The organism is Aliiglaciecola litoralis (assembly GCF_039523355.1).
GTDB classification, from domain to species: Bacteria; Pseudomonadota; Gammaproteobacteria; order Enterobacterales; family Alteromonadaceae; genus Aliiglaciecola; species Aliiglaciecola litoralis.
Genome location: NZ_BAAAFD010000004.1, coordinates 230,686 through 288,356 on the forward strand (window position 1 = coordinate 230,686; position 57,671 = coordinate 288,356).

The 57,671-nt window shown below is 43.8% G+C and carries 50 protein-coding genes and 1 tRNA gene (2 of these 51 only partly in view); 40 read left to right on the forward strand and 11 right to left on the reverse strand.

Translation table 11 applies throughout. From position 1 onward, the window contains the following. Positions 1 to 469, reverse strand: the beginning of a protein-coding gene (locus ABD036_RS09450; RefSeq protein ID WP_343859111.1) for a glycosyltransferase family 4 protein. 647 nt of this gene lie to the left of the window's left edge; the window shows 469 of its 1,116 coding nt (coding positions 1-469); it begins with the start codon at positions 467 to 469; the stop codon falls past the left edge of the window. A 765-nt stretch (positions 470 to 1,234) separates the two neighbouring features. Between ABD036_RS09450 and ABD036_RS09455 the strand changes: the two genes are divergently transcribed. The 3 genes from ABD036_RS09455 to ABD036_RS09465 all read left to right on the forward strand — a co-directional run bounded on the left by ABD036_RS09455 (position 1,235) and on the right by ABD036_RS09465 (position 5,700). After that, on the forward strand, positions 1,235 to 2,410 hold the full coding sequence (locus ABD036_RS09455; RefSeq protein WP_343859113.1) for a hypothetical protein: 1,176 nt from the start codon (positions 1,235 to 1,237) through the stop codon (positions 2,408 to 2,410). Further along, a complete protein-coding gene (locus tag ABD036_RS09460; protein WP_343859115.1) occupies positions 2,407 to 3,519 on the forward strand; it encodes a glycosyltransferase family 4 protein in 1,113 nt (370 codons plus the stop codon). Before ABD036_RS09455 ends, ABD036_RS09460 begins: the two co-directional genes overlap by 4 nt. A gap of 774 nt (positions 3,520 to 4,293) precedes the next feature. Further along, positions 4,294 to 5,700 carry an undecaprenyl-phosphate glucose phosphotransferase gene (locus ABD036_RS09465; protein WP_343859117.1) on the forward strand — a complete coding sequence of 469 codons (1,407 nt, stop codon included), beginning with the start codon at positions 4,294 to 4,296 and terminating at the stop codon, positions 5,698 to 5,700. Between the two features lie 362 nt (positions 5,701 to 6,062). Here the strand turns inward: ABD036_RS09465 and ABD036_RS09470 are convergent, their stop codons facing one another. Beyond that, on the reverse strand, positions 6,063 to 6,677 hold the full coding sequence (locus ABD036_RS09470; protein ID WP_343859120.1) for a hypothetical protein: 615 nt from the start codon (positions 6,675 to 6,677) through the stop codon (positions 6,063 to 6,065). A gap of 393 nt (positions 6,678 to 7,070) precedes the next feature. Here ABD036_RS09470 and ABD036_RS09475 point away from each other — a divergent pair, with 393 nt between their 5' ends. From ABD036_RS09475 to tldD, 25 genes are all read left to right on the forward strand, one after another. Beyond that, positions 7,071 to 7,889, forward strand: a complete 819-nt coding sequence (locus ABD036_RS09475) for a hypothetical protein (RefSeq protein ID WP_343859122.1) — start codon at positions 7,071 to 7,073, stop codon at positions 7,887 to 7,889. A 357-nt stretch (positions 7,890 to 8,246) separates the two neighbouring features. Further along, the gene (locus tag ABD036_RS09480) at positions 8,247 to 9,182 is read left to right on the forward strand and encodes an MSHA biogenesis protein MshI (RefSeq protein WP_343859124.1); all 936 of its coding nucleotides are present in this window, start codon (positions 8,247 to 8,249) and stop codon (positions 9,180 to 9,182) included. Beyond that, positions 9,172 to 9,777 (forward strand): PilN domain-containing protein, encoded by a 606-nt coding sequence (locus ABD036_RS09485; protein ID WP_343859125.1) that lies wholly within the window; start codon positions 9,172 to 9,174, stop codon positions 9,775 to 9,777. Before ABD036_RS09480 ends, ABD036_RS09485 begins: the two co-directional genes overlap by 11 nt. Next, positions 9,774 to 10,454: an MSHA biogenesis protein MshJ gene (locus ABD036_RS09490; RefSeq protein ID WP_343859127.1), complete on the forward strand. Its 681-nt coding sequence runs from the start codon at positions 9,774 to 9,776 to the stop codon at positions 10,452 to 10,454. Before ABD036_RS09485 ends, ABD036_RS09490 begins: the two co-directional genes overlap by 4 nt. Then, positions 10,447 to 10,794 carry a hypothetical protein gene (locus tag ABD036_RS09495; protein WP_343859130.1) on the forward strand — a complete coding sequence of 116 codons (348 nt, stop codon included), beginning with the start codon at positions 10,447 to 10,449 and terminating at the stop codon, positions 10,792 to 10,794. The genes ABD036_RS09490 and ABD036_RS09495 overlap by 8 nt, the downstream gene beginning before the upstream one ends. Further along, a complete protein-coding gene (gene mshL / locus ABD036_RS09500; protein ID WP_343859132.1) occupies positions 10,784 to 12,448 on the forward strand; it encodes a pilus (MSHA type) biogenesis protein MshL in 1,665 nt (554 codons plus the stop codon). Before ABD036_RS09495 ends, mshL begins: the two co-directional genes overlap by 11 nt. Positions 12,449 to 12,452: 4 nt before the next feature. Further along, on the forward strand, positions 12,453 to 13,358 hold the full coding sequence (locus ABD036_RS09505) for an ExeA family protein (RefSeq protein WP_343859135.1): 906 nt from the start codon (positions 12,453 to 12,455) through the stop codon (positions 13,356 to 13,358). Beyond that, the gene (locus ABD036_RS09510; protein ID WP_343859138.1) at positions 13,355 to 14,584 is read left to right on the forward strand and encodes a tetratricopeptide repeat protein; all 1,230 of its coding nucleotides are present in this window, start codon (positions 13,355 to 13,357) and stop codon (positions 14,582 to 14,584) included. Before ABD036_RS09505 ends, ABD036_RS09510 begins: the two co-directional genes overlap by 4 nt. Beyond that, positions 14,584 to 16,368 (forward strand): GspE/PulE family protein, encoded by a 1,785-nt coding sequence (locus tag ABD036_RS09515; RefSeq protein WP_343859141.1) that lies wholly within the window; start codon positions 14,584 to 14,586, stop codon positions 16,366 to 16,368. Before ABD036_RS09510 ends, ABD036_RS09515 begins: the two co-directional genes overlap by 1 nt. Continuing rightward, a complete protein-coding gene (locus tag ABD036_RS09520) occupies positions 16,355 to 17,587 on the forward strand; it encodes a type II secretion system F family protein (protein WP_343859143.1) in 1,233 nt (410 codons plus the stop codon). Before ABD036_RS09515 ends, ABD036_RS09520 begins: the two co-directional genes overlap by 14 nt. 17 nt (positions 17,588 to 17,604) lie before the next feature. Beyond that, complete coding sequence (locus ABD036_RS09525) at positions 17,605 to 18,135, forward strand: hypothetical protein (RefSeq protein WP_343859145.1); 531 nt, start codon at positions 17,605 to 17,607, stop codon at positions 18,133 to 18,135. 56 nt (positions 18,136 to 18,191) lie between these two features. Further along, positions 18,192 to 18,806, forward strand: a complete 615-nt coding sequence (locus ABD036_RS09530) for a prepilin-type N-terminal cleavage/methylation domain-containing protein (protein WP_343859300.1) — start codon at positions 18,192 to 18,194, stop codon at positions 18,804 to 18,806. A gap of 123 nt (positions 18,807 to 18,929) precedes the next feature. Beyond that, positions 18,930 to 19,448, forward strand: a complete 519-nt coding sequence (locus ABD036_RS09535) for a prepilin-type N-terminal cleavage/methylation domain-containing protein (RefSeq protein WP_343859147.1) — start codon at positions 18,930 to 18,932, stop codon at positions 19,446 to 19,448. A gap of 42 nt (positions 19,449 to 19,490) precedes the next feature. Continuing rightward, positions 19,491 to 20,024 carry a prepilin-type N-terminal cleavage/methylation domain-containing protein gene (locus ABD036_RS09540; RefSeq protein WP_343859149.1) on the forward strand — a complete coding sequence of 178 codons (534 nt, stop codon included), beginning with the start codon at positions 19,491 to 19,493 and terminating at the stop codon, positions 20,022 to 20,024. Beyond that, on the forward strand, positions 20,011 to 20,625 hold the full coding sequence (locus ABD036_RS09545) for a type IV pilus modification PilV family protein (protein WP_343859152.1): 615 nt from the start codon (positions 20,011 to 20,013) through the stop codon (positions 20,623 to 20,625). The genes ABD036_RS09540 and ABD036_RS09545 overlap by 14 nt, the downstream gene beginning before the upstream one ends. Continuing rightward, a complete protein-coding gene (locus tag ABD036_RS09550; RefSeq protein ID WP_343859153.1) occupies positions 20,625 to 21,446 on the forward strand; it encodes a prepilin-type N-terminal cleavage/methylation domain-containing protein in 822 nt (273 codons plus the stop codon). The genes ABD036_RS09545 and ABD036_RS09550 overlap by 1 nt, the downstream gene beginning before the upstream one ends. Beyond that, a complete protein-coding gene (locus ABD036_RS09555; protein WP_343859154.1) occupies positions 21,436 to 21,873 on the forward strand; it encodes a pilus assembly PilX family protein in 438 nt (145 codons plus the stop codon). The genes ABD036_RS09550 and ABD036_RS09555 overlap by 11 nt, the downstream gene beginning before the upstream one ends. Positions 21,874 to 22,263: 390 nt before the next feature. Beyond that, the gene (locus ABD036_RS09560; protein ID WP_343859155.1) at positions 22,264 to 23,307 is read left to right on the forward strand and encodes a rod shape-determining protein; all 1,044 of its coding nucleotides are present in this window, start codon (positions 22,264 to 22,266) and stop codon (positions 23,305 to 23,307) included. A 69-nt stretch (positions 23,308 to 23,376) separates the two neighbouring features. Next, entirely contained in the window at positions 23,377 to 24,252 is an 876-nt protein-coding gene (gene mreC / locus ABD036_RS09565) for a rod shape-determining protein MreC (protein ID WP_343859158.1), read from the forward strand. Next, positions 24,249 to 24,725, forward strand: coding sequence for a rod shape-determining protein MreD (gene mreD / locus ABD036_RS09570; protein ID WP_343859161.1), 477 nt, complete (start codon positions 24,249 to 24,251; stop codon positions 24,723 to 24,725). Before mreC ends, mreD begins: the two co-directional genes overlap by 4 nt. A 14-nt stretch (positions 24,726 to 24,739) precedes the next feature. Beyond that, on the forward strand, positions 24,740 to 25,324 hold the full coding sequence (locus ABD036_RS09575; protein WP_343859163.1) for a Maf family protein: 585 nt from the start codon (positions 24,740 to 24,742) through the stop codon (positions 25,322 to 25,324). After that, on the forward strand, positions 25,314 to 26,780 hold the full coding sequence (rng, locus tag ABD036_RS09580) for a ribonuclease G (protein WP_343859165.1): 1,467 nt from the start codon (positions 25,314 to 25,316) through the stop codon (positions 26,778 to 26,780). The genes ABD036_RS09575 and rng overlap by 11 nt, the downstream gene beginning before the upstream one ends. Further along, on the forward strand, positions 26,777 to 30,628 hold the full coding sequence (locus ABD036_RS09585; protein WP_343859167.1) for a YhdP family protein: 3,852 nt from the start codon (positions 26,777 to 26,779) through the stop codon (positions 30,626 to 30,628). Before rng ends, ABD036_RS09585 begins: the two co-directional genes overlap by 4 nt. Next, on the forward strand, positions 30,621 to 31,433 hold the full coding sequence (locus tag ABD036_RS09590; RefSeq protein ID WP_343859169.1) for a carbon-nitrogen hydrolase family protein: 813 nt from the start codon (positions 30,621 to 30,623) through the stop codon (positions 31,431 to 31,433). The genes ABD036_RS09585 and ABD036_RS09590 overlap by 8 nt, the downstream gene beginning before the upstream one ends. Then, positions 31,426 to 32,868 (forward strand): metalloprotease TldD, encoded by a 1,443-nt coding sequence (gene tldD, locus ABD036_RS09595; RefSeq protein ID WP_343859172.1) that lies wholly within the window; start codon positions 31,426 to 31,428, stop codon positions 32,866 to 32,868. The genes ABD036_RS09590 and tldD overlap by 8 nt, the downstream gene beginning before the upstream one ends. A 107-nt stretch (positions 32,869 to 32,975) precedes the next feature. Here the strand turns inward: tldD and yjgA are convergent, their stop codons facing one another. Then, positions 32,976 to 33,497: a ribosome biogenesis factor YjgA gene (yjgA, locus tag ABD036_RS09600; RefSeq protein ID WP_343859175.1), complete on the reverse strand. Its 522-nt coding sequence runs from the start codon at positions 33,495 to 33,497 to the stop codon at positions 32,976 to 32,978. Positions 33,498 to 33,585: 88 nt separating this feature from the next. On the opposite strand from yjgA, the gene pmbA reads away from it, so the two are divergent. Further along, positions 33,586 to 34,917, forward strand: a complete 1,332-nt coding sequence (pmbA, locus tag ABD036_RS09605; RefSeq protein WP_343859177.1) for a metalloprotease PmbA — start codon at positions 33,586 to 33,588, stop codon at positions 34,915 to 34,917. Positions 34,918 to 35,016: 99 nt separating this feature from the next. On the opposite strand, the gene arcA is transcribed toward pmbA, so the two are convergent. The 7 genes from arcA to trmB all read right to left on the reverse strand — a co-directional run bounded on the left by arcA (position 35,017) and on the right by trmB (position 41,921). Beyond that, the gene (gene arcA, locus ABD036_RS09610; protein ID WP_343859180.1) at positions 35,017 to 35,721 is read right to left on the reverse strand and encodes a two-component system response regulator ArcA; all 705 of its coding nucleotides are present in this window, start codon (positions 35,719 to 35,721) and stop codon (positions 35,017 to 35,019) included. A gap of 63 nt (positions 35,722 to 35,784) precedes the next feature. After that, entirely contained in the window at positions 35,785 to 36,324 is a 540-nt protein-coding gene (locus tag ABD036_RS09615) for a YfiR family protein (RefSeq protein WP_343859181.1), read from the reverse strand. Continuing rightward, on the reverse strand, positions 36,321 to 37,964 hold the full coding sequence (locus ABD036_RS09620; protein WP_343859182.1) for an ATP-binding protein: 1,644 nt from the start codon (positions 37,962 to 37,964) through the stop codon (positions 36,321 to 36,323). Before ABD036_RS09620 ends, ABD036_RS09615 begins: the two co-directional genes overlap by 4 nt. A 142-nt stretch (positions 37,965 to 38,106) precedes the next feature. Continuing rightward, positions 38,107 to 38,451, reverse strand: coding sequence for a hypothetical protein (locus ABD036_RS09625; protein WP_343859185.1), 345 nt, complete (start codon positions 38,449 to 38,451; stop codon positions 38,107 to 38,109). Between the two features lie 14 nt (positions 38,452 to 38,465). Further along, complete coding sequence (gene glgA / locus ABD036_RS09630) at positions 38,466 to 39,887, reverse strand: glycogen synthase GlgA (protein WP_343859187.1); 1,422 nt, start codon at positions 39,885 to 39,887, stop codon at positions 38,466 to 38,468. Between the two features lie 304 nt (positions 39,888 to 40,191). Further along, a complete protein-coding gene (locus tag ABD036_RS09635; RefSeq protein WP_343859188.1) occupies positions 40,192 to 41,202 on the reverse strand; it encodes a methyltransferase in 1,011 nt (336 codons plus the stop codon). Next, positions 41,202 to 41,921, reverse strand: coding sequence for a tRNA (guanosine(46)-N7)-methyltransferase TrmB (gene trmB / locus ABD036_RS09640; RefSeq protein ID WP_343859189.1), 720 nt, complete (start codon positions 41,919 to 41,921; stop codon positions 41,202 to 41,204). Before trmB ends, ABD036_RS09635 begins: the two co-directional genes overlap by 1 nt. A gap of 389 nt (positions 41,922 to 42,310) precedes the next feature. Between trmB and ABD036_RS09645 the strand changes: the two genes are divergently transcribed. Next, on the forward strand, positions 42,311 to 43,138 hold the full coding sequence (locus ABD036_RS09645; RefSeq protein ID WP_343859191.1) for a DUF2306 domain-containing protein: 828 nt from the start codon (positions 42,311 to 42,313) through the stop codon (positions 43,136 to 43,138). Between the two features lie 17 nt (positions 43,139 to 43,155). Here the strand turns inward: ABD036_RS09645 and ABD036_RS09650 are convergent, their stop codons facing one another. Next, the gene (locus tag ABD036_RS09650; RefSeq protein WP_343859192.1) at positions 43,156 to 43,866 is read right to left on the reverse strand and encodes an alpha/beta fold hydrolase; all 711 of its coding nucleotides are present in this window, start codon (positions 43,864 to 43,866) and stop codon (positions 43,156 to 43,158) included. A gap of 78 nt (positions 43,867 to 43,944) precedes the next feature. On the opposite strand from ABD036_RS09650, the gene mutY reads away from it, so the two are divergent. The 10 genes from mutY to ABD036_RS09700 form a co-directional block, all read left to right on the forward strand. Continuing rightward, positions 43,945 to 45,003 (forward strand): A/G-specific adenine glycosylase, encoded by a 1,059-nt coding sequence (mutY, locus tag ABD036_RS09655; RefSeq protein WP_343859194.1) that lies wholly within the window; start codon positions 43,945 to 43,947, stop codon positions 45,001 to 45,003. Positions 45,004 to 45,027: 24 nt separating this feature from the next. After that, the gene (locus tag ABD036_RS09660; protein ID WP_343859196.1) at positions 45,028 to 45,300 is read left to right on the forward strand and encodes an oxidative damage protection protein; all 273 of its coding nucleotides are present in this window, start codon (positions 45,028 to 45,030) and stop codon (positions 45,298 to 45,300) included. A 179-nt stretch (positions 45,301 to 45,479) separates the two neighbouring features. Further along, positions 45,480 to 45,555 (forward strand) — tRNA-Phe (locus tag ABD036_RS09665). A 1,134-nt stretch (positions 45,556 to 46,689) separates the two neighbouring features. After that, positions 46,690 to 46,839: a hypothetical protein gene (locus ABD036_RS09670; RefSeq protein WP_343859198.1), complete on the forward strand. Its 150-nt coding sequence runs from the start codon at positions 46,690 to 46,692 to the stop codon at positions 46,837 to 46,839. Between the two features lie 69 nt (positions 46,840 to 46,908). Then, complete coding sequence (locus ABD036_RS09675) at positions 46,909 to 47,268, forward strand: hypothetical protein (protein ID WP_343859199.1); 360 nt, start codon at positions 46,909 to 46,911, stop codon at positions 47,266 to 47,268. Between the two features lie 133 nt (positions 47,269 to 47,401). Then, a complete protein-coding gene (locus ABD036_RS09680) occupies positions 47,402 to 53,920 on the forward strand; it encodes an FG-GAP-like repeat-containing protein (RefSeq protein WP_343859200.1) in 6,519 nt (2,172 codons plus the stop codon). Between the two features lies 1 nt (position 53,921). Further along, a complete protein-coding gene (locus tag ABD036_RS09685; protein ID WP_343859202.1) occupies positions 53,922 to 54,389 on the forward strand; it encodes a hypothetical protein in 468 nt (155 codons plus the stop codon). 33 nt (positions 54,390 to 54,422) lie between these two features. Further along, positions 54,423 to 54,920: a hypothetical protein gene (locus tag ABD036_RS09690; RefSeq protein ID WP_343859205.1), complete on the forward strand. Its 498-nt coding sequence runs from the start codon at positions 54,423 to 54,425 to the stop codon at positions 54,918 to 54,920. Positions 54,921 to 55,109: 189 nt separating this feature from the next. After that, positions 55,110 to 56,039 carry a HamA C-terminal domain-containing protein gene (locus ABD036_RS09695; protein WP_343859208.1) on the forward strand — a complete coding sequence of 310 codons (930 nt, stop codon included), beginning with the start codon at positions 55,110 to 55,112 and terminating at the stop codon, positions 56,037 to 56,039. Beyond that, positions 56,032 to 57,671, forward strand: the 5' portion of a protein-coding gene (locus tag ABD036_RS09700) for a DEAD/DEAH box helicase (protein WP_343859211.1). 463 nt of this gene lie beyond the right edge of the window; only the first 1,640 of its 2,103 coding nucleotides appear in the window; the start codon lies at positions 56,032 to 56,034; its stop codon lies beyond the right edge, outside the window. Before ABD036_RS09695 ends, ABD036_RS09700 begins: the two co-directional genes overlap by 8 nt.

The following is a 57,671-nucleotide window of genomic DNA, read 5'->3' on the forward strand; positions in this document are numbered from 1 at the left end:
CTGTAACGGAGCCAGGAACAAAAATTTTATCTGCACGACGAGCAAAAAAAGCAGCTATTTTTTCCCATACCTTCGGCCAATTAGTATTTTCTATCAAACGATTGTCTGTGACCCTGATATCGTGGGCAAAATTTAGTTCGGCTGGACCTGCAATAAAATGCAGAAAGACAGGGACACGCCTTAGCTTTGCTGCAAACACTGCAAACAACCCGTGAGGTATCAAACTGTATGCCATAACCAGCTTAGTGTCTTTGCGAAAGACTTCTCGCAATAACAGTACAAAACGCGACAGCAGACGACCCAATATTCGGATCCTGCCTTGTGGGTAAACCCACGTTATGCCATCGTAATAATGACCTTGTCGGTCACTAACAACGACTAACTCTATGTCCTCACGACTTCTTAAAAGTGGGGTCAACTTAGCATGAAACAAATTATTGTTTAGCGTTGTCGTGATCACAATTCGCATTCAATACCTACCCTTAGTTTACGTAAAATGTCCTTCTTCAACGTTAAAAGCAAATTATTAAATTTAGGCTACGAATACTCTACAAAACCTGAAAATCACGTTGATTTGTAATTATTAACGCTCTGTTGTTGTCGTTATTCTTGCTGCTACTGCTCACGGCAATATAGTGTTGGTTTTGGCGTCTAGGCAAATCTGAGTTGAACAATGAACTTGATAACTTCTTGTGGCATTGACTACGACAATTAATAAGGCGGGCATAATCGCACTTTTAATTAGTAAAGCAGAATTGTTCAATCCTGAACTTGCTTATAGATACGGTAGACTAGGATTGAGCTTTATGACAATTTTTTATTGCGCTTAATTCGATAATAGTTAGCAATGACAGCGAGATTATGCCTCGCCCTCTACTTTTATTTACCTATTTATAATCAGTATTACATGGCAACTCTCTTCAATACAGTAAGGCGAGTCTGCTCGTGTAATTCACTCTCAATCGGATAGTTGCAAGTGTTTTAACTGCAATTTTCGTTTGGTTCCTTGCCAAATTCCTTTGGCCTAGACTATGTTGATATAGCGCTACAAGTTTGGCATGTAATACTAAGAGATATAGAGTAGCTGGTTACAAATAAACTGTACTAATGAAATTTACCTGTTTAATATGGTTAATAATTAGACAGTTATAACCAAGCCGACATAGCGCTTTATAACAGGGAACTTGAATGTTTTCGATTCAAGGAAATATTTGGAAATGAGGTTTTTGTTGAAATGCATGATATAGCAAAAGTGATAAACCAAGTAGATAGTTACATAGCCTCGCTGCAAGAAAATGCTCCTTGCGTATATCGGTTCTCAAGAATTGGAGAACCAGGATTAATAAGTTCATGTTTGGCGGTCATGATCCGAGATCTCACCGGATCAATTGACACACTCTCAGAACAAGAACGAGCAAGTTGGATTGAGTATATTCAAAGTTTCCAAGACCAAGAGACAGGACTATTCAAAGAACCCTCAGATCTTGGCAGTAATCCTTATTTACGATGGTCGAACTGCGATTATTCCATTTGTGCTCTGCAGATTTTAGGAGGTAGACCTAAATTTCCTTTAACGTTTTTGCACGAACTCAGTGATCGCGCAAAGCTAGATACGTACTTAGCGGAAATCGACTGGAGTAGTGCTGGCCTTGAAAGTAACTTCATTATGTTTTTACTGGATATTCTGGAGTTTGATAAATCCCAGTTTAGCTCTTATCAAGAAACGGTTGATGCCGTGTTTGAATATATGGATGCTAAGCAAGACCCTGAAACCGGATTGTGGGGTATGAAAGAAGGGTCTTACTATTGTAGTGGCTTGGCGGGCGCCTATCATTTAGTGTTTTTTTATAATTATTACAATCGTCCGCTAAATCATGTTGACAATATGATCGACTCTATTTTGTTATGCCGATACAGAGATCGATACGTTTACCCGGAAATCTGGGGACATCCCTGCGGTGATTTCGATACTGTTGATCTTATTGTTAGACTAGCGAGTATGTCTAATTATCGTCAAGATGAGCTGCGTGACTGGATGAAAGATTTGTATAATGGAACACTCAAACATCATTGCCAAGATGGTGGGTTTAATTGGATGAATTTTAGATTTCTATCACCACTTGATATTGTGCCTATTATTTCCTTAGGCCTTAAGCAAAATTCCCTCAAGAATAAAATTAAGTTGCCATTACGTACAATCAAAGATCAATTAAAATTTTTAATCGACAAACCGGCGGTTTATGAGTCGATAAAAGATCGGGGCGGGACGACTTTTATGCATCAAGAAAGTAATATTTTTGCCACCTTCATGCGCTTAAATAGCTGTTTGTTTCTACATAAAGCACTATATCCTGAGAGCCAATTGCGCTTCAAACGAACTTTAGGTTTAGGCTGGTACGGATTATCTTGAAACGAGTATTAATGTTTGCGGATTTCCCCGCAGAGTCAATGATCAAAGGACCATCCGTACATACACTTAGTCTTATTGAGGGATTCAAGGATTGCGACGATATTGAGTTAAGAATTGTCGATTTCAAATCTGAACGCGGCGAATCTCGTAACCTTACTATTGCTCAGAATATATCGGTTAGTATTGTGCCAATACGTTGGCCATTGACCTTCTATAATATCGCGACTCGATATGGCCAATATGTAAAGGAAATACGTGAATTCCAACCTGATATTGTACATTTCACAGATCCACACCAAGTTAATGCCATGCGTTTTTGCGGTCACATTCCTCATGTACTGACCATTCACGGTCACTTTTTTAACGAGCATGGTTTGGTTTCGGAAAGCTTAAAAAGAAAGCTCACGCGAAAGGCCTATTTTAATGAATCTTTTAGAGGACTAAAGCTGGCAGCGAATATTATTCTTTTAAGTGAATATTCTAAAAATGAAGTCGCTCCTTACATTACCGGTCGAACCTTTAATCTAGGTCAACCAATACCCAGTGACGTGTTTGAAATTGCGCGAACCCAAAGCTCTCCTGTGGTTTTGTGCGTTGGAAACGTGGCGAAAATTAAGGGGCAAGATCGCTTGGTTGAAGTTCATAGTGAGTTCCCAGAAGGTACTGAGACACGCATTGCCGGTGCTATTCGAGATCCAGGTTATGTCGCCCAATTAAAAGAGGTTATCAAAAACAAAAAAATAGTAGGACTGACATTTCTTGGTGGGTTGGAGCGTGATGCAATATTTAAACAGTTGTCTCAAGCTCGTATTCTAGTGTGCCCATCTAGGTTAGAAAATATGCCTTATGCAATACTAGAAGCATGTGCGGTAGGAATTCCATGTGTATCCTATAATGTTGGCGGCATTAATGAAGTGATAAAAAGCGGTGAAAATGGGTTTGTTGTAGATAACCAAGATGAGTTCGTAGCGGCGGTGAATACCTTGCTTATCGATGAGACCGTTTATGCCGAGATGAGTATCAAAGCAAAAAATTCGGTACAAGCATTGAAACCTGATTTAGTTTGCCGAGAGCTAAAGTCAATTTATCAGCAGATTTTAACGCTTTAAAAATCAACCTCGAGCACAAGAGTATAAAAACGTATGAGTCTTTATCTTAGTTATATTTGTGCTGTGAGTTGCCCTCCAAGTTTATACCGAGACTGACTATCGCTTTAAAAACCTACATTAGGTGTAGTTTACACCGTCAACTAACTCCGTTCACTTTGTATCATGTGTTAATTATCTACTGAAAATAATTACTTTCCGATTTACACCAGTTTCAGATACAGGTTAATAAATTACAGCAAAGCTACTCAGGTAACTATGAGCACATCATTGGTCTGCCATTAGTGATTTAGGCAAGCTTGTCTGGACGCGCAATCCAAAGTTGAATAATTAGTATGGATCGAAACCGCACACTTGTCTGAATCATACAATAAAATGACACCTCAGGAGCGATTAAAAAATAATCAAAAGAAGGTCACATTTTAACCAATCTTGTACTATTATATATTTCTAGCACAGGTGTTTGTGTTGACAATATTTTAGTCTAACTAGCTTTAAGGGATGAATGCATGGTTAAAACTATCGCGCCAATTTTATCTGCCCTGCCTGAGGAGATATCAGTCAAGGAAATTTGCGCATCAATTTCCCAATCTCCCTGTCCGATGAGTAACGCGGTATCCAATCACTTGGTCGACAAGCCTCGATCATCAACAGCAACATTTAGTGATGTTTGGCTGATATGTTCTCACTTGAAAACGCGGTTTACAGCTTATCATAATGACCGAGTGTCAGCGACCACTACGAGAGATTGACAATGTATGTTAAGGGAGAATTTACATGAGTGGTTTGATGCGCCAGCATATGAGCAAAATCTCTGCAATTTTTCAATTTACTGACACATTTTTAATTTTTTCAGGCTATTGGCTTGCCCATTGGCATGTGGGCAACGACTGGAAACCGAAAGACTCGTTAATCATATTACTTACTTGTACGTTATTTTTAATTATGGCGCATAAACAAGAGCTATATCGTTCGTGGCGAATTTCCTCATTGGTCGAAGAAATTCGTAACCTTTGCTCAGCCTGGCTGTTTACATTGTTGATACTGGTTTTTTTGGGGTTTGTTTTTAAGCAACTCGATTATTACCATCATAAGGTCACTATAGCTTGGCTTATAGTTACGCCGATTATGATAAGTCTTTGGCATATTATTGCTCGTAAACTTTCCCATATATTGCGTTCTCAACATTACAATTCGAGAAACGTCGCCATAGTCGGATATTCAGAGATGGGCAAAAGAGTTGCTAGCACAGTCAATAATGCACATTGGATGGGGCTGAATTTCTGTGGATACTTTGAGGATAGGTGCGGCCGTGATAATCGTTATGTACGAGATGAATGTTCCAAAGAGTATATAAAAGGCAATATTGACGAACTTTTAGAAAAGACAAAATCAGGCGCAATAGATATGGTGTATATAACCCTTCCATTGCACGCTGAAGAGCGTATTCGCAAAATTATTGATGCTTTTTCCGACTGTACAGCTGGCGTTTATCTAGCTCAGAACTATGAATCATACAGTTTACTCAATGGACATTGGGATATGTTGGGTGAAGTTCCAGTGCTTAGTATTCATGAAAGCCCGTTTAACGGAGTTGATGAATGGACTAAGCGATTGGAAGACATCTTATTATGCCTTCCTATTCTATTGGTAATCGGATTGCCCTGTTTAATCGTTGCAATATTAATAAAATTAGATTCCCCAGGCCCTATTATTTTTAAGCAAAAGCGCTATGGGTTAAATGGCAAAGAATTTACCATATGGAAATTTCGGAGTATGGCGCACAAAACAAAGGAAGATGACGTTCCCCAGGCTAAAAATAATGATCCAAGAACAACGAAACTGGGTCGCTTCTTAAGAAAAACATCAATTGATGAATTGCCGCAGTTTTTAAATGTCTTAGGAGGCTCTATGTCGATAGTTGGGCCACGCCCACATGCAGTAGTTCATAACACCAAATATCGAAAAATAGTAGACAGCTATATGCTTAGGCATACGGTAAAGCCGGGAATTACTGGGTGGGCGCAAATCAATGGATTCCGGGGAGAAACCGAAACTTTAGATAAAATGCAAAAGCGGGTTGAATACGATCTCTTTTATATTCAAAACTGGTCAGTGCTTTTTGATTTTAAAATCATTGCTTTGACAATATACGTTTGTCTAACCAAGAGAGACGCCTATTAGTATAAATTTATTTACTATATTGAATGAGACTGCCGTCGATTTCGAAGGGGGAGGCTAATCGAAATACTAAGTAATATCTAGGTTACTTATGTTCTTGCGAGAGTCCCATAATGGCCCACGGCAAATGTCAGTATCTAGAATTATCACTAGCTTTAACGTAATAATTTGCTACTTAAAGTAAATAGCAGTTTCGACTAATCATTAATATAACCTCAGCTTATATTGCACCAAGCATGCTTGCATGAAGGACCTGCGGTTATAAAAACTAATTTGCACATCCCCATCTACAAAAAAAGCCCAGAGACAATATCTGAGCTTGTTCATTATTATTTCATGACCTTAGCAAGTCAGCATTAGTGTACTTACTTCCTGCGGGTGAAGCCCAAACTTATTAATGTGAGAGCGAATATCAAGACAGTATGGGGTTCTGGAATGTCATGTGAAACTACCAAATCAACAATCACGAAGCTGTTTGCTTCAATAACTAAGTCCAAAATATTAAAGGCGACATTGCTTTGATCGAATAACACGTTTGATTCACTAAAGCCCGCAATATTAGTCTGTAAGTTTGTTATTCCCGTGATTTCACCAGGGTTGTCGAGCCCCCAGCTCAAATTGGCAAATAGTAACCCGATAAAGTCTAGAGGACCTAAACCCAAGGCATCATTTAACGACAGCGCATCACCTTGAATGACCACTCCGCCGGGGAAAAGAACGCCGAGCGTTTCAGATTCGATGTTAACATCCATAAAACCATCGATAAAACCCGGTGCTTCAACGTCGTTTTCAACAACATTGACGGTTATTGGATTCTGCAAATCATTTTCCGCAATGAATACCGGTGTGCCTGAATTAGCTTCTACATAAATAAGCGCGAGGTCGACATCTTGACCAATTAATGACGCGTTCGCGGTCATCAGACTAGACGAGATTAGAATTGCAAAAGTGATACTTAGTTTTTTGGTTAAAGCTTTCATCGTTTTCTCCTTTAAACCCCATTAAGCGATATACTCGATCGCATAGCGCTTACCTGGTTAAAAAGTGAGCAATAAATGTACCGCTCTAAAGATGTTGATTTATTTTTAAACTATTCAACTGAATAACATACTAATTTATATTTGTACGAAAGCTTGTGGTTTTTAAGTAAAACGTCAAGTGTAAAAAAGGCTGACATTTGTGACTGCAGATTCAGCGCGAAATTCAGTTTCCCCAATCGTTTAAAGGTTATTCGCCCCTTCCTTAATTGGACAATATTCATCGAACCGACAATACTTCAGGGAGAGAAATTCTACTTTGAGATACCGTGTTTGTGTGACTTTTTAACTAATCATTTTCGTAAGTTGGCGGCATTTTGGGTGTTGTTAATTTACATGGCGATCAACTTGGGTAGCCATTTTGCGCATGCACAAAATGACAGCTCAATCCAGAAAGTGAGGGTGTTGAATTACAATCCTAACCAGCCTTCGGAGCAGGATTATTTTTTTGGACTATTAGACAAGGCAATGTCGAACACGGTCATTGAATATAACTCCTACGAACTTGAACATGTGGCTATTTCCTATCAACAAACCAGAATAATGACGTTTATTAACAGTGGTCAACGACTTGACGTTATGCATACGATGACAAGTAGACAAAGGGAGCATGATCTGACCGCTGTTAAAGTCCCGCTGTTGCTGGGGATGCTTGGACATCGAGTACTTCTGATTAAAGCGAGTAGGCTGAATGAGTTTGAGCAGATAGGGGAGGCAGAAGCGTTAAAAAAGTATATTGCCTGTCAGGGAATCGATTGGCCAGACTCTGATATTTTAGAGGCCAATGGTTATTTAGTCGCGCGGGTTACTGATGAAGATGCCATGATCGCAATGTTGGAGTACGAAAGGTGCGATTATTATCCCCGAGGCATTAGTGAGATAGACAATGAGCTGACACTTTATAATCACAAATATGGTGCTCTTGCACGTGTTCCACATATCATTTTACGTTACCCTGCCCCGGTCTATTTTTTTGTTGCCAAAAGTAACACGTTATTGGCCCAACGGATTGAAAAGGGATTACAGCAGATGCAACAATCTGGCGAATTCTTTGACTACATTTCCCAGCACAAGGCTACATCCTCTTTATTTCCTTTGAGTCAATGGAACGACAAACTATTTTTCGATTTACATAATCCGATCATTGGAGAATGAGATATGGATCCCGATTTTTGGGAGTTGCTGGGTAGACTTGAAGCTAACTAAGGGGGGCTAAGTTGATACTTCGGGAGCAACTTCACCGCAGCTATATCAGTCAACTCACAGAATACTCGCAGACAAGCTAGGACGTTATTACTCAACCTAAACTAATTTCTATGCACGTACGACACGCCAAGCGCATGATTCCGAGGGGGAATTGCAGTCTTTAAAATTGTAAAAGACAACAGATATCCAAAGCGGTAAATTTTTTTTCGGTTCAATTAGCGCAATTGACTAGTGTTTTATGTGGCGCTTTGCTATAAAGTTTGGTGTAATAGATTGATTATAAATAAAATATAAAAAGTTTTCTTTATGCATGCAGGCTGGCGTCAATACATCAAACAGCGCTTGAAAAAGCCATCGAAATTCTACTCTGTCGGTATCGAGTTTGGTATTGATTCAATACAAGTATCTGTTTTAATTAAAGATAAAGAAACTGTTCGTTGGGTTAAGCAGCAATTATTGCCTACTCATGACTGGCAAAAACATCTCCGTGATTACGTCTCATCTGAATCATTAAGCAACACCCCCTGTCATATTGTTTTCGCAGCGAGTAAATATCAAGTTCAACAAGTCGACAAGCCACAAGTAGACGATGCTGAGCTGTCACAAGCATTGGTGTGGACAGTGAAAGACCTTATGCCTCATCAAGAAGATATCATTGTTGAATATTTCGACTTGCCAGCGCAGAGCTCTGGCGCCAATAAAGTCAACGTAGTGGCAATGGTCAAGTCGGAAATTGTTGAGTTAAGCGACGGCGTTATTGACGCTGGTTTAGAGCTTCAAAGTATCGGTATACTTGAGTTGGCAGTGGCTGATATGCTTGAAAAAAGCGATGACGCCGTGCTGACATTAGTACAAGAACCAGGGCAAGATATTTGTCTGAATATCGTTAAACGTGGCGATGTTTATTTCTCAAGACGATTAAGAGGATATGAAAACCTATCCACATTTAGCGAGCAAGAGCTACAAATGGGGGTGGGCGATAATCTCAGTGTCGAAATACAACGTTCGATGGACTATTTTGAAAGCCAACTACGCCAAGCGCCAGTGAAGAAAATATTGCTCGGTGTTGAATCGCCGCATTTACAAAAACTGACAGAAATAATGCAACAATTAACCTTTATGACCGTCGAGCCCTTGTCGCCTGAAGTTGTTGGAACCGACGATTTGCATTTTCGTAGTAGCTTGATAGGTAGTTTAGGCGCTGCCTATAAAGAGCAAAATGGGCTGCATCATGAAGAATAGAATCAATTTTTTTAGAGATGAACTAAAACCGCAAATAATCCTGTTGAATCTTGGGTTTTTGGTTTTCTTATCTGTGTTATCTGTGTGTTTGATCATCGCGGGATGGACTTGGGCTGAATTGCAATATCGTGAATCCCAACATTCAATCGACACATTGCTGATGAATGTGAAACAAAAAAAATTCCTTGTCGACACCTTGCGTGAAGCGAAAGACTCCCGCACCCAAGATAAGTCGATTCTTGCAGCAATAGAAAAAAATCAGCAGGAGTTGGACGTTAAACTAACCATATTGAACGAGCTAAGCAATCGTGAGTCACAACGCAGCAATGGCTTTTCAGCGTTAATGCAAGACTTAGCTGCGAACCACCAATCTTCACTTTGGCTAACCAATATTTTATTGGATGAACGCAAACTCTATTTACAGGGCACGACCTCAAATTCTGAAGCTTTACCGAAATGGATATCCAAGCTCAATCAAGCGCAGTATTTTGCGGGCACTGAGTTCGCCGGGGCGCGAATGGTACGAAATGAACAAGAAATGCTTAATTTTGTGTTAAGTTCAGAGCTTGATGATGTCAAAGGGGGCGGAAAATGAGTCAATCTTACGCCCAGAAATACCAAGAGCTACAAGTTAAATTTCTTAAATTAACCCAACGGGAAAGGATGTTGGCGTTAATAGCCGCACTATCCTGTGTTTTGTTGGGCGGCTATGTATTTTTCATCGAACCCAAATTGGTGCTGTGGGATAAGCAAAAAATGGAAGAGCAGCGTCAGGCTGGTGAAATTGAACGGCTAGACACTGAAATCAATGCGCTACAGCAAGCATTGCTCGATGACCCAAACACACCTATAAAAGCGCGTTTAGGTAGTATTCAAAAGCAAATTATAGGCGCGGATAATGCACTTGCCGCGCAAACTAAGGATCTTGTCCCAGCGAATCAAATGTCGAAACTGTTGGAAAGCGTGTTTGCTCAATTTGATAGATTAAAATTAATGGAAATGCGATCTATCGCTCCTACAGCAATGCTGGCGATTGACGATAAAAATGAGTTAACCGACGTAAACTTGTATCAACATGGCGTGCAACTTACGCTGCAAGGAAGCTACTTTGATATTCAAAAGTATCTGCAAAGAGTCGAAGCCCTACCTTATCAATTTTACTGGAAGAAGTTCAGTTATCAGGTAGATGAATATCCTAATGCTCAAGTGCAAATTGAAATTTACACGCTGAGCACCAATCGCGCCTTTATAGGAGTGTGGAATAATGGGTAGAAAGATACTTGTTGCAGTTCTTTTACTGGCAACGTGCAACATACAGGCTCAACAATTAGTTGATCCAACGCAGCCTCAGGGCTTTACCGCTGGAACCTCGGTAAAGTCAGATTCAACTGATACCTCAAATTCAACTATTGTTGTTTCAGCGGTGTTCATTAAAGGCGCTAGCAAACTTGCGGTATTAAATGGTGAGTCAGTTGCAGAGGGGCAGAATTGGAAAGGTAATACAGTGAAAATGATCCACAAGAATGGCGTAGTCCTGGTTACGCAAGGACGCGAAACAGAATTATTCATTAATCAAAACTCAATTAAAAAAGATGCATCGAATGACTACTAAGCAACTCTCAATCTTGGTTTTGGCGCTGGTAATCACTGGCTGTAAATCCACATCTGAAACGGGGCTGGCACAGAAATCAATGGACACTGCAATGCAGGAACAAGTTGACGCTATGCAAAGCAGCAGCGCCGAGCCACTTGATAATTTACCAGACGCAGTGAGTATGGCTTTATTGCCTGATCAAAGCCTGTCGCAAGAGCCGCTATTTGGCGAAGAGAAGTACGACATCAGTGCTCAAGATGTGTCAGCCGTGAGCTTTTTTGCAGGTTTGGTTTCAGACACGCCCTATAGCGTCGCAATACATCCTGAAGTATCCGGTAATATTTCGCTTAGCCTCAAACAAGTGACACTGGAGCAGGTATTTAACTTGGTGTCGGAGTTGTATGGCTACGATGTACAAAAAATGGATCAGATATTTCGTATCTTCCCGTCTGGTATGCGAACCGAAACCTTCCCAGTTAACTATTTATTGATGAAGCGTACCGGAATGACCCAAACTAGCATTACCTCTGGCGGAGTTTCCCAAGCTGAAGGAAATCAAGGTAGTGGTTCTGGCGGTGGCAACGGTGTAAATAACTTTAGTGGCAACGCATCCAGTGGCAATAATATTGGCGGCGGAATGAGCAGTAACAACGTCAATGGCACTAATATCAGCACCTCAACTGAAACCGATTTTTGGAAAGACTTACAAGCTACCCTGCAATCTATGGTAGGTACGGATGAGGGGCGCATGGTGATGGTAACGCCTCAAGCTGGTTTAGTTACTGTTCGTGCTATGCCTACTGAAATCCGCAGTGTACGTGACTACTTGAAAGTATCAGAAGAGATTGTTAAACGTCAGGTGGTGCTTGAAGCGCGCATCATTGAAGTCTCTCTTAATGATGAATATCAACAAGGGATAAACTGGAATCAAATCGCCAATCGCAGCGGCAGCACCGAGATTAATTTCTCCACCACTGCGGGTACTTTCGGTAATCAAATTTCAGCGGCTATTGGTAATATCACCAGCTTGTCATTCTTGAATGAAGATTTTTCTGGTGTGCTGACGTTATTAGAAACTCAAGGTAATGTGCAGGTTCTGTCTAGCCCAAGGGTCACGGCAACAAACAATCAAAAAGCCGTGATCAAAGTGGGGGATGACGAGTATTTTGTTACCGAAGTTTCTAATCAGAATACCATTACCTCTGGCAGTACTACGGTCACGCCAAACATAGAACTAACACCCTTTTTCTCCGGTATTGCACTTGATGTAACCCCGCAAATTGATGCAAACGGCGGTGTATTATTGCATGTTCACCCCTCAGTCATCGAAACCGATGAGCAGGAAAAAGTGATCACCCTAAATGAAGAGCGTTTTGTCTTACCTCTGGCGCAAAGTAATATTCGCGAATCAGATACGGTTATTCATGCAAATTCTGGAGAGATAGTGGTCATTGGCGGATTGATGCAATCAATGGTGTCAGAACGTGATTCTAAAACGCCATTTTTGGGTGATATTCCGATCTTAGGCAATTTATTTAAGAGTAAGAATGACGTGCAAACGAAAAAAGAGCTTGTCATCTTATTGAAGCCCACAGTGGTGGATGCAAATACCTGGAAGCAACAGCTTAAGCAAAGCCGCGACCAGATGGCAGATTGGTTATACGTGGAATAACGTTATGTACCTTTACCATTACGGTATAAAGGAATTACCTTTTACTTTAACGCCCAACACCAGCTTCTTCTTTGGACTTCCCAGTCACAAAGAAGCCATAGCTGTGCTCGTTACGGCGTTAAAAACGGGTGAAGGCTTTATTAAAGTAACGGGTGAAGTCGGTACCGGGAAAACTCTCATATGTCGTAAACTGTTGAACGAGTTACCTGACAATTTCTTAACTGCTTATATCCCGAATCCTTATTTGAGTCCGATTGAACTGCGTCGTTCTGTGGCCAGTGAATTGAATGTGACGCTTACGGATCACTCGGACCAACAAGAATTTACCCATAGGATCCAACAGCGCCTTATCCATGTTCATCAGCAAAATAAAGGTGTGGTTTTGATCATTGATGAAGCGCAGGCTCTGCCAATGGAGAGTATTGAAGCGCTTAGATTGATGACCAATTTAGAAACTGAATCACGTAAATTACTGCAAGTAGTATTATTTGGACAGCCGGAATTAGATGAAAAGCTTGCGCTACCTGAGTTAAGACAGCTTAAACAACGGATTACCTTTTCCTACACTTTAACGTTGATGGATGCCGATCAGTTATATCAATATGTACGTCATCGTATGGCGGTTGCGGGTTATAAAGGCGGTGAAGTGTTCAATCGAAAGTGTTGTGAACGCATGTTTAAAGCCAGTAAGGGCACGCCGCGGATCGTGAACGTGCTCTGTCACAAGGCCTTGATGTTGGCCTATGGTGAGGGTAAGCAGCAAGTGTCAATGCAGCATGTGGAAATGGCGATTCAAGATACCGAAGCGGCTATTCTACCCAATAAACATTTTCGCCTTATTGTATTGATCGCCACGCTGATCGTTTTAGCCGTTGCCGCCACCTTTATTTATGAAGGGTGGATGCAATGAGTGTAGTTAACAAGATGCTGCAAGATCTCGAAGCACGTAAAGCTCAGCCCGATACCAGTGCTGATTACCAAGCGTCTGAGCCGCAAAGAAAATTCCCTTGGAGTTTGGTGTTTATACTTTTACTGCTGATTGGTGCGGGTTGGTATGGCTATGCCTCCTATTTGCAGGGGGTTGCTCAGATCAAAAAAGATCCTAGCGCAGCACAAAATGTAGCAGCGGCTGAAAAGCCAGCGCCTACAATGCCAACAGATACAAACCAAACCGATCATGTCGAGGCAATACAATCTGTGCCTTCGCAAAATCAAGATGCCAAAAGTGCAGCAAATGTTGAAGTTACTCAAAATACTAGGCTCAGCGACGCTGATATGGCTGCAGCGCAGTTAACAGAGGCTCAACTGACGCAAAATTCTATCGCCCCAGTCGCGCAAAGTGCGCAAGATGAGACGAGCCAACTAACCGCGTCGACTACTAAGCGTGATGAGTCTGAGCTTCCTCAGATGGTGGATACTAAGGCCGAAACGCCAGCGAGCAACATAGCTAAAGCCCCGATGAAAGTGAGATCAGAGGCTTCACAAGAATTAACTGGCGTGGTCACGGCATCGGCGAGTGAGCCAAATAAACAGCAGTTCAATGTAAAGTCCAGTAGCGAAGCGCAAACTGAGTCTGATTTGCGCCAGCAAGTTCAAGTTGCTTTAAAGCGTGGTGATGAGACTACGGCCACAGAACTCCTTACCAAGCTGGTGCAAGTGTCACCTGAAAATGAAAAAGCCAGAAAGCGATTGGCCGCGATGTTGTTTTCGCAAGGTAAGCGTAATCAGGCTGATACTGTCTTACAGCAAGGTATAGATCTGCAACCAGATAACCAAGAGTTGCGACTTATGCAGGCCAAAATGCATGTGCAAATGAAAAACCCAAGTAAAGCACATGATTTATTAGTGGATTATCCTGTATCGGCAGCATTATCTCCCGATTTTGTGTCTTACCGGGCGGCTCTTGCTCAACAGGTAGAGCGCTTTTCTCATGCACAGCAAGATTATCACGAACTTACTCTCAATCAGCCGGCAAACGCGAAATGGTGGCTGGGTTTAGCAGTGGCAGAAGAACGATTAGGTAATAACAAAGAGGCGTTAACTGCCTATCAAAATGCTAAACAATTAGCACAATTATCGGTAGAGGTAGATAGATTTGTTGAACAAAGAATTCACTATTTGGCTGGGGTGAACTGATGCAACCAAAGACTAAGGTCCGCCTAGGCGATTCGCTGGTACAAAATAACATCATTACCGAACCGCAATTGATGGAGGCATTATCTGCACAGCGTGAGTCGGGTCGTAAGTTAGGTGTCGTGCTGGTAGAAAAAGGGTTTGTGTCTGAAAATGACTTACTGACCTTTTTGTCAAAGCACTTAAATTTACCGCTTATTAATATTCCAGATTATCGAGTTAATCCGGATCACGTTAAGTTGTTGCCCGAGGTGCAAGCCAGACGTTATCGCGCCATTGTATTGGATGATAAAGGTGACACCTTATTAATTGGCATGACAGATCCGGCTGATATCAATGCTGTGGATGCGCTGTCGTCAATGTTATCTAAGCCACTTAGCTTGGCAGTTGTTGCCGAAGCACAGTTATTTGAAGCTTACGACACGTTTTATCGACGTACTGAAGAGATTGCGTCTTTTGCTCAAGAACTGGCGGAAGAGTATGAAAGTGAAAATGAATTCGATTTCACAACCGGTCTTGAGGGCGAACAAGACACCGCAGTAGCGCGTTTACTGCAATCTATTTTCGATGATGCGGTACAGGCAAAAGCGTCCGATATTCACATCGAACCTGACGAGGGGTTATTACGCATTCGCCAACGTGTTGATGGCGTATTGCAAGAAAATATTATTAAAGAGAAGAACATTGCGTCAGCGCTGGTTTTGCGTCTAAAGCTGATGTCAGGCTTGGATATCTCAGAAAAACGTCTGCCCCAAGATGGCCGTACGCAAATTAAAGTAAAAGGTCACATTGTCGATGTGCGGATCTCGACCATGCCGGTGCAAAATGGCGAATCTGTGGTTATGCGATTGCTTGATCAGTCAGCAGGATTGCTCACTTTAGACCAAACCGGTATGCCAGGGCCGATATTACGCCGTGTTCGTACCTTGCTCAAACGCCCCCATGGCATGATTTTGGTTACTGGACCCACGGGGTCGGGCAAAACCACTACTTTGTATGGCGCGATGAGTGAATTGAATACGCCAGACACCAAAATTATTACCGTTGAAGACCCCGTTGAGTACCGACTGCAACGGGTTAACCAAGTGCAAGTTAATAGTAAAATTGACCTGACCTTTTCCAATGTCCTTCGTACCACATTGCGTCAAGATCCAGACGTCATCATGGTGGGGGAGATGCGTGACGCAGAAACGGTCGAAATCGGTCTGCGAGGTGCATTAACCGGTCACTTAGTACTTTCCACACTGCATACCAATGATGCCATCAGTAGCGCTATTCGCCTAATCGATATGGGAGCGCCCGGTTATTTGGTCGCCAGTTCGTTGCGGGCAATCATTGCACAACGTTTGGTGCGTCGTATTTGCGACAACTGTAAAGTGGATTACACTCCTAATGAAGAGGAAATGTTCTGGCTGGGCAATATTGACGCCAGTGCAAAAAGCGCCACTTTCAAAAAAGGTGCAGGATGTCAGAACTGTAATCAAAAGGGCTATCGCGGCCGTGTCGGTGTGTTTGAACTGTTAGAAATGAATGAAACCATGATGGATGCATTAAAAATCTCGGATACCGTGGCATTTAGCCGCGCCGCTTTGGCTAATCCGAGCTATGCACCTCTTGCCAGTGTGGCATTGTCGTATGCGAAAATGGGCTTCACGACCGTTGATGAAGTACTTCGTCTGGTTGAAATGGTAGCAGATAGTGAAGCTTCCAAAGCCTCAGACCAGAAAGAAATAGAAGCTGAGATAGTCGAGGCAAATAAACAGGCTGAGGATGATGGCGCAATTTAACTTTACAGGGCGCGCCGCCAACGGCGACTTAACAAGCGGGCTTATCGATGCAGCAGATGCATCTACCGCGGCGAAGATGCTCGCCGGTCGTAACGTCACACCGTTGAATATTTATGAAGCATCGGAAGATGATGACAACAATGATGTCATTAAGAAAATAAATTTCTTTACGCCTAAGGTCAGTCTTGAAGATTTGGTGATTTTTGCCCGCCAAATGTATTCATTGAGTAAGTCGGGCATACCGATTCTGCGTGCTGTCAACGGTCTGGCAGATACGACTAATTCACAGCGTATGCAGGTGGCGTTGCGAGACGTTGTTGAGCAACTCGAACGCGGCCGTACCTTCTCATCCGCTTTGCATCAACACCCACATATTTTTAATCAGCTATTTGTATCCGTTGTCCACGTTGGTGAGAATACCGGTAAATTGGACGCTGCATTTTTACAGTTGTCGGATTACTTAGTCAGAGAGCAAGAAACCCGTAAACAAATAAAGTCGGCAACCCGTTATCCCATTTTTGTGCTTATTGCTTTGGTGGCGGCATTAGTGGTGATGAACATTTGGGTGATACCCATATTTGCTACTATGTTTGAAAAGTTTGATGCAGAATTGCCGCTAATGACCCGCTTTTTGCTGGGTATGTCCGATATGTTTGTGACGAAATGGCCCTTTATGTTGGTCGTGGTTGGGCTTATTGTATTTGCCGTCAAACGATATCTGTCAACCGACGCAGGCCGATACAAATGGGACAAGCGTAAAATCAGTCTGCCGGTTATCGGTAGCGTATTGGAACGTACTTTATTAGGGCGTTTTGCACGCAGCTTTTCGATGATGCTAGTGTCAGGCGTACCTCTTACCTCTGCACTCAACCTTGTTGCAGAAGCGGTCGATAACAGTTTTATGGGGGAGCGCATTCTCAATATGCGACGCAGCATTGAAAAAGGCGAAAGTTTGTCGCGAGTGGCGCATGCCAGCCAAATGTTTACGCCCTTAGTAATGCAGATGATCACGGTTGGAGAAGAGACCGGGCGAGTCGATGAATTGTTGGGCGAGGTGGCAGATTACTACGAACGCGAAGTCGATTACGACCTGAAAAACTTAACCGCCAAAATTGAGCCTATTCTGATTGTGATAGTAGCGATTATGGTACTTATCTTAGCATTGGGAATATTTACGCCAATGTGGGAAATGATGGGTGCTTATAAGGGTGATAGCTAATAATGAGTGTTGATTGAGTGGATAGATTCGAAGCGGGGCAAGAAAGCACTAACACACTATTTAGTAAAATCGCGGTGTTGTTTGTGTTTGTTGCGTTAATGACTAGTTTTGTTCTGTACTTCAACAATAGTGACCCTGATGTGAAGTATCTGGCAATGGAAAATTTGCAACAACGCTTTTCACAAAGTGTGACGAACAGCCATTGGCAATGGCAGGCAGAAGGGAGACCGAGGATGATAGTGTTAGTGCACTACGAGAGTCAACCAGGTGGCAACGCATCGCCGGTGGAAAAAGACAGACGACCGATTCAAATGGGGTTGAACGGTTATCCGGTTGCTAGCGCGAGCGCAGAGGGGTGCGCTAAAATATGGCAGATGATCCTTAACATGCCATTGGAAATCAAAGGTTTTAAAGTGTTTGCGGAATATTTTGCAGATACTGACGGGACAGATGCTATAGACGATGCAAAATGTCGCTATCGCCTATCGGTCGGTCCAAGTTTCGAATATCAACTTGCCAATGGGCGAGTCAGCACGTTAACGAGGTGAGCAGCATGCACACAAACATAAATCAGATGAATAACAATTCCACGCAAACCTCTGGTATGGAGAAAGGTAAAGTGATCATGAAGAATAAACAGCAAGGTTTTACTCTAATCGAGTTAGTTGTGGTGGTGATTGTGCTTGGCTTATTAGCCGCCACTGCTTTACCGCGTATGTTGGATATTACCAAAGACGCAGAAGACGCTACGGTTGAAGGCGTAGCCGGTGGTTTTGCCACTGGAGTGGGTTTGGTCCGCGCCGCGTGGGAATTAGAAGGCCGACCTCAAGAAAACTTTGGCACTAATAGTTCATCTGTGGTGATTGACGGTGTTCAAGTTGGTATTGACATGGACTCTGGCTACCCTACAGGTCAATTAAGTAACGATTCTAGCAGCGAAGACGATAGTATCAACGATTTGGACTGCGAGAGTGTGTTTAATCTTATTATGCAAAGTGCACCTACAATCTCTTCAAGTTGGGAGCAGCGTCCTTTTGAAAATTTCCGTTATTTTACTAATTCAAGTGAAGGCACAGGATCTGGCGGCAACGATATTTGTTATTACTACCTGACGCAAACCATCAAAAATAGAACAGTAGAACCAACAGATAGAAACGTTGGTAATGGTTTCATATACGACCCTCGAATTGGTCAAGTGATCGTATTTAGTAATAACTAGTAGCAGCGCGTTTCTGCTCAAATAATAACTAGGTATTAAATTAAATACCTAATAACTGAACTTAACTATATAAAACCTATAAAATTTTAGACATTATACAAACTGATAACCGAGGATACACTTATGCAACAACAACGCGGCTTTACCTTAATTGAACTGATCATTGTCATTGTGATCTTAGGCATCTTAGCAGTGACGGCTGCTCCAAGATTTATTAACTTAAGCAGTGACGCGACTGCTTCTACCCTGCAAGGCGTTAAAGCAGCACTGCAAAGTGGTGCGCAATTGGTATATGCCAAGTCTGCCATTGCGGGTGAGCAAGGAAATGCATCAGCAGAAGATGCTACGTCTCAAGTATTGGTTAGCGGTGTTACCGTAGAAACTGATTATGGCTATCCAGACGCTGAAACTATGACCGCTGCTATGCTGGCAGGATGGGTACAATTGGAACTAGGTACAGATTTTTCAATTGTCCTTAACTCAGTCGCGGGAGGACAATCTTTTGCAATCGTTCCTGGAGCGACGGCACCTTCCACATTTACAGCTACAGGAACTGGCGCAGACACCTGTCATGTACTTTACACCGATGCAACAGGGCCAAACAGTGCACCTACTATTGTTGCTAACACGTCAGCTTGTTAAGTCTGCGAAACCAATTAATTACTGGTTTCCAGATGATCAACAGTGAGGACTCAATCTTTCGCTAAACGCCCTGTCGGCTTCACATTGTTGGAGCTGATTATGGTTATGGCGTTGCTTGGGATTCTTGCGGTTAGTGTTGCACCACGCTTCCAGTCTACTGGCAGCGTGGTGGAATATACCTACCAATCTCGCCTAATATCTTCGCTGCGCACCATGCAACAGCGAGCTATGAACGACACTCGTAGCGGATTTTGCTTTTTCGTCAACGTCTTTGGTGGAAGTAATTCATCCTTTGGTCCACCCACGCTCAATTACGCTAATTCTAATCGTGCAAACACTTGCGCTACTACCATAGATAGCAGTGAAGATGCCCAGTATTTAGTGGCCAATATTGATGAAATGGCGGCTGATAATGTCACTATCACTGACGGAGCTGGCACCATCTCATTCAATAGTATGGGCTGTCCTGCGACAGCGTCTGGAAACTGTGGCAGTAGCAAAAGAATCGAATTGCGAGGTGAAACTACCATCGCTGTTTGTATTGAATCTCAGGGATATATTCATGCCTGTGATTAACTCAAACCATAGCGTTAAACAAACTGGCTTCACCTTAATTGAAATGATTGTCGGTATTGTTATCTTTGGCATCGCTCTGTCATTAGTTACTACCCTTATCTTCCCACAAGCGAGACGCAGTGTAGATCCCATCATGCAAGTTAGAGCTACGGAGCTAGCCGGCACTTTGCTTCGAGAGATTAGTGCCAAAGCGTTTGACGAAAACAGTAGAGGAAGTATTCGGTGTAATGATGATTTAAACGCCGATGGTGATTTTAATGACGCCGGTGAAATAGCCTGCACGGCAGCCTCCGATTTAGGCCCTGAGCCAGGCGAGTCGCGCACTGCTAGCCAATCTAATTTTGACGATGTAGACGATTACAATGGTTTGGTACAAGGGGCTGGTCAAGCGGACCCCATCATTCGCAATTCTTTAGGTGAAGTCTTGGTCGTTGACGGCCAAACTTTATATGCCGGTTTTAGCGTTTCTGTTTCGGTGGTGTATGACGGTAACATGGACGGTGTTGCCGATATCAATCAAACCGCCAAGCTCATAACGGTCAATGTTAATACACCAGGCGGCGAGACCCTGCAGTTTGCTAGGTATCGGAGTAATTACTGATGCGCCAAGGCAATGCAAAAGGTTTCACCTTAATTGAGCTGGTCACTGTGCTGGTGGTGTTAGGTGTGGTGTCAGTAGGTATCGCCGGCTTTATTCGCACCGGTACTGATATTTACGTGGACGTAGTGGAGCGAGACCAAATATTAAGTGAAGGGCGATTCGTGGTGGAGCGCCTAAAGCGCGAAGTGACCAATGCTCTGCCTAATAGCTTGCGTGTCGGAGGTGATGCCAGTATTCAGTGTATTGAGTTTGTCCCCGTACTATTTAGTAGTTTCTATTTTGATATACCGGTAGCGCCGGAAGACCCTAGTGATACCGTTAAAGTAGTCGCAACATCTGCCAGTACTAGTACCTACAGCTATCAGTCGGGGCACTCCATCGTGGTCTACCCAACGTCCATTAATGATGTTTATGGGAGCGCATCAAAACGATTTTTACTTGATAGTGCGCCTACATTAGATCCCGATGATAATAAAAAACTGATTATCACCTTAACCAGTGACGTGCAATTTAGTACCGACTCTCCAAGTTCCCGAGCGTATATTGTTGGTGGCCCTGTGAGTTACTGCGTTACCAATAAACAAATATATCGTCACGCCGACTATGGGTTTAATACATCTCAGAGCACTTCTTTGAGTAATGGCGTATTGATGGCTGAAAATATCCAGAATAATTTAAATGGCTCAGCCCAAGATAAACCGTTTCGAATTTCTCAAGCGACACTTACTCGAAATGCTTTTATCTTAATGTTGTTGAGATTTGAATTGAACGATGAGTTGGTGGTGTTTAACAACGAGGTACATATTCCCAATGCGCCTTAGTCATGGATACCTCGCTCGCTCATTAGACTCACAACGTGGCAGCATGTTAGTGATTTCGTTATTTGTCATCATCATCATGGCACTTCTGGGATTGACCATGGTGCGGTTATTATCTGCTTCAGCTGATGCGGTGATCCACGAAGTGTATGGAGCAAGGGCATTGCAAGCTGCACAATCCTCTTTAGAGCTGACGATTAAAAAAGCTTTCCCTTTGACTCAAGATGGCGCCAGCGTATGTAGCACTAATACTAAATCGTTTGCTAATACGCCGGGATTACAAAGGTGCTTGACCATTTCAAGTTGCAGTTTAACCACAGGCTTCGTCGATGAAACGACGCAATATTATCGTTTTCAAAGTATTGGCATTTGTACGGCAGGAAAGGTAACGGCTAGTCGAACGGTGGCGGTAGATGCCATCTTGGAATGATCATGCGCTTTTTACCGTGTGTTGCTGATTATTGTCAGTCGCGGCGTCCTTCCCCTTTGTGTTGATGTGTTTCCTATGCGCTCCCAAGTTACTCTAATGGTGGCTGACACAATCTTCAATTAGGCGTTTAAAAGATAGTGCTGAATTTAATCTGCTTGTCCGTTTCATCACTAACGGAGATTAGCCAACGGATACAAATTTAGGTGTTTGTTAATGCAATGCTAATAAACATCTTTTATATATTGGGTAAGCTATTGTAATTAGCTAAAATGCGCCCCATTTATTGTTTTTATTAGTATTACGCGTCTCTTTGCTTGCTGAATAACAGGGGCATTGGTAAAGTTAGCGGATCTTCATTTAATCTCTCACATCACAGGGTGCGGTCTGTTCATGTTTAAAAAGCTTCGAGGAATGTTTTCGAACGATTTATCAATCGACCTCGGTACGGCAAATACGCTTATTTATGTTAAAGGACAGGGTATTGTTCTGAATGAGCCATCCGTTGTCGCTATTCGCCAAGAACGAGCCGGTGGGCCGAAAAGCGTCGCCGCAGTAGGAAGTGCAGCCAAACAGATGCTGGGCAGAACGCCGGGCAATATTAAAGCGATCCGTCCTATGAAAGACGGTGTTATCGCTGACTTTTACGTGACTGAAAAAATGTTACAGCACTTTATTAAACAAGTTCACGATAATAACTTCTTAAAGCCTAGCCCTCGGGTTTTGGTTTGTGTTCCTTGTGGTTCTACCCAAGTTGAACGTCGTGCTATTCGTGAATCGGCTTTAGGTGCAGGTGCACGAGATGTATACCTCATCGATGAGCCTATGGCCGCTGCTATTGGTTCCGGTTTGCCGGTATCTGAAGCTACCGGCTCTATGGTAGTTGATATCGGTGGTGGTACGACCGAAGTAGCGATCATCTCACTTAATGGTGTGGTGTATTCTTCTTCTGTGCGTATCGGTGGTGATAAATTTGATGAAGCCATTATCAATTATATTCGTCGTAACTTTGGTTCACTGATAGGTGAGGCTACGGCTGAGCGAATAAAACATGAAATCGGTGCGGCTTACCCTGGGGAAGAAGTACGTGAAATAGAAGTACGCGGCCGTAATCTAGCCGAAGGTGTGCCTAGAGGGTTCATGTTGAACAGCAACGAGATTCTGGAAGCCTTGCAAGAACCATTAACTGGCATAGTGTCAGCCGTTATGGTGGCATTGGAGCAGTCTCCGCCGGAGCTTGCATCTGATATTTCAGAACGAGGCATGGTGCTCACCGGTGGTGGTGCTTTGTTGAAAGACCTTGATCGCTTATTGATGGAAGAAACTGGGATCCCAGTTGTCATCGCCGATGATCCCCTGACTTGTGTTGCTCGAGGCGGTGGTAAAGCCTTCGAAATGATTGATATTCATGGTGGTGATCTGTTTAGTTACGAATAGTCTGATAAATATGTTGAAGATCAGATGTTGCGTTACCTATGCCGCCCTTACTAAAGGGTGTAGCCTTAAATGAATACCATGTTTACCAGAGGGCCATCCATAGTCAGCAGACTCGCGTTGGCCTTATTCTTATCTGTGGTATTAATCTTTGTAGACCACAAGTACGACGGCTTTGCATCTATCAAAGTGTATCTAAATTCACTTGTTAGCCCACTGCAATATGTGGCCAGTCTACCGGGTCAAATACTCAGCTCCAGCGCAGAACGATTCACCTCGCATCAAAAACTTTTGGAAGATAATCGTCTATTGACTTTGCAGGCGGTTATTATGTCGGAAAAGCTACAACGATTTGAATTACTACAGCAGGAAAACACCCGCTTACGTTTGCTTTTGGGATCACCGATCAGCGCACCCACTGAGAAAATGGTTACCGAATTAATGGCCGTTGATAACAACCCTTTTAGTCTGCAGATTGTCATCGATAAAGGTGCGATACACGGAGTTTACGAAGGGCAAACTGTGCTGGATGATAAGGGCATAGTGGGACAAATTATGGAAGTGGGTACCACCAACAGCCGTGTGCTGCTGTTAGCGGACATCAGTCATGCAATTCCGCTGCGTATCGCGCGCAATAATGTGCGTCTAATTGCCAATGGCTCGGGCGAACTTGATGAATTGTTGCTCGAACATGTCGCCCATAGTGCCGATATCCAAGTTGGCGATATGCTGGTCTCTTCTGGCCTAGGAGACGTATTTCCGGAAGGCTATCCGACCGCGATTATTACTTCAATTGTATTAGATGAAAGTCGTCCATTTGCCCAAGTGACGGCCACCCCTATTGCGCAGTTAGACCGCTTACGCTACTTGCTTTTATTGTGGCCAGAAGATGCACCTACGCGACCCATCTTTCAAGACTATGAGAGGGCGCTGGAGACAGTACCATGAAACTGCGTAGCTACATTATTGCCCTGAGCATCATCGTTGCGCTGGTACTGCAAATAGTGCCCATGCCTTTAACCGTCGATAAATTCCGTCCAGATTGGGTTTTATTGGTCTTGTCGTACTGGGCATTAGCGCTGCCTAATCGCGTCAATGTCGGTGTGGCATTTTTCATTGGTATCGTACTGGACGTGCTCATGGGAACAAGTTTGGGTGTGCATAGCTTTGCATTGTGTGTGAACGTCTTTGTTTTGGCTGCTAACTACCAACGCCTTAGAAATTATTCGATTTGGCAGCAATCGGTAATCATTGGAACACTTTCAGCTCTTTACCATTTGCTGGTATTCTGGTTACAACATCTACAGACTGATGTGAATTTTCTATTCAATTACTTATGGCCTGTATTGCCCTCTATGTTGATGTGGCCATGGGTTTTTGCCCTACTCAGAAAGGTCAGACGACAATTCAGAATTACCTGATAACGGGATAAATCATGCTGCTGTTAGCTTCACAATCACCAAGGCGTAAAACACTTTTGGCCCAGTTGGGTGTGCAATTTACTACACTTAATGTGGATATTGATGAAACTCATCGGCCATTAGAAAGGTCCGAAGATTATGTAACGCGATTGGCTCGTGAAAAAGCGCAAGCAGGACTGGCAAGCAGACCAGAAATGCAATGGTCTTTGGGTGCGGATACAGTGGTGGTGACAGATCAAGGTGAGCATGAGCAGATACTCGGCAAGCCGCGAGATTTCGAACACGCGAAACACATGTGGAGCCAGTTGGCAAAAGGTCCGCACAATGTGCTCACAGCGGTCGCTATTGCTTCGAACAGCGATACGATCGAGTGTGTGGTGAATACCCAAGTATGGTTTAGCGCCTTGTCAGAAAGGCAAATGCAATGGTATTGGAATACTGGTGAGCCCCAAGACAAAGCAGGGGGCTATGGTATTCAAGGTTTAGCCGGACAATTTGTGAAACAGATAAAAGGTAGTTATAGCGCGGTAGTCGGGTTACCGTTATACCAAACGAGTGAACTTATTAAACAAGCAGGTATTAGCCAGAATGAGTGCTGAGTTGTTAATCAATGTCACACCATCAGAGTCTAGAGTGGCTCTGATTGAGAATGGCATTTTGCAGGAAATTCATATTGAACGGCACACCAAACGTGGTTTGGTTGGCAACATTTACCGTGGCAAAGTGAGTCGGGTGTTGCCTGGCATGCAAGCGGCGTTCGTTGATATTGGTTTAGATAAAGCCGCGTTTCTGCATGCCTCTGATATCGCATTTCACAATGAAGTTAGAGATGAAATGTCATCCACTGCCATTGCTAAAAAAGACATTCGAGAGCTGCTTCGTGATGGACAGGATATTGTCGTTCAAGTGGTTAAAGATCCGATTGGCACCAAAGGGGCTAGATTAACCACCGACATCACTATTCCTTCGCGCTATCTAGTGTTCATGCCCAGTGTTGATCATGTGGGCGTGTCGCAACGCATCGAAGGTGAAGAAGAGCGTGAGCGTCTGCGGCTGTTGATACAACAATTTTGCAGTGACGATGGTGGCTTTATCTTGCGCACTGCCGCCGAAGGCGTGCAAGAAAAAGAGCTGATCTCAGATGCCGAATTTCTCAAGCGTCTGTGGGCAAAAATTCAGTCTCGAATGAAAAGCAAAAAAGGCAACGTACTCTACGAAGATCTGCCTCTAGCGAGACGGGTGCTGCGGGATTTCGTTGGTACCGAGTTGGATCGTATTCGGATTGATTCAAAATTGTCGTTTCAAGAATTAAAGCACTTCACTCAGGAATATGTACCTGAATTGAATAAATTGCTCGAATACTATCAAGGAGAAAGACCGATTTTCGATCTGTATGATGTCGAAAATGAAGCGCAGCGCTCCTTGGAAAGGCGAGTTGATCTTAAATCAGGTGGTTATCTGATCATTGATCAAACTGAAGCTATGACCACCATAGACATCAACACCGGTGCTTTCGTCGGCCATCGAAATTTAGAAGAAACCATCTTTAACACTAATATTGAAGCCACTCAGGCAATTGCGCGGCAACTACGATTGCGCAACTTAGGAGGCATGATACTTATCGACTTTATTGATATGTCGGTAGAGGACCATAAGCGCCGTGTAATGCATAGTCTAGAAGTCGCCACTAGCAAAGATAGGGCTAAAACTAACATCCACGGTTTTACATCTTTGGGGTTGATAGAAATGACCCGTAAACGCACAAGGGAGAGCCTAGAGCATATCTTGTGTGGAGAGTGCCCTGTCTGTAAAGGTCGCGGCTCGATTAAAACCGTAGAAACAATTTGTTTTGAAGTGATGCGTGAAATTGTCAGAGTTAATCGTGCTTATGATGCCGATAAATTCGTGGTCTATGCATCACCGGCGGTTGCCGAAGCGCTTCTTGGTGAAGAATCTCATATGTTGGCAGAGCTTGAAGTATTCGTATCGAAACAGATAAAAGTACAAACTGAATTACTCTACAACCAAGACAAGTTTGACGTGGTAATGATGTGAAACCAGTCTCATTCTATGCTGCCTACATACTGAAAAAACTGTGGACATTCGCCGCTATATTGCTGGTGGTTGTGGCGGTATCTATCAGTGTGTTGCGATTTTCCTTGCCGTATATGGAAAATCAAAAGCATAGAGTTGAAACCTGGTTAAGCAATCAATATGGCGTTGAGCTAAGAATTGGTCAACTCAGTGCTGACTGGAACCAAAATGGTCCCACTTTGGTGCTTAAAAATGTGCATCTTAAACAAGACCAGAAGTCGCCAATTGGGCTGCAAATAAGTGAAACCTTAATCGAGCTTAATTTTTGGGAATCGATTATGGCTCGCCAAGTGCAGTCTCAGCGATTCGAGTTAAATGGTCTGGCGTTATCCGTTAACCTCGCGCTTATTCAAACCTCAGAAAACGAATTTCCTATTGTGGAGGCGATGCAACGCTTGTTTCTAGAGCAACTTCACCGATTTTCCATAAGCAACAGTATTGTCGATGTGATCACCCAATATGATCAGCAATTGATCCAAATCCAGCAACTCAGCTGGATCAATAAAGCCAATCGTCACCAAGGGGTAGGGCAATTGCGCGTTGTTGAGTTGGCAAATAATTCAGCCACCTTCACCTTGGATTTGTATGGTGGCAAGGATGATCTCAATGGTACTTTTTACGCCCGCGGAGAAGAACTTGATCTCTCGCCTTGGCTAAACCAGCTGGTTCGGACTCAAAACCAACTTACTCAAAGTCGTGGTAATTTTACCTTTTGGGCCGGGATAAAACAGGGCCGAGTTGAAAACGCACAAATTGAATTACAAAAAAGTGAATTTGCCTGGACCACCCCTGATGCTAGGGTGGAAGCGGCTATAGTGGGTGGTCGAATCCGCGCTGTACCCGATAGTTTAGGTTGGAAATTCAACATCGATGATCTGACATTTGAGTCTCAACAGCGGCAATTAGTAACCAGTTGGGTAGGCCATATCGGCCGCGATGGAAGCTCGCGAATAAGTAATGTGAATTCACTGGATATGGGCTTTCTTTTGCCCTTATTGCCGCTAGCAGTTGATAAACAAACCATTGAATTTGTTGAGCGTCTGTCTCCCAAGGCGCATATCGATAATTTCGCCGTTTCCTTTGGTTCGTCGTTTTTGGCCAGTGTTGATTTTTCACAAGTCCAGTGGAATCAGGTAGACAGTCTACCGGGCTTAGCAAATATAACCGGTCGTTATGTGATGAATGATGAGCATGGTCGTCTTACGGTGCAAGGAATCGCCGGTAAAATACAAACAGACAACGTCATGGACGATAATCTTTTGTATGAAAACCTGTATATGGATGCCTACTTTGAATGGCACGACCGCGGACTGCGCATTGATGTGCCCGAGTTTAATATCGAAGGCGATCAATTCAGTTTGAACCAACAATTTTCATACGATACTCAAGATAACCAACTGGCACTTTTTACCGAGCTCGACAGTCTACCTATCAGCTCAGTCAAAAAGCTATTTCCCAACCGCTTTTTAGATCCACAAACCAAAAACTACTTAGTCGATGCGCTGCAAGACGGGCAGCTAGCGTCAGCACAGGTGCTATGGCAGGGCGCGTTAAGTGAGTTTCCCTTTGCTAACAATCAAGGTGTATTCCAAGCAAAAGTTGATTTAACTGATTCCACCCTCAAGTTCGCGCCAAGTTGGCCTGCGCTAACTGAGTTAGATATTAAGCTGTTATTCGAAAACGAAGCCTTGTTTATGCGTGCAGATAAAGGTCAGTTGATGGATGTCTCGTTATCCAAATTATCGGCGCAGATCCCTCGATTAGCCAGTAATGCCGTTTTGAGTATACAAGCGCAGGCTCATGCTAACAGCAAAGATGCCGTCGCCTTAATAAATAACAGTGACTTAGCTGAATCCTTAGGCCAAGCCCTAACCGAAGGCATACGCCTGGATGGCACTCTGACCACCCAACTGGACCTCACTATTCCACTTGGCGAAGGGGATGTGGTTGCCGCTGGCAGTGTAGCATTGTCGGGGAACTCGCTTACTGTGCCCAGCTTAGGGATTTCGTTTGACGACGTCAAAGGTCAAGTTAGCTTTAATAATGACCTCGTGACTGCAGATGATATTGTCGCCAGTTTATTTAGCCAGCCAGTGACGGTAAGTTTCCAAGGTCGTGACGGCCCTGCAGAGGCTTATTTAGCTGATATCGGATTATCTGGTGATTGGCAGCTTACCCCTCTGCTAAAAACCTATCAGCCAAGCATGTCGAAATACGTTAACGGTAACGCCAGTTGGCAAGCTCAAACCAAACTGACGCTTGGCGGCGAGTCTTATGCGTACAGTTTCGAACTCAGTAGCCAGTTGAAAGGTGTGGGATCTGAATTACCTGCTCCTTTTACAAAGGATACTGGCTTGACAATGCCTTTATCAATTATTGTAAGTGGACAAAATCAGGCTTCCAATATCAATCTAAAACTGGCTGATAACATTACTTTTGAAGGGGTTTTGCCACACGATACGATGCAATTCTCTCGCGCACATTTGGCAATAGGCGCAGATGAAGCTGTGGGTATGGGATTGGGTTTTAGCATATCCGCTAACCTTCCCTTTGTAGATTTCGACGCTTGGTTTGAAGCCATATCGGTATTGGTAAATAACTTACCTTCTTCAGAAGCGCCCATGTTGTCTGAACCACAGCGTGTTTATGTTAATGCCGATTCGATGTTGATTGCGGGACAAAATATCCAGCAATTGGAGCTAGTGGCCAAACACTCCACCGAAGACTGGCTGTTGGAGTTTAATGCGGATCAAATTCGCGCCGAAGTCATTTTCTATGATGATTGGCTCAATCGCGGTATTGATATTAAAGCTGACTTTATTGAATTGGCAGATTGGCAAGGAGAAAAAAACGAAGGGTTCCAACAAGCAAATCTACAGAACTTGCCGCCAGTCAACTTTGCCTGCAAGAGTTGTAAGCTGTTTGGCAAAGACTTAGGCCGAGTTGATTTCTCATTATCCAGATCACCTAAGGGCATGCAGATTGATAATTTGCGGTTCAATAATACCAATGGCATTTTATATGCAACGGGTGAGTGGCAGATGTCTGATGCAGGCTCTAAAACCCAGCTCCAAGGTGAATTAAGCAGCCCTGATTTTGGCGCTTTGTTAAAGGGCTTTGGCCTAGACTCAGGTATTAAAGATTCTAAGGCTAACTTCGATTTCAATGTCAGTTGGGATGACGCCCCGCACAAGTTTTCGCTTGCTAGTCTAAACGGTGCGGTTGATTGGCGCCTTACTGACGGTTACTTGTCTGATGTAAGCGATCAAGGCGCGCGTTTGTTCAGTATTCTCAGTTTACAGTCGTTAATTCGTAAATTGAGTCTCGACTTCAGGGATGTATTTGCTAAAGGCTTTTTCTACGACAAAATGGACGGTTCATTTCAAATCGTCAATGGCCGTGCTGATACGCGAGACACTGTCATTGATGGGTCTGCAGGCGAAATGGTGATATCTGGTTACGCTGATCTCTCTAGCCAAGAAATAAACTATTTAATTGAGTTTGCACCTAATGTGACATCAAGCTTACCGCTACTGGTCTATTGGATGGTTAACCCTGCAACCGCCATTGCTGCCTTAGCAATTGACCAAGTACTCACTGAAGCCAAAGTGATCTCGAATGTACGCTATTCCGTCACTGGCTCTTTTGACGAGCCTGTATTCACGGAATTAGATCGTAAGAGCAAAGAAGTGGCTTTACCCGCCAGAACATTACCTCCTGTGCAGAGTGAGCCTGACAAGGTACACCGTGAATTGCCCGACGAACGAGTTAATCTACAGATCAACAAAGGTGGTGATCCTCGTGGCTAAATTGGTTGCTTGTCAAATGGTGTCTTCTCCGGATGTACACACCAATCTCGATACTGTGCGAAGGTTAGTGGCGCAACAGCAACCGGGAGATTTGGTGGTACTGCCTGAATGCTTTGCCTGTTTTGGCGCTTCCGATAAGTATTTACTCAGTGTTGCGGAAAAAAAAGGTGAAGGCCAAATTCAAACCTGTTTAAGTCAACTTGCGAAACAATATGGCGTGTGGATAGTGGCAGGCACAGTGCCGTTGAGGTGCGAGGACCAACAGAAATACACTGCATCATGCTTGATTTATAACGATCAAGGTGACTGTGTCGAAGAATATCAAAAGATCCATTTGTTCGACGTTCAAGTTCAAGACACCACCCGAAATTACAAAGAATCCAAATACACTCAAGCAGGATCACGTTTAGTGGTGGTCGATTCTCCCTTTGGCAAACTTGGTATCGCGGTGTGTTATGATGTGCGATTCGCAGGCCTGTTTCAGGCCATGGGGCAAATCGATGTGTTGGCTTTGCCCGCTGCGTTTACCCAAACAACAGGCGAGGCACATTGGCATGCATTGCTGCGAGCCAGAGCGATTGAAAAACAATGTTACTTGGTCGCTGCAGGGCAAGGTGGAAAGCATGAAAACGGGCGTGAAACCTATGGCCACTCCTGTGTTATTTCCCCTTGGGGAACCATAAGCGAAGAAATCCAAAAAGGAGAGGGCGCAATTAGTGCTCACTTCGATAAATCAGAAATTACCCGTATACGAGCCAGTATGCCCGTTCACGAACATAATCAATTCAGGAGTTACCTTGTCTAATTTGGTCCAGGAAAATCTACTTACCGCTTCAGATTTAACCACTTCAAAGGTAGACGATGCCTTGGGCTTGATCTATCAGCACCAAAATGACTTTGCCGATATTTATTTTCAGTCTAGTCAACACGAGAGTTGGGTATTGGAAGACGGCATCATCAAAGATGGCAGCTATAATATCGAGCGCGGTGTAGGTGTTCGAGCGGTGAGTGGCGAAAAAACCGGTTTTGCTTATTCTGATGACATTAGCCCTGACGCTTTGATGAAAGCGGCCAAAGCGGCACGCTCTATTTCACCTAGTGGTGGTAACCATAAGATTGTCGCCGTTGCTCCCCAAACGGTAACCCCTCGTTATCAACCAAATAACCCGATCCTTGGTATGCAAGAGCATGAAAAAATCACCTTGTTACAGAACGTCGACAAGTATATCCGCGATCAAGAGCCGCTCGCCAGCCAAGTCGTTGTTAGTATCAGTGGTGTTTATGAAGAGATTTTAATCGCCGCAACGGATGGCACCTTTAGTACCGATATACGTCCATTGATCCGCCTTAACTGTTCAATACTTATTGAGCAAAATGGACGTCGGGAACGCGGCAGTGCTGGCATGGGCGGCCGCTATAGTTACGCCTATTTTCTACAGATGGAAGGTGCTCAAGAGCGTTATAAAAACCTCGCCGACGAAGCCATTCATATGGCCAGAGTAAACATGCAGGCCATTGATGCCCCCGCAGGTTTGATGCCAGTCGTATTAGGTAGCGGTTGGCCTGGTGTGTTATTACATGAGGCTGTAGGACACGGATTGGAAGGGGATTTCAATCGTAAAGGCGCATCCACCTTTAGTGGTCGTATTGGTGAGCAGGTTGCAGCTAAAGGTGTCACAGTGGTTGATGATGGCACCTTAACCGATCGCAGAGGCTCACTTTCAATTGATGATGAAGGTACGCCAAGTCAGCGCAATGTGTTGATCGAAGACGGAATTTTGAAAGGCTACATGCAAGACAAACTCAATGCCCGTTTAATGGGAGTTAATCCTACTGGAAATGGTCGCAGAGAATCCTATGCTCACTTACCTATGCCCCGTATGACCAATACCTTTATGCTTGAAGGACAATATTCAGCAGAAGAAATTATTGCCAGTATTGACCGCGGCGTTTATGCCCCTAACTTTGGTGGTGGACAGGTTGACATTACCTCTGGCAAGTTCGTATTTTCGACATCCGAAGCTTACTTGATCGAGAAGGGCAAAATAACAACGCCCATCAAAGGGGCTACTTTGATCGGTAATGGCCCTGAGGTGATGGCAAAAATCTCGATGATTGGAAACAATCTGAGTTTAGACAAAGGGGTTGGCGTGTGCGGAAAAGACGGCCAAAGTGTCCCTGTTGGTGTGGGTCAACCGACACTGAAAGTAGATGAACTAACCGTCGGCGGTACCGCTTAATTAACCAGCACTGTGTATTAAATGTGTCGGTCAATTAATTAACGTATCTACCCATCTCGCTTCTCAGCAGTTGGGTAGATAGTGGAATAACGCGAGACTCGAATACGCTATTCGCTGGCTGCGATGTTATCCTTTAAGTATTGAAATATCTCCCGCGCGGCTTTCGGTGGCTTGTTAGTTTCTTGCTGCTTTTTCGCTTGGCGAGATAGCTGCCTTAATTTTTGGCGATCGAGATCTGGATGTTCATTCAGTAATTGCATAATACCATCATCACCTAACAGCACTTTATCTCTGGCTTCTTCAATATGATGAAATTTTTGCGTTTGCTGATGATGGGCCATTTGTAACTGGTGCAAGGCGACTTTAATCGGCTGCACATCGCGATGACGCATCATTTTGCCAATCAACTGCAGCTGCCGTCTAAACCCGTCTTTCTTGCGGTTTATCTTGCGGGCCAAATCAACTGCTTCTGCCAGTTCATCGTCAAGCGGAATTTTAGCCAAGGCAGACTGACCTAACTCAACTAATTGTTCGCCTAGCTTCTGCAACTCAGTGCTTTCTTGCTTGAGTTGCGTTTTACTTTTAATCTCAGCTTGTGAGTCTTGATTGCTTAAATTCGAGTCGCTCATGATCTTATCTTTAATGTTACACTAGCATCATTGTAACCCAGCCAGAGAAACACAGCATCAATAGTTGTGTATTGAAAGTGAGCCTTATATGCAAATGGAGCAACAATTAGCGCAAATTCAACAAGTCGTTGAAGAAGTTTTAGCGTTAGCCAAACAAAAAGGAGCCAGTCATGCTGAAGCCAGCATGTCTAAAGTACAAGGAATTGCCGTATCGACTCGACTCAAAGAAGTTGAGACCGTCGAGTTTACCAATGATGGTGGACTAGGTATCAGTGTGTATTTTGGACAGCGAAAAGGCAGTGCATCGACGGCAGATTTGAGTCGTGGTGCACTCACTCTTGCAGTTGAAAAAGCCTGTGAAATTGCAAAATACACCAGCGAAGATCCTTTTTCAGGACCAGCCGACGCCGATTTACTTGCTTATGGATTTCCCGATCTCGATCTATACCACCCAATTGAACTCGATACGCAACTGGGAATTAAGCAGGCCATTGCCGCCGAGACTGCGGCGCTGAATTTCGACCCTAGGATCACTAACTCTGATGGTGCCTCATACAACGCAAACATCGGTATGAAAGTATACGGTAACAGCCATGGGTTTATCGGTGGTTATCCAAGTAGCCGCTACAGCTTGAGCTGTGTGGTGATAGGTGAACAAAATGGTGATATGCAACGAGATTACAGCTATACGGTGAATCGACAAGCAGATTTGTTGTTAGCGCCAGAGCAAGTTGGCAAAGAAGCCGCTGAATTTACCCTAAGCCATTTGAATGCCCGAAAAGTCAAAACAGCCAAAGTGCCAGTGTTGTTTCATCGCGATGTGGCGTCTGGTTTATTGGGTCATTTTGTCAGTGCCATAAGCGGCGGCAGTTTATACCGAAACTCGTCGTTTTTGCTCGACAGTTTGGGCACGCAGGTATTGCCTGATTGGTTTGAAATTCTAGAACGTCCGCATTTAAAAAGCGCACTGGCCAGTTCTCCATTTGACAATGAAGGAGTACGAACCCAAGACATGACCATTGTTGAGTCAGGGGTGTTAAATCATTATTTGCTGACCAGCTACTCGGCGAGAAAAATGAAAATGCAAAATAACGGTCATGCAGGCGGCATTCATAATTGGCTTGTGAAGCATACCGGCCATAGTGATGAGGCATTATTGCGCGAACTAGGCACTGGATTACTTGTCACAGAGCTAATGGGGCAAGGGGTGAATATCGTAACCGGAGACTATTCAAGAGGCGCGGCAGGCTTTTGGGTAGAGAATGGCGTAATTCAATACCCAGTGCATGAAGTGACCATTGCCGGTAACTTGAAAGACATGTTGAAAAACATCGTGGCTATAGGCGCAGTACCTGAAACCCGCAGTAGTATTCAAGTGGGTTCAATTTTGCTCAGTGAAATGCAATTAGCCGGCGATTAATCGAACGTCGTATTTTATAGATCCAGGACTGTAAAATAACAAAAAGGCGAACACCAGGTTCGCCTTTTTTGCGCTTGTTCAATTCACATTGTCAGTTAATTAACTGTCAACAGTGCCACAAAAACGATAGCCTTCACCGTGAATGGTCACAATCAAATCATCTGAGTTCACTTCTGACTCAAAGTGTTTGCGAATACGTCTTATGGTCACGTCAACGGTGCGGTCATTAGGACGAAGTTCACGCCCAGTCATTTCCATAATCAGCTGTTCACGTGTGAGTATTTTACCAGGGTTACTCAAAAATAAATGCAGCGCTCGAAACTCACTTCGAGGTAGGCGGAATTCATTTTTACTGGGCGAAATCAAACTACGGCTGTCGCCATCTAATATCCAACCGTTAAAGCTCACGCGACTAGGTAAATCATCATCGTCGTTATTGCTTAAGGTACGATTAAGTAGATTTCGAGCTCGTATGGTCAACTCTCTTGGATTAAATGGTTTGGTAAGATAATCATCTGCACCAATTTCCAACCCTAGAATGCGGTCAACGTCATTGTCTCTACCGGTCAAGAATATTAGGCCAACATTCTTACGATCTCTGACTTCTCTAGCGAGGATTAGACCATTTTTACCGGGTAAATTAATATCCATTATCACGAGATTGATGTTGTTATTTTCGAAGAAGTCGTGCATTTGGCTGCCGTCTTCCGCTTCGAAAACGTTATAGCCTTCCGCCTCGAACAGACTCTTCAAGGTAGTTCGAGTTACAACTTCATCTTCAACAATTAATATGTTCGGTGTCATAGTCTTATTACCATTTCATATACGTTTAACTAGTTTAACAGAAAATATCGATAAATCAGGGGATTATCCACTGAAATTTGCGAACTTTAATAATCGAGCACTGAATTTCACAGACGAAGTCTTGTACTTGTTTCTGCTAATGTAGATTTTTACTCGATCATACTCACTCACTAAACTCATTAGCCCGCCTTGATTCACAAACTGCGGCGACTCACCAATAGTGACCATTTGCTTATTTGCCGTTTCCAATTGTTGGAAAATATCGTCGCTTTCATTTGCCTGGTCAATAAACAAATAATGACATTTTTGCACATAGGCCTCTGGCAGTGTGTTTATTTGCACAACGTTTAAAGCAACCTTAGCGCTTTTGGCAAAGTCGTCTTTTACCAGTTCTTGGTAATATTTCCCGCCATCTTGTTCCAAGAGACAGAAGTTTTGTTTATTTGAGGGATTGTCCCAACGGGAATAATTGACGATGTGCAACATAAAGGTGGCGCGGATAGATACATCTAAACCATAAGTTCCACGGTCAATATTGCTTTGCGCTAAGGCAAATTTGCTTAACAGCACTAACATGCAAAAGATAACAAACTTGATTTTCATGAGCTTTTTGCCAAGGCTGCGGCGTCGACTTGGCGTACCGGAAATAAGATATCAAACTTCACGCCTTGGTTTTCTTCACTGGTGATGCTGATCGAGCCATTGAGCGCTTGCGTGACCAAGTTATACACCAGATGCATTCCTAATCCGCTGCCACCTTGTCCTCGCTTGGTGGTTACAAATGGATCGAATATGCGTTTACGAAGATGCTCTGGAATGCCCTTGCCATTGTCCAGATAACGGATGCTGATCTTGTTATCTGCGACCATTTCCACGTAGATGTCAATGCGTCCATTGTCCATGAATTCAAAACCATGAATAATAGAATTCATGATCAAATTCATCATAATTTGATTAATCGGCCCGGCTTTCGTCTCGATGAATAGTTCGTTACTGCAATGCAGTTCAATGGTGTGATTAAATTTCTTCAACTTAGGACGCATCGACAGCAGTATTTCGTCCATCAACTGGGCAAAGGAGAAAATACGGCTATTCTCTGATGACTGATCAACTGCCACCTGTTTAAAGCTGGAAATCAGCTCCGCTGCTCTGTTTAGGTTGCGATATATAATATTCAGGTTTTCCTGTCCTTCCGAAATGAATTTGGACAGTGTGCTGGCTTTAAGTGATTTATTTTCGAATTCTTTTTCAATAAAATTTAAGCGGTCTAACATCATAGTAGAGGCGGTAACCCCTAGACCAATGGGGGTGTTAACTTCGTGCGCTACACCAGCAACCATGTCGCCCAAGGAGGCCATTTTTTCGTTCTGCACCATTTGACGTTGAAATTGGTGGAGTTTCTCTAGGGTTTGGATCAGTTCTTGGTTCGCTTCTTTGAGGGCTAAAGTGCGATGTTCAACTTTCTCTTCCAAGCTTGCTTGTAATTTCGCTTGTTCCTGTTCCGCAGAATCACGCTCATTTAAATAATGTTGCGTGCGTTCGAGCATGTCATTAAAGGCAATGGCTAAAATATCCAGCTCCTTAATATTGGTTTTTTCTGCTCGTCCGTCGTAATCCCGTTGTCTTGATACCCTTTGCACTAGCGTGACTAGGTTAGTAATGGGATCAGCCAGTGTTTTCTGCAATTTCAGCGTTAAGAAGTAACAAATGATAAGAATGATAATTAACACCACTAAGGTATTAATAATTGAATCGGCCGTCAGTTTATTCAGGATCTCAGCTGACACCCGCAAATACACATACCCGTAGAGTGTCTCATTGACTCGGACAGGCTTGATGACTTCAAAATAGCTGCCATTGAGCACCGGTTCTTTAAGTTCATCAATGCGTGACCACATCTCAGGGATGGGTAATTGTCCCTTGCGGTTGTAGCTAGTAAAAAAACTCGGGTCTTGACCTTCGTTGTACTTATAAATATGCACAACGTCGATAAAACTGGCAGCTTCCAATCGTTTTAAATTGTTTTCTTCAACGACGTCGTCGTTAAATTGCAGGCTGGCTTCAGCATTACTGCTGATCAACTCACCGTAAACATTTACCTGCTGTTCAAGTTCACTTTTATAATTGGAAATTTGATTAATCAGCGACACACTTGAGGTGACCACCAATGCTAAGGTGGTAATAGCCATGACCACCCATACAATCAGAGTTTTTATTGACAGAAATTTAGCATCTGGCGTCATGACTTCAAATGGGCTCTTGATGGGTTAACTACGGGTTACCAATAATAGTGATATAAATCTGGCAAAAATGAAACTTTTTCACCAATAAAGTTCACAAAAATCAATTGCAACAGCCAATATTGCGTTTGTTGGCGCTAATTTGTTATTTTCTTAGCAGGGTGAGTAACTCAGTTTCGGTTATATTGAGTTTGGCTGCGGCACGGCTGGCCGAAACCAGTTGGTCCACTTTTCCTTGCTCATCAGCAGCGCTTACCCGTAAGGATGAGAAATCGGTCAGACAAATACACATGGCTTCCCCTTCTTGAATATTCAAGCTTTCTACTGATATAGGAGCACGTTTATACAATAAATTAGGGCACACTTGGGTGCGAGTAGGAAGCGCAATACAGTTAGACGGTAGCTCTTGTGCGATTGCTTGATGAACCCAGCAAGACAGCAACACTAAACCAGTGGTCGTTATTGCTGGCAACCACTTTACGCTATTCACACTGACACCTAGTTTCAACATGACTGATACAATTCTACATAACGTTGCGCTGCTTGCTGCCAGGTAAATCGACTTTGCATCGCGCGTTTCTTCATGTGCGCAAAGGACTCAGGAAACTCATAGTAATAAAGCAGTGCTCTTTGAACACAACTCAGTAAAGCGGTGCTGTCAGGATTTTCAAATACAAAACCAGTCGCCTGATCCGGTTGATTAAGCATATCAATAACCGTGTCTTTTAAGCCGCCAACGCCGCGAACAATAGGAATGGTGCCATAAGCGAGGCTGTACATTTGGTTGAGTCCACAAGGTTCAAACAACGAAGGCATTAAGAAAAAATCGCTTCCGGCTTCTAGCAAATGGGCTAATTCTTCACTGAAGGTATTGATAAAGATAAATCTGTCGGGATGAATTTGCGCTAAACGTTTTAACACTTCACCAATAGAAGGATCGCCAGTGCCGATGATCAATAATTGAATGTTGTGTTGCAATAAATCTTCTAACACCGGCAGCAAATAGCCAAACCCTTTTTGCTCGGTTAACCGACATACCATGCCGATCAATGGGATTTTTGGATCTTCAGCGAAACCGGTTTTTTTCTGCAGTTCCCGCTTACAACTCTGTTTGCCAGCGGGATTATCCACATCGAAATTTTCCGGCAGATGTTTATCCGTTGCCGGGTCCCATTGGCTGTAGTCGCAACCATTGAGAATGCCAGATACGTCATCTTTGCGTTGTTGAAATTCATGATACAACATATGACTACCCAAAGTTGTGAGCAGTTCTTTGGCATAATTTGGACTAACAGTGTTGATCTTATTGGCATAGCGAATACCGATGCGTAAAAAGTTTACGGCATCGCCATCAAGTTGATTGTGTAATTCATATTGGTCATGTAAAAAAGGAATTTGATCAAGTCGATGGGTGCCATGAAAAGCGCCATTGTGAATGGTTAAAATGCTTTTACTGTTAGCAAAGAATTCACTGCTGTGGGTTTTCATAAAATACGGCGTCAAAGCCGTGTGCCAATCATTGCAGTGCACAATATCAGGTTGAAAATCCAAACTCTTGCTAGCTTGCAAGGCCGCACCGGCGAAAAACGCAAAGCGCTCAGCGTTATCGGGATAAGCATGGTAGCCATCGGTATAAAAACCGTTTCTGTCGAAGTAATCAGGATAGTCCACACAGTACACGGGAACATTTTCAATCTGCAATTGGCGCAATTGAAAACGGTAGGGCTTGTGATTAGCGAACAAGGTTTGCTCATCTATAACGACAGGCGCTGAGAATTTATCTGCAATTGCTTTGTAATAGGGCATCACGATAATAACTTCGTGACCTAGCTTCTTTAATTCTATCGGTAATGCTTTAGCGACGTCTGCTAACCCACCCGTTTTAGCGAGATCTTCTACTTCTGATACAACGAATAAGATTTTCAATTTTGATGACTCCGAGGCAGCGTTAAGCAAAAAACAGCATGGGCATATTGAAACACCGGTTTGTTGTGGCTATTCAATTGCAACTGTTGTTTGTCACTCTTGTTAGCATAGGTCACAAATACAGAAGCACATCAATTGATCCAATATCTTAAGATTACCTGAGCCTGACCTCATGTGGCAAGTGAACAAGTATGCTAACTTATCCAGAGATGAGGTTAACTTAACGCATTCTACTTATGCGCGTTGCTCTACAAGGTAAGCTCTAATTCAAACTAACGCTTAGGCGTGTTAGAGCACTTGTGCTTTAACACCGATACAGATTGAATTTTGGCGTATATGCAATGGTTTTGACTTTGCCAAATGCCGTTTTAAGCAAATCTGAATAGGGTAAAAAGCGATTGGCCACCACCAGTAACGTTGAATTGCGATGCATATGCTCGCCAACTTGCTGAATAAAGGTTTGCGTAATGGAATAGTCGGTTTTGATACCGGTGTGAAAAGGTGGGTTGGTCATTATGTGATCGAAGCTACCTTGGATTTGCGCCAAGCCATCAGAAGCGATGACATCGCCCTTAAGGTCATTCTTTTCAAGACTGAGCTTGGCACAGGTAATGGCCAATGCGCTCACATCACTGAGGGTCAGTTGCACATCGGCAAACTGCTTTCCGACAAAGCAGGCAATCACGCCAGCGCCACAAGCAAAGTCGAGCACTTTTCCGCTAATATCTGGCTTTATATTTTCGATAAGTAATTTTGTGCCAGGATCGAGTTGACCGGCATTAAAGACGCCGGGAAGAAATGCTATCGAGCAGCTGGTCTCGCCCAATTGGATGTCTTTATAGCTTAGCCAGTCTGTCAGCTCGAATGAATGATCATGTTCAATGTGGGCACAATAAAGCGCGCAGTGTCGAGCAGAGTCAATTTTATTGGTTTGCGCACTGACATTTTGACACAGCTTTTCGGCATTCTTGATACCAGACTTGTTTTCACCGACTAAAAAGATGCTGCCGCCAGGCTTCACAGCAGCGGCCATATTAGCAATCAACATCAATGCTTGATCTTTGGCCTTGGGCATATAAATGATCGCACCATCAAAGGCGTGCTGGTCTTCACAATGAGCACCAAAGGTGTGTTGCTTGGGATCAAAAGATCCCGCACAGGCTTGATAAACGTCGAAGTATTGGTGAAAACCATGGAACTGGGCATCGCCAAGTTGGTTAAATATTTCCGCTTCCGTGGGATTAACAACTAACCACTTACCTTGTTCAAAATGTTCGGTATTGCGCAGTAGAACCTGACTCGGTGCTGATAGCATCAACTGATCCTCTCAAACATTAGATCCCAAACACCATGACCAAGACGGTGCCCACGTTTTTCAAATTTCGTTAAAGGCCGACTGTCCGGTCTAGGCACATAATCCGCTGTTTCGGATTGATTTTTAAAACCCGGAGCTTGTGACATCACCTCTAACATATGCTCAGCGTAATTTTCCCAATCTGTGGCCATATGAAATACGCCGCCAATTTTAAGTTTGGATCTGAGCTTTTCGACAAATTCGGGCTGCACTATGCGACGTTTATGATGGCGCTTTTTGTGCCAAGGATCAGGGAAAAACAATTGTAAGCGGTCAATGGTTTGTTCAGCCAAGCAATCGTTAAAGACTTCAACGGCATCATGCTCATAAACGCGTAAGTTGGTTACGCCCTTTTCATGTGCATCAGCCATACAAGTACCCACGCCTGGACGATGCACTTCTATGCCAATAAAGTTTTTATCAGGCTCAGCGGCGGCCATCTCAACCAGTGAAGTACCCATGCCAAAGCCTATTTCTAATACTAAGGGGGCTTGTCTGCCAAACACTTGAGCGAGATCTAAAATGCCGTCGCTATGGTTCAAGCCCATCGTCGGCCAAAACTCCTCTAGCGCTTTGGCTTGGCCTTTGGTCAAACGACCTTCGCGCTTTACAAAGCTACGTATTTTTTGAACATAAACACCGGCGGCTTCGGCTTCTTGCTGAGTTTTGAACTGGCTCATGGAATGGTTATCTCTGTAATCGTGCATTCTCAGGTCAGCGGTTGATCTGACCAAGATGTTAACAAACGTGTCGGGCTGCGCATTATGACGCTATGCAGCGTATTTGCAAATTTCTATACGTACTCGCGCCTTTATTTTAGAGTACCTGAGACTGATTATAAAGCGGCTCGGTTCATTCTCATGGATGCACATCTGTGCCGCTTTTGAAACTGAACAACACCATTATGCCTGTGCCAAGCGATTTTGTTACAAATTCCGATTAGCAACTCAGTGATATAGGCGACACACTCAAGCATAGTAAAATATAAGCAATAGCGTTATCACTAAGCAAAATGACAGCTGTGCTTGCAAGCTTAACAGTGGCTATTTGAGTTTCTAAGGAAGTACATATGCAAACATCCGCGATTTCAGCACCACCTGCAATGCGCAAATGGGGGGATAACGCTCTGTCTATCAGTGTCTCTACTTGGTTAGCAACGGCATTGATTGGGCAGTGGTTATTTGTTGCTTATGTGGTGCTGTTTTACGGTAAGTCGCTGATTGGTAATGATCTACAACAATGGTCACAAGTGCTACCTAATGGCATTGTTGAGGGGGAACCTTTTGGCAACTTGATGATAATTATGCATATCATGATCCCCGCATATGTGATGATAGCGGGTGGCTTGCAGCTCATTCCTATGATCCGCAATCGTTTTCGAAAATTTCATCGTATTAATGGCCGAATTTATTTAACCACTGCAGTACTGACAAGTGTTACCGGTATCTTCATGATCCTGACCCGCGGCACGGTTGGTGACGGCATTCAGCATCTTCTGACTACGTTTAACGGCTTACTGATTTTGTTGTTTGCCTATTTCACTGTTGATATGGCAATGCGCAAAAATTTTGCCGAGCATCGTCAATGGGCGATGCGATTGTTCGTGGTGGTCAGTGGTGTGTGGACATTTAGAGTCATGCTGATGTTTTGGTTGACGATAAACGGTGGCCCCGTGGGAATTGATTTTGAAACCTTCACCGGACCGGCAATAAAGATATTGAATGTGGCCCAATTTGCATTGCCGCTGATCGTGCTTGAATGCTATTTCGCCGCCAGTAAATCAACCAGTCAGCTATTTAAAACCAGTGTGTCTGGTTTGATAGTATTAACCACCTTGTGCATGGCTGTGGGGATTTTTGCCGCTTTCATGGGAATGTGGCTGCCACGCATAAGTTAACCTTCAGTTCAGGTTAGTTAACCTAGCAAACAAGGTTGTAAGTGTTTGGCTATGTGCTGTGGCTGGGTTAGTAGCATCATGTGTGCGGTGTCTTTCAGGCACATATAATCGCTATTTTTATTAGTTTTAGCGTAGCGCTCAATATCGTTCGCATTGGCAATTTGATCATGCTGGGCACAAATGTAATGGACCGGAAAAGAGCACTGAGACAGAGGTAGGGATAAATCCTGTCGTGGTGTGGTTGCGGTGATATGCGCTTTGAGTACCGCTGTCCCTAAGTCTTGATCCATTTGCTGCAACACCTCCACAATCTCTGTTTGAGTCAATTCGGAATCGGTCAAATAGGCGCGCAAACGGGCTTGGGTCAAAGGTGCCTTTTTTTGCTTGTTTAAAGTAGCTAATAGCAATTTACGCTTTTGCAGTTCACCCTGATCCAATCCTTTAGGGTGATAGCCAATTAGGGTTAACGAGGCCACGCGAGATGGGTTTTGCAGCGCTGCCAATGAAGCAATGTAGCCGCCCATGGAAAATCCGACTAGATTGACTTTTTCTGGGTAGGTGTCAATTCTGTCCTGCGTCAACGCCAGCATATGCTCGAGCGACTCGGCCCACTGTAAGGGCACGTAACTGCGCTGTGCCAAATCGAGTTCGCGCCAAAGCGGCATCCACACCCGCTCGTCACATTGAGTTCCAGGTAAGAAAAGGGTGGGCGTGCTAATGTGCGTCATTCGATTGGTCTTATTGATTCAAATTCTTGTATGATCATATCAAAGGCGTGGCCTGAACACTCAACAAAAGCGAAATTCATGACAGATCGACAACAATTAACATTTAGTCAGCGCCTACTAACGTGGTTTGACCAACATGGCCGCAAGGATCTTCCATGGCAGCAAAATAAAACTCCGTATCGAGTGTGGATATCGGAGATCATGTTGCAACAAACGCAAGTGAAAACGGTAATCCCTTTCTACCAGCGTTTCATGCAGCGTTTTCCCGATGTCATTAGCTTAGCAGACGCCCCCATCGATGAGGTACTGCACCTGTGGACGGGTCTTGGTTACTACGCTAGAGCACGTAATTTACATAAAGCCGCTCAACAAGTTCGAGACCAGCACGACGGTAAATTCCCTGACAGCTTGGCTCAACTGATCGACTTGCCAGGTATTGGTCGTTCTACCGCAGGTGCGATTTTGTCTATCGCTTGTGGTCAGTCGATTAGTATTTTAGATGGCAACGTAAAGCGAGTGTTGACTCGCTACTTGGCCATTGAAGGATGGCCAGGCAATAAAGCAATCGAGACCCAGTTGTGGGACTACGCGGATCAATTTACACCAAGCAAAAACGCCGATCTCTATACTCAAGCCATCATGGACTTAGGGGCAACGCTGTGCACCCGAAGCAAGCCAAACTGTGACCAGTGCCCAATGCAGGTTAATTGCTTGGCCTATGCTCAAGGTCGGCAAACGGACTATCCAACCAAAAAGCCCAAAAAAGCGATCCCCACTAAAACCACCGTGATGCTGCTGCCAAAATGGCAAAATCAAATTCTTATTTACAAACGTCCTGCATCAGGTATCTGGGGCGGACTGTTTGGCTTTTACGAAACAGACGATGTCAGCGAACTTCACAGCGCAATCACAGGGCTAGGCATTGAGCATTTTAGCACCGAAGAAATGCAAGCTTTTCGACATACCTTTAGCCACTTCCACTTGGTCATTCAACCAATTCTGGTGCATCTTCAACAACCACCGACGAGCATGGTCATGGAGCAAGAAGTGCTGTGGTATGATCTTGGCGCACCACAAAATGTCGGATTAGCTGCGCCAACCAAGAAACTTTTTAGTACACTAAGCAAAGATTATTAATGACGTTAAAATGGTATAGCAATTATGAGTAGAACAGTGTTTTGTCAAAAGTTACAAAAAGACGCCGATGGACTGGATTTCCAACTCTACCCCGGAGATTTGGGTAAGCGCATTTTTGACAACATTAGCAAAGAAGCATGGGCCGACTGGCAAAAGAAACAAACTATGCTGATCAATGAAAATAAACTCAACATGATGCAGCCCGAAGCCCGCAAGTTTTTAGAAGAACAAATGCAAGGTTATTTATTTGAAGGCAAAGAGCCCGATATCGAAGGGTATGTGCCCCCGACTAAATAGCCGAAATTGGGCTAACACTGGATTTTTGCACAAATATTGCCGACTTTTCGCACAAACCAGCGATAAAGGTCGAAAATATACGAAAAATCGGTTGACTTGAAAGCCAAGAATCCGTTTAATACGCACCCACAGCGCTGGCAAGACATTATTTAGCGCTGTTGCAAAGACCTTAGGTCAATGCCTCGATAGCTCAGTTGGTAGAGCAGCGGATTGAAAATCCGCGTGTCCCTGGTTCGATCCCGGGTCGAGGCACCATTATTCAGAAGGCTCGCATTTATGCGGGCCTTTGTCGTTTCAGTTGTCAGGGCCACGCATCGTGCCCCTGCGCTGCGCGCGCGTCTCGATCCCGGGTCGAGGCACCATTATTCCATGAGCCCTGCATGCAAATGCGGGGCTTTTTCGTTTCAATTGTCAGGGCCACGCATCGTGCCCCTGCGCTGCGCGCGCGTCTCGATCCCGGGTCGAGGCACCATTATTCAGAAGGCTCGCATTTATGCGGGCCTTTGTCGTTTAAAATTAAGTGTCATCCCAACAACCACAATCAAAACTAAGTGTCATCCCGGTGGCGCTCGTTCATATCTGTCATCCCGGTGGCGCTCTTGGGCCGGGATCTTCCAAATGCCTGCTTGCACTCAACTATGAAGGGCTATTACGGAGATCCCCGATAACAACATTCGGGGATGACGTAGCGGAATGTCATCCCGGTGGCGCTCGTTCATATTTGTCATCCCGGTGGCGCTCGTTCATATTTGTCATCCCGGCAGTGCTCGTTCATATTTGTCATCCCGGTGGCGCTTTTGTGCCGGGATCTTCCAAACGCCTGCTTGCACTCAACTATGAAGGGCTATTACGGAGATCCCCGATAACAACATTCGGGGATGACGTAGCGGAATGTCATCCCGGTGGCGCTCTTGGGCCGGGATCTTCCAAACGCCTGCTTGCACTCAACTATGAAGGGCTATTACGGAGATCCCCGATAAAAACATTCGGGGATGACGTAGCGGAATGTCATCCCGGTGGCGCTCGTTCATATTTGTCATCCCGGTGGCGCTTTTGGGCCGGGATCTTCCAAATGCCTGCTTGCACTCAACTATGAAGGGCTATTACGGAGATCCCCGATAAAAACATTCGGGGATGACGTAGCGGAATGTCATCCCGGCAGTGCTCGTTCATATTTGTCATCCCGGTGGCGCTCTTGGGCCGGGATCTTCTAAATAGTGTTAAATACTTTTTCAACCCAACCCAACCCTTGCTTCGATCCGGATGTAAATCAACAAGACGACACTAACGTTAATGAATCATGGGTATTTTATGAGTAGAAACCCCTATTTTTTATACCGTTAGTTCACGATAAGCTGTATCGATATTTTGTGCCTATATGGAAGTAGAATGAAAATTAACCTAATTACGCTTTGCCTAAGTAAATTGTCTTCAATTGCAAAAGCCAATGCACTTGCAGATATTGGTCATCGGGTAGCACAAATAAACGGCACTCGTCACCCGCTAGAAACGTATACACACCGCTTAAACCTAAATTAAGGGAATAAAATGCAAGGGAATCTGCGTCACTTCGCGAACTTATTTACATCCAAACAGGCTGGATCCAACATGCTAAAACCAACTTTTATTATCTCTTTGGTACTGATCAGTTGTGTGTCATTGAGCTTTTCACCCACCGCTTTCGCCAAGAAAGATGACGATGACAAAAAGCAGAAAAAAGACAAAATCGAAGTCCAGGTACTGCAAAACAAAGAACACAACGAGTGCATGTTTATGGATGACGTTGTGATCAGCGTGAAATACAAATTGAAGTCGATGGATTACGGCGTGCTAACGGCTGAGCTGAGTAATGATGGCAGCAACTTCTATGAAGCGGCTAGCTTGGATATCGACCGCGGCAACAGCAAAGTTATCATGAGCTTTGATGCGGGCGCTTGCGCAACCGACATGCGCGTTGTCATCAAATAGTTAATCAATGCAGGGTTAACCAAAACACCTAGTTTTAACAAATTCGTTTACTGAAATATTAATTTGGTCGTGGGTTAAACCGCGCCTTCAATGGACTGTGTCGTGGATGCAGATAATCAAAGAGGAATATCCCATGGGATTTTATCGTAGTTTAAGTTTGGCACTATGTTTACTTAGTGTTGCCAACGTCACTAAAGCAGAAGTGGTTGGGCTGACGGAAGGTCAATTTAGGGTTGACGAGTCTGGCGCAGCAACTTACACGATGCCTATCTCTACACCGGCCGGACGCGCCGGCGTGACGCCCTCGGTGGCATTATCCTATTCCAGTAACAATATGTCTGAAGGTCCGGTTGGTGTGGGCTGGTCTGTCAGTGGCATGTCCTCGATTTCTCGCTGTCCTCCCACGCCTATTCATGACAATAAAATCCAAGCGGTGCAATACAATAACCAAGATAAGCTGTGCTTGGACGGTCGCCGACTGATCCTTACCTCTGGCACCTATTTGGCACCCAATAGTGAGTATCGCTTTGAGGTTGATGATTTTAGTAAAATTATCGCCCGCAATGGCTCTAGCAGCAATGGGCCAAAATATTTTGAAGTGCACAACAAAGCCGGTGAAGTACACTATTACGGTGATGCTGACACCATTAGTACCATGTTTAGTAACCACGACGATGCGTTTGTCGAGCCCGGCGGCACCACTGCTGGCGTAACTGCTAAATCGTGGATGTTGAAAGTTGTTAAAGATATTAAAAGTAACTTTATCTTATACAATTACAACAAAGACACCGCCAAAGGCTCGGTGTATCTCGACAGTATTGAATATTCAGGCAACATGACGCTGGTGAAGCAGCCCTTCGCTAAGATCCAATTTATCTATCGCGACTATGATAAAGGCTTTAAAGGCTACTATGCAGGCGCACACTCTTATCACGACCAGTTACTAGAGCGTGTAGACACCTCGATTGACAATGACATTTACCGCTCTTACTTCCTTAGCTATGAAGAATCTGCCTTCATCGAAGAGCGCACCTTACTGACTTCGATCCAAGAATGCCCTGATAACGATTCAAATATGAGTAATTGCCGTAAGCCGACGACCTTTGAGTGGCAACGTCCGGCACTGGCGAGCAGCGGCACACGACAAGTGTGTGAAACCGAGCCTGGAGTTCCCAATTTTTGTTATGAGGCCCCTTATTCAACCAACTACAACCCGTTTCCTTCTTCTAGCACGGTGTCTTATTCTGCACCGAATCACTACACCACTCAGGTTATTGATATCAATGGTGATGGATTTCAAGACCTGGTATATGTTGACGGTAGTTACTGGTACGCCAAGCTAGGTCCCTATTTCAGCTCACCTAAGCAACTTTCGAACAAAGGCACGGGCAAAAAAGAATACGCGATGAGCATCGACTATGACGGTGACGGTGTGCGTGACTTATTAGTAGCTGATAGTAAAACATCTAACTGGTATGCCATTTCGTATCAGCCCTCTACCGGCACTGCCACTTTTTGTCCACCGGGCGAGCCGTGTGAAGAATACACCTATACCACATCGGTTAGTGTTAAAAACCTTGGCGTTGTCGCCACCGGTTTAGAAGGCGAAGCGCAGATCATGGATGTCAATGGTGATGGTAACGAAGATATTGTTTACCGCACTGGCAAATACCTTAAAGCGCACCTCAACGATGGTGATGGCACCTTTACCGCCAATGTAAATCTATACACCTTTGCCAGCACACCCTCATCTGGCACCTTAAACGACAGTTATATCCAGCAATCAGGTGACATGAAATCGGCCAGCCAGATTGATGTTAATGGCGATGGTCGCTCTGATTTGATTATGAAGGTAACCACCACCACCGGTGGGTGTTACAGAAATGGCCAATACATGCCATTTGTTCATAACAGTGCCGAGTGTCGCTATGACATAGGTGGCACCTGGAGTACGTCAACTAGCACCACTAACAAAGTGTATTTGGCCACCGGCACATTAACCTCACCAAGTTTAACCGAGCTGATTAGCTTTAGTGGCTATGTGGATAATATTCGGGTAGCTGATTTTAATGGTGACGGTCTTAGTGATTTGGCGTATGTCAGCAGCAATAAATGGTACTACCGGTTGTCTAACGGCAACACCTTGCTTGCTGCGCGAGAAATGGGCTTGGCCACGGCATCGAACCGTAAAGACTACAACCAATTTGTTGATTTAAACGGTGATGGCCGCGCGGATGTATTGCACGCAACCAGTACCTCTAATTGGGCAATTTACTTTTCACGTCCCACCTCAACCGGGGAGTGGATATCTTTTGAATATCGAGGCAGCAAAGCCTTTGATAATAACGCAGTAGTACGCTTTGGCGATGGTAATGGTGATGGCAAGCTGGACATGCTGACCTCCACCGGTAGTTCGTGGAAGCAATACTACAATCGCAAAAACATCAAAGAATTTGTGATATCTAAAATCACTAATGGCTTCGAGGTTCCTACTACCATTGAATACAAGCCGATGACCAACACCAGCGTATATGTGGTGCAAGGCTCAGATGAGAATGTTGACTCAGACACGGTGTCACCTATATCGGGCGCTTCTTTGGTCAGTCAGGTTAATACCCTCGTTAATAATAACGCCTATGTGAGCGTGAAGTATCAATACGGCGGCATGCTATTCCATAAAAAGGGCCGTGGTAGCTTAGGATTTCAAATGTTGCGCACCACCGACTTACAAACCGGTGTGGTGTCTGAAACCCAATACTCGCAAAAATACAGCGGCAATGATTTTGCCACCATAGGTATGCCGATCTATTCCGAGCAGCGTAAAGATGGCCATTTACTGTCCCAAGCAACCAATACCCTAGCGGTTATGGGCACCGCACAAGGTGGTTTGTTCCCTTATATTTCAAGCTCTGAAGAGCAAAGTTATGTGTATAACACGAATGGTACCAGCACGCATCTAAGTACCACTGTGACTGACAATACCTATGATACTTGGGGCAATCCCACCGTGATCGATATCAGGGTCACGGATGTTAGCAATAATCAATACATGAGCACCAAAACCACCAACACTTGGGGTAATGCTACTGAACAGCAATACGGCCGCCTGAAGAAAACTACGGTGGTGAAAAACAGAACCGGTGATGAGAACAATAAAACCCGCGTTACTGATTTTACCTATCGAAGTGACATGTTACTGGCGGGCAGCGTGGTTTCACCTGGCAGTGCGGCCACCAAACTGACGACCACCTATAGCTACGATGCTTATGGCAATAAAACCCAAACCTCAGTTACCGGCTATTCCACAGCAACGGGCAGTAATCAAACTCGAACCTCAAAAGTGGTGTATGGCTCGCGCGGGCGATATATCGACTATGAAGAAAACGCCTTAGGTGAGCGCAATACCTACAAGTATGATGGTAATGCGGCAAGCTCGGCCAGTGGCGTCACCGACTTTGTGACCCAGACTGGTCCAAATGGTATTGCTACTACAAGCTATTACGACAGCTTTCAGCAAGTCACTGTCGTGGATCATCCCGACTCGAAAAGTGCCACGACCTCGCGCAGTTTCTGTAGTGGTTGTGTGACCAACTCCTATTTTAAGATCACCGAATCCTTAAGCGGTGCGCCAACCAAAGAAACCTTTTATGATAAGTGGGGCCGAGCCGTTACCTCTAGAGTGAAAGGCTTTGATGGTTCGTGGTGGACCACCAACGTGACTTATGATGCCCAAGGCAGACAAAGTCGTGCCTATGAGCCAAATTCCACTTTGTACACCGAAACCATTTATGATGAATTAAATCGTCCTGAAGAGATACGCAAGCCTAACGGCAGCAGTGTGCATCAATACTATAATGGTAAAGAGTCGCGTACCACTGACGAGCTAGGTCGCTACAGCTATACCTACAGCAACGGCTTTGGTGAAACGGCCTCAACCCGAGACCCTTTATATAACACGGTTACTTTCACTTATGACGCCTTTGGTAATCTGACCCAAACACGCACCCGAGCACACAATAAGAACAGTGACATCACCAATGTCTATGATGTTTGGGGTCGTAAAACCAGCATGACGGACCCAGTCAAAGGCACGTGGACATACACCTACAATTCCTTTGGTGAGCTGTATACCCAAAAATCAGCGCGCAACCATACCACCACATTCAGCTATGACATCTTAGGCAGAAAAGTGCGTAGCTATGAGCCAGGCGAAGGCACCTTGTGTTGGACCTATGGTACAACGGCCAATTTAGCGCAAAAAGCAGTAGGCAAGCTAATGTCTAAAGCTAAGTTCGAAGGCGCTAATGTGGCGTGCAACACCAGCGCAACGCCCACCATTAAACATAGCTACACCTATGACTCATTAGGGCGTATGTCTACCCAAACGACGCGCATTGAATCTACTAATTACGTGCAATCACAAACTTACGACAGCTACAGCCGCCCTGACGTGACAACTTATCCAACAGGGACTGAAACAGTAGCGGCGAAATCGCACTACAACAGCAATGGCTATCGTTATAAAACCACTCGCACCAATGACAACTACTTGCTAAGTGAAGTGGTTACCATGAACAGTCGCGGCCAAGTGACCGAAATGAAAAACGGTAACTTGGTTACTACAACCTATGGTTATGACAGCCAAACAGGCTGGATGGACTCTATCGATGTATCTAAAGGCTCATTGCTGCATTATCTGGATATTAGCCATGATGACCGTGGTAATGTCACCTCACGTCGCAGTAACTATGCTTCATCGACTGGTATCGGTAGTGATTTCACCGAGACTTATACTTACGATGCGCTATATCGCTTAAAAACCAGAACCATTGGTGTTGCTTCTGGGTCATCGGCACTACCTGCTGACTTTAAGGCAACACAAACCTATAACTATGATAATTGGGGTAACTTTACCTACAAAACCGGTGCGGGTTATTACAAATACGATGCCACTAAGGTGCATAAACTCTTAGGCGTATACACCAATTCGAACTTCACGGGCACGAAATATACCTTTGATTACGATGATAACGGTAACGTGAAAACTGATGGAACGCGCGTATTCACCTATGCCAGCTTCGATAAGCCCACTCGTATCACCAAAGGCAGCGCCACCTCAGACATGAAATACGGTGTGGATAGAGAGCTGTATTACAAAGACGATAACTATGTTGAAAACGGCAGCAATGTTCGCTACCGACGTTACTACATAGGTGCCTACGAGAAAGTGGTGCGCACTGGCGGCAATGGCAACATGACCGAGCATAAGTACAATATCGGTAATGCGATACTCACTTACCGCAGTGGCTCAAACACCATCAGTTTTGTGCACAAGGATAACCAAGGGTCGGTTATTTCCACCACCAACCACCTCGGCCAAGTGACCACACAAGACATATACGACCCCTTTGGTAAACAAAGTGAAGTGTACCGAAGCTCAGTGTACCTAACCACGTATCCGCCTATTACCGACAAAGGCTATACCGGTCATAAGCAAATGAACCATGTGGATATTATTCATATGAACGGTAGGATCTACGATCCAACTTTGGGGCGATTCTTACAAGCTGATCCGCACATTCAAGCACCTGGGAATTCTCAGTCGTATAACCGTTATTCATATGTGTTGAATAATCCAATGTCTTATACTGACCCTTCCGGCTACTTCTTTAAAGCACTAGGAAAGTTTGTTAAGAAGTATTGGAGAACTATTGCCGCTATTGTAATTAGCGTTTACTTGCCAGGTGCGGGAGGGCTTCTACAGGGCTGGGGTGTAACAAGCACCATTGCTCAAGGGGCTATAACGGGCTTCATTGCAGGAGGTGTAGCCACAGGCTCTCTAAGGGGGGCGCTAGTCGGAGCATTTTCAGGTGCTGTGTTTGGACAACTCCATAGTATGGCTCCAGGAGCTGGGAAAGTTATAGCTCACGGAATGGCCGGAGGGTTAAGTAGTGTGCTTAACGGTGGTAAGTTTGGACACGGATTCTTATCTGCTGGTTTTACTCAAGCAATGGGTAACGTAAAAGGAATGTTTGTAGAGGGAGCTACTAAATTTGCTGACCGCTTTAGTAATGCTGTTAAAGCTGCAATGGTTGGGGGCACGGCATCGGCTATTAGTGGGGGAAAGTTTGCAAATGGAGCTGTGACAGGTGCTTTCTCTCGCTTACTTAATGATGATGCGACGGCTTCTCGAAAAGCTACAATCGAAGCAAAATGGAAGAAAATGGTTGGCGAATTTAATGATTCTATAGAAGAAGCTTATCAAATGGGGCAAGACCGTGATATTGACGGTTATATTAAGAAGGTTGGAACCAATGGAGACTGGGACTTTAAGAATAGAGCCGAATATCGGAATTTAGCTGGGGTAGAGGAATTTGGTAACTATGCATTCGGTGCAACTTCTCAAGCCTGGGCTGATGGATATACAGGAGGCATCTCTGTTAAGTTTTCCGATATTAGTATTGATTTAGCAATGAGGGGGGCTGGTTATTATCAGCAATATTACCAGTCCAAAAATTACAAGGCATCTGATGGTACAGCATTTGACTATAATGACTATCCAGGTAGCACAAATTATGGTGATAATTGGCGAGATCAGGCCCATGTCTGGATGGGAGCTAAACATTACTACAGACTGAAAGGTGCGAACTAAAATGAAACTTGGGTGTTATACATTAAGGATTATATTTTTAGGCATGATTTTTGTGAATATCAGTGCTTGCTCTAGTGAGCAAGCACCCTCCTTTGAAAGCGTAAATGCTGATGTGCTTAGTAAAATTGCAACCTATGAAGAAGTTGCATCTAAGGTTTTGCTTTCAGGCGCTGATCGAATTAGTCGAACAGGTATTTACCCTAAAGGTGTTATCAATGATGAAGAAAATGAATGGTTTTTAGCTAAGTTTGATGAATTGAACTTGAACAATGGTGTTCAAGTGGATAAGGAAGATCAGATTGTAGAGTTTCTATATTGGTCTACAGGGCTAGTAAGTCGTGGGCAATCCCTCGTTGTCTTAAAATCAGGTTTAGAACTTAAAGACTCAGTTTTTTATGGTAACAAAATAAAAAACAATTCGATTGAATGTAGGGTAATTAAGGAAGGTTGGTACGCCTGTTTGTCATAACGGGTAATGATGACGTAATAGTTAGCTTTAAAAATGAAAGAATTGCAGTTTTTTACTGAGAAAGTCTTAAGCAGCCCTGGTGAAAGGCTGTTTTCTGAAGCGTTTAAAGAGTATCAGTCATATATTGAAAGCAATAAATCCAAATTACCGGATACAGTTGTAAATATTGTTAAGTCAGACTGGTATTTCAATGCAAGAGATCCGAGATGCCCTAAAGATGGTTGGCTAATTAAGCAGAGAATTGAAAATGAGTTTAGCACTACTGAACGACAGAAAAAGCCAGCAGAGTATGAAATAACATTATTAGGAGCTTATCACGATTGCCACCTTCACTTTGTATACAAATCAGTGGTTGAGATAGATGCGCCAGGTAATGCAGGCTCTTTATTGGAAAAGGACTATGACCCTTGGCGTATAGATGAGTTTTCAAGGAGAGATGATGGATATTTAGTCCATAAAATATATTTCTTGTCTGGAAAGGTTTGGACAATTAAATGTCAAAGTTTTGAATTTGGGGTTACTAATCTATAGAACGCTAGGAATATACTTCATAACCAACGATTAACCTTATGATACAGAGCTACTTCATAGTTGAAAAACATGAGCTAAATCAAACTGTATTATCAATAAGCACGCTATCAACGTGATAGAGTGGGCCGATAGGATAATAAAAGGATAAGGTGGCGAGTTGTCTACGCTTGCGCAATACAGGGAAATAAAATGAACTTTGAAGTATTGGTTGAAGATGAGTTTTTAAATCTTTGCATAGATGACTCTCTAGAACATGTTAATAATAAAACCGTTTTATCTTTACTTAACGATTATCAAGAAGGTAAATGGCGGCACAGTAAGTTTCACAATTTTGTTTGGGATAATATCGCTGAAACTTCTCTCTCTTATACTGAGCGTGAAAGCTTAGTTGATCAGTCACGTAGCAGGCTGGTCGAAGCGGCGCAAAGTCTGCGGCTAACCGACTCTCCTAAAGATATAGGTAAAGGAAGCGAACTAGCCGAAATAGTGCTTTACGGGATTATGAAGCATCACTTCAAGGCTCTGCCTGTTGTTCCAAAGATTTTTTATAAGCAGAATGCCCAGGATAACGCTAAAGGCGCAGATAGCGTTCACATTGTGCTAGATGAAAATGATGATTTTACAATATGGTTTGGTGAGGCTAAGTTTTTTAATGACATTAGCGATGCTAGGTTGGGGGATATTGTTCAATCAGTAGGAAACTCTCTGGTAGCTGATAAACTAAAACGTGAAAACGCAATCATTACAAATGTGAGCGATATTGATCAACTGATTGAGTGTGAGCAACTTAGGGCAGACATCAAACAAGCCCTCAATCATAGGGAGTCTATAGACAATATCAAGCCCAGATTGCATATACCTATTTTACTGCTTCATCAATGTGATATTACTGCTGCACACGATTGCTTTTCCGATGATTACAAACAGGCCATTGCAGATTTTCATCGTGATCGAGCAACTGCGTACTTTAAGAAACATATTGAGAAACTGGCAGCTACACACCTTTATGAGTCGATATCTTTTCATTTGATACTTTTCCCCGTGCCGGAAAAAGCCAGAATAGTGAATAGGTTCGTGGCAGATGTGAAGCATTACAAGGAAGCAGCCAAAGATGAATGATATGTTTGAAAAAATGCATGATATTAATGACTCTATCAATGCAGGACAGATGGATGAGGCAAGAAATCAGGTCATTAAGGTGCTGGCAGAAATTGAAAAGACAGAGCAAGAGTTTCCTGAGCCACTGAACCACTTTATCAGAACTGTTGGCCTGTACCCTTACCTTCAATTAGATAAAGCAACATGGCAGGAAAAGTTTGTCTATGAGTCCTTTAAGGTTGACGTAGGTGATGCCGATGTCACCTTGCATAGAGAACAGTCTCTACTTCTTAAGAAGCTAATTGAGGGAACTGATATAGCGGTAAGTGCTCCGACAAGCTTTGGTAAAAGCTTTGTTATCGATTCATTTGTTTCACTCAAACAGCCTCAAAATGTTGTCATTATTGTGCCAACCATTGCCTTAACGGATGAAACGCGTAGAAGGATGCAACGTAAATTTGGTCACGAATATAAAATAATAACGACTACTGATGTTGAGCTAGCAGAAAAAAATATATTTATCTTCCCTCAAGAAAGAGCTGGCAATTATCTGAATGTGCTTGAAGTAGTCGATATCTTAATTATTGATGAATTCTACAAAGCAAGCAAAACGCACGACAAAGAACGGTCGCCGTCATTGCTAAGGGCAATATTGAAGTTAAGCAAGATTGCAAAGCAACGGTATTTCTTAGCCCCCAATATTAAGCACTTAAATGAAAGCGTTTTTACTAAGGGGATGGAATTTGTTGAGCTTGACTTTAATACTGTATTCCTAGAGAAGCATAACGTTTATCAAGATCTTGATGATGAGTCATATACCAAAAGTGATGCTTTAGTGAAAATACTGGCGGAAAATCAAGGCAAGACACTAATTTATGCTGGTACGTACTCTAGTATCAGCGAAGTGTCTAATTTGCTAATAGACTCTAAAGCACCGTCAAAAAGTCTTTTGCTACAGCAATTCGCGGTATGGTTGAGTAAGAACTATGACCGAAATTGGCAACTCACTAATTTGATTAAACGTGGTTGTGGCCTGCACAACGGCCAGCTCCATCGATCTTTGAGTCAATTACAAGTGAAGTTGTTCGAGGAAAAAGACGGGCTAAATTGTCTAGTGTCTACATCTTCAATTATTGAGGGTGTGAATACCTCAGCTGAAAATGTTGTACTTTGGAGGAATAAAAATGGCTCATCTAATTTAAAGGACTTCACTTACCGTAATATTATTGGTCGTGGTGGTAGGATGTTCCGTCATTTTATCGGGAACATATTCTTACTTGAAAAACCTCCCCGTGCTGAAGAAAACCAACTTGATTTAGAGTTTAGTGATGAATTGGCTGCCAGTATTGATGAAGGGGCATACTCCGCACAGCTTACGCCAGAGCAAATAGCCAAAATTGTTGCATATAAAGAAGAGATGTCAGAAATTTTAGGAGAAGAGTCTTTTAGCCGTTTGCAGCATGAAAACGCTTTTAATGACAGTGATTCATCCGTGGTGTTAAAAATATCAAGAGCACTTTCAGAGTCCCCTGGTAACTACACTGGACTTGGCTTTTTGAATTCTAACGACCCAGAACAGTGGGATTGGTCGCTATACAAGGTATTAGAAACAATCCCTGGCTACATTGGCGCACCGTATCGTCAATTTGTAGA

What these genes read in the sequence shown, in the direction of transcription:
- ABD036_RS09520 (WP_343859143.1), top strand. Translation starts at nt 16,355, where the DNA reads ATGGCGCAATTTAACTTTACAGGGCGCGCCGCCAACGGCGACTTAACA.
- ABD036_RS09685 (WP_343859202.1), top strand. Translation starts at nt 53,922, where the DNA reads ATGAAACTTGGGTGTTATACATTAAGGATTATATTTTTAGGCATGATT.
- ABD036_RS09455 (WP_343859113.1), top strand. Translation starts at nt 1,235, where the DNA reads ATGCATGATATAGCAAAAGTGATAAACCAAGTAGATAGTTACATAGCC.
- ABD036_RS09470 (WP_343859120.1), bottom strand. Translation starts at nt 6,677, where the DNA reads ATGAAAGCTTTAACCAAAAAACTAAGTATCACTTTTGCAATTCTAATC.
- ABD036_RS09490 (WP_343859127.1), top strand. Translation starts at nt 9,774, where the DNA reads ATGAGTCAATCTTACGCCCAGAAATACCAAGAGCTACAAGTTAAATTT.
- ABD036_RS09650 (WP_343859192.1), bottom strand. Translation starts at nt 43,866, where the DNA reads ATGACGCACATTAGCACGCCCACCCTTTTCTTACCTGGAACTCAATGT.
- ABD036_RS09635 (WP_343859188.1), bottom strand. Translation starts at nt 41,202, where the DNA reads ATGCTATCAGCACCGAGTCAGGTTCTACTGCGCAATACCGAACATTTT.
- ABD036_RS09575 (WP_343859163.1), top strand. Translation starts at nt 24,740, where the DNA reads ATGCTGCTGTTAGCTTCACAATCACCAAGGCGTAAAACACTTTTGGCC.
- mshL (WP_343859132.1), top strand. Translation starts at nt 10,784, where the DNA reads ATGACTACTAAGCAACTCTCAATCTTGGTTTTGGCGCTGGTAATCACT.
- mreC (WP_343859158.1), top strand. Translation starts at nt 23,377, where the DNA reads ATGAATACCATGTTTACCAGAGGGCCATCCATAGTCAGCAGACTCGCG.
- mutY (WP_343859194.1), top strand. Translation starts at nt 43,945, where the DNA reads ATGACAGATCGACAACAATTAACATTTAGTCAGCGCCTACTAACGTGG.
- ABD036_RS09510 (WP_343859138.1), top strand. Translation starts at nt 13,355, where the DNA reads ATGAGTGTAGTTAACAAGATGCTGCAAGATCTCGAAGCACGTAAAGCT.
- ABD036_RS09615 (WP_343859181.1), bottom strand. Translation starts at nt 36,324, where the DNA reads ATGAAAATCAAGTTTGTTATCTTTTGCATGTTAGTGCTGTTAAGCAAA.
- ABD036_RS09495 (WP_343859130.1), top strand. Translation starts at nt 10,447, where the DNA reads ATGGGTAGAAAGATACTTGTTGCAGTTCTTTTACTGGCAACGTGCAAC.
- rng (WP_343859165.1), top strand. Translation starts at nt 25,314, where the DNA reads ATGAGTGCTGAGTTGTTAATCAATGTCACACCATCAGAGTCTAGAGTG.
- ABD036_RS09560 (WP_343859155.1), top strand. Translation starts at nt 22,264, where the DNA reads ATGTTTAAAAAGCTTCGAGGAATGTTTTCGAACGATTTATCAATCGAC.
- ABD036_RS09675 (WP_343859199.1), top strand. Translation starts at nt 46,909, where the DNA reads ATGCTAAAACCAACTTTTATTATCTCTTTGGTACTGATCAGTTGTGTG.
- ABD036_RS09695 (WP_343859208.1), top strand. Translation starts at nt 55,110, where the DNA reads ATGAACTTTGAAGTATTGGTTGAAGATGAGTTTTTAAATCTTTGCATA.
- ABD036_RS09645 (WP_343859191.1), top strand. Translation starts at nt 42,311, where the DNA reads ATGCAAACATCCGCGATTTCAGCACCACCTGCAATGCGCAAATGGGGG.
- ABD036_RS09670 (WP_343859198.1), top strand. Translation starts at nt 46,690, where the DNA reads ATGAAAATTAACCTAATTACGCTTTGCCTAAGTAAATTGTCTTCAATT.
- ABD036_RS09485 (WP_343859125.1), top strand. Translation starts at nt 9,172, where the DNA reads ATGAAGAATAGAATCAATTTTTTTAGAGATGAACTAAAACCGCAAATA.
- ABD036_RS09555 (WP_343859154.1), top strand. Translation starts at nt 21,436, where the DNA reads ATGCGCCTTAGTCATGGATACCTCGCTCGCTCATTAGACTCACAACGT.
- mreD (WP_343859161.1), top strand. Translation starts at nt 24,249, where the DNA reads ATGAAACTGCGTAGCTACATTATTGCCCTGAGCATCATCGTTGCGCTG.
- ABD036_RS09680 (WP_343859200.1), top strand. Translation starts at nt 47,402, where the DNA reads ATGGGATTTTATCGTAGTTTAAGTTTGGCACTATGTTTACTTAGTGTT.
- ABD036_RS09515 (WP_343859141.1), top strand. Translation starts at nt 14,584, where the DNA reads ATGCAACCAAAGACTAAGGTCCGCCTAGGCGATTCGCTGGTACAAAAT.
- ABD036_RS09530 (WP_343859300.1), top strand. Translation starts at nt 18,192, where the DNA reads ATGGAGAAAGGTAAAGTGATCATGAAGAATAAACAGCAAGGTTTTACT.
- ABD036_RS09620 (WP_343859182.1), bottom strand. Translation starts at nt 37,964, where the DNA reads ATGACGCCAGATGCTAAATTTCTGTCAATAAAAACTCTGATTGTATGG.
- ABD036_RS09660 (WP_343859196.1), top strand. Translation starts at nt 45,028, where the DNA reads ATGAGTAGAACAGTGTTTTGTCAAAAGTTACAAAAAGACGCCGATGGA.
- trmB (WP_343859189.1), bottom strand. Translation starts at nt 41,921, where the DNA reads ATGAGCCAGTTCAAAACTCAGCAAGAAGCCGAAGCCGCCGGTGTTTAT.
- ABD036_RS09545 (WP_343859152.1), top strand. Translation starts at nt 20,011, where the DNA reads ATGCCTGTGATTAACTCAAACCATAGCGTTAAACAAACTGGCTTCACC.
- ABD036_RS09550 (WP_343859153.1), top strand. Translation starts at nt 20,625, where the DNA reads ATGCGCCAAGGCAATGCAAAAGGTTTCACCTTAATTGAGCTGGTCACT.
- pmbA (WP_343859177.1), top strand. Translation starts at nt 33,586, where the DNA reads ATGCAAATGGAGCAACAATTAGCGCAAATTCAACAAGTCGTTGAAGAA.
- ABD036_RS09465 (WP_343859117.1), top strand. Translation starts at nt 4,294, where the DNA reads ATGAGTGGTTTGATGCGCCAGCATATGAGCAAAATCTCTGCAATTTTT.
- ABD036_RS09480 (WP_343859124.1), top strand. Translation starts at nt 8,247, where the DNA reads ATGCATGCAGGCTGGCGTCAATACATCAAACAGCGCTTGAAAAAGCCA.
- ABD036_RS09535 (WP_343859147.1), top strand. Translation starts at nt 18,930, where the DNA reads ATGCAACAACAACGCGGCTTTACCTTAATTGAACTGATCATTGTCATT.
- arcA (WP_343859180.1), bottom strand. Translation starts at nt 35,721, where the DNA reads ATGACACCGAACATATTAATTGTTGAAGATGAAGTTGTAACTCGAACT.
- ABD036_RS09505 (WP_343859135.1), top strand. Translation starts at nt 12,453, where the DNA reads ATGTACCTTTACCATTACGGTATAAAGGAATTACCTTTTACTTTAACG.
- ABD036_RS09475 (WP_343859122.1), top strand. Translation starts at nt 7,071, where the DNA reads ATGGCGATCAACTTGGGTAGCCATTTTGCGCATGCACAAAATGACAGC.
- yjgA (WP_343859175.1), bottom strand. Translation starts at nt 33,497, where the DNA reads ATGAGCGACTCGAATTTAAGCAATCAAGACTCACAAGCTGAGATTAAA.
- ABD036_RS09690 (WP_343859205.1), top strand. Translation starts at nt 54,423, where the DNA reads ATGAAAGAATTGCAGTTTTTTACTGAGAAAGTCTTAAGCAGCCCTGGT.